Here is a 57,671-nt window from a genome sequence, read left to right as displayed (position 1 = left end):
AGCTCGGCGACCAATTCGGGGGCGCCCGTGGCCTGTTCGCCGCGGCGGCTCACCAGCAGCAGCCGACGCACCCCGCGGGCGGCCACCAGATGGCGAGCGAGCACCGCGCCGAGCGCGCCGGTGGCACCGGTGAGCAGGACCGTCCCACCCGGCGCGAACTCCTGGGCAGGCGCCTCGGCGAGCGTCGCCCGAGACAGCCTCGCGCCGTAGGGCTTTCCCGCACGGACGAGGACTTGCGGTTCGCCCGTGCCGAGCACCAGCGGCAGCTCGGCCCGATCCGCGTCGGCGAGGGTGATCCGGCCGGGGTGCTCGGCCTGCGCGGCGCGCACCAAGCCCAACACGGCGGCTCCGGCGAGATCGGTGACGTCCGCGCCTGGCAATTCGACCGCACCCCGGGTGAGCACGACGAGGGGCCGGGGATCGTCGGCCGCGAGCGCCTCCTGCAGCCAAGCGAGGGCCGCCCGCACGGCCGTGTGCGGGTCGTCCGAGGGGGCGACTCGGTGCACCGCTATCGGACCGGAATACGTTTCGGCACTGGGCAACTCGGTCCACGCCAGGCGGAACAGACAGTCGGCGGCGTAGCTGGACAGCGTGATCGGCCGCAGTGTCATGGCAGCCACCGAGAAGACCGGATCGCCGTCCGCGTCGGTGGCTGCCACGGTGACGGTATCGGGACCGGTCGGGCTGGTCCGCACCCGCAACGTGGTGGCGGCGGGCGAGTGCACCGCGACACCGGACCAGGCGAACGGCAGGGCCGTGCCGCCGGTCGCGTTGTCGCCGAGCAGGAAGATGCTGTGCAATGCGGCGTCGAGCAGGGCGGGGTGAATCCGGAGGTCGGCCGGGTCGGCCTCGGCGGGCAGCGCCACCTCGGCGAGAATCGAGTCGCCTGCCCGCCATGCGGCCCGCAGGCCGCGGAACGTGGCGCCGTAGTGCAGGCCCGCGTCGGCCAAATCGTCGTAGAAGCCGTCCAGATCGACCGGGACCGCGGCGGCGGGCGGCCACGACCCGGACGGCTGCGCGGGCGGCTCGGCGGCCGTTGCCAGCACACCGGACGCGTGCCGCAGCCATCGCTCGTCCGCGTCGGGCCGCGAATAGATGCCGACGGACCGGCGGCCCCGCTCATCGGGCGGGTCGAGGACCACCCGCACCGGAACACCGCCGCGATCGGGAATGGGCAGGGGGGCCAGGAGTGTCAGCTCGTCCAGCGCGGGTACGCCCGCGAGATCCCCTGCGGTAAGGGCGAATTCGACGAGGCCCGCGCCGGGGAACAACGCCGCGCCGCCGACGCTGTGCTCGGCGAGCCAGGGCGCGGTGTCGGCGGACAACCATCCGGTCAGGGTCAGGCCTTCTTGGTCCGGTGCCTCGATGACGGCGCCGAGCAGCGGATGCGGCACGGCGTCCAGTCCCGCCGAGACGAGGTCGGCCGAGGCGTCGGCGAGCCAGGAATCGGCAAGGTACTGGCGGGTCGTCAGCCAGTAGTGGGTGTGCTGGAACTGGTAGGTGGGTAGCTCGACGCGGGTTGCGCCGGTACCGGCGAAGAAGCCCGGCCAATCCACCTCGGCCCCACCGGCATACAGGGCGCCCAAGGCGGTGACCACCTCGGTGAGTTCGGAACGATCCCGTCGACACGTCGCCACCAGCAGGGCGTTGTCCTCACCGTCGAGGCACGATCCGGCCATCATCGTCAACGCCGCATCGGGACCCACCTCGATGAAGGTGTCCACCCCGTCAGCAGTCATCGTCGCGATCCCGTCGGCGAAGCGGACCGTCGCGCGCACCTGCCGCACCCAATACTGCGGATCGGTGACTTCGGACGACACCACCGTGCCAGTCACATTGGATACCAACGGGATTCGAGGCTCGTGGAACTCCAACCCGGAGATGGCACGCTCGAACTCGGCCAACATCGGATCCATCTGCGCGGAATGAAAAGCATGACTCACCCGCAACCGCGACGTCCGATGATCACGCCACCGCGGCAGCCATTCCTCGACAGCGTCGGAATCACCCGAAACCACCACCGCCCGCGGACCATTCACCGCCGCGATCTCCAGCCGACCACCCCAACCATCCAGTGCGGCAACAACTTCAACTTCGGGCGCTGCGATCGCGACCATCGCACCACCACCGGCCAATTCACCCATCAACCGGGCACGCGCACCCACCAGTCGACACGCATCGGTCAAAGACAGCACCCCGGCGACATGAGCGGCTACCACTTCCCCGACCGAATGACCAAGCACCACATCAGGTTCGATCCCCCACGACCGCAACAACCGGAACAACGACACCTCGAAAACGAACAACCCCAACTGCGCCCACTGTGTCTGCTCCAGCAACTCCTTATCCGAACCCCACACCACCGAACGACCATCTACCCCACACTCCCGACTCAGCGTCTCCCACACCTCGTCCCACGCTTCGGCGAAGACCGGAAACCGCTCGCACAGCTCCCTTCCCATCCCCAACCGCTGCGACCCCTGACCCGAAAACACCAACCCCGCCCCGCCGCGGCGACGCGCCATCCGCGACCCCACCGCGACCAAACCAGCACGCAACTGCTCACGATCACCAGCCACGACGACCGCGCGACAGTTCAACGCAGCACGCGAAACCACCAGCGAATACGCAACATCGGTAACCCCGAGCCCGGGGTGCTCATCCAGATGCGCCAGCAAGGCGGCAGCCTGCGCACGGACGGCTTGTTCGTCTCTAGCGCACAACACCACCGGCACAACAACATCCGGCGTTACCGCACCATCGGACACAGCCGCCGACTCTGGTGCTTGTTCCAGAATCACATGCGCATTCGTCCCCGAAATACCAAACGACGACACACCCCCACGACGCGGCCGACCCCTCTCCGGCCACGGAACCGACTCCCCCAACAAAGACACCGCACCCCCCGACCAATCCACCCGCGACGACGGCACACCCGCATACAACGACCTCGGCAACACACCATGGTTCAACGCCAACACCATCTTGATCACCCCACCCACACCCGACGCCGCCTGCATATGCCCCACATTCGACTTCAACGACCCCAACCACAACGGAGAATCCCCGAACACCCCCACCAACGCCCCCACCTCAACCGGATCACCCAACACCGTCCCCGTCCCATGACCCTCCACCACATCCACATCCCCCACCACCAACCCACCATCCACCAACGCCCCCCGAACCACCCGCTGCTGCGCCAACCCACTCGGCGCCGTCAACCCATTCGACGCACCATCCGAACCCACCGCAGAACCCCGCACCACCCCCAACACCGAATGACCCAACCGCACCGCATCCGACAACCGCTCCACCACAACAACACCCACACCCTCACCCCACCCCGTCCCCGACGCACCCTCACCAAAAGACCGACACCGACCATCCACCGACAAACCACGCTGCTCGCTGAACGCCACGAAGGTCTCGGGGGTACCCATCACGGTCACGCCGCCGACCAGGGCCATCGCGCAATCGCCACGCCGCAGCGCCTGCGCCGCGAAGTGCAATCCCACCAACGACGACGAACACGCCGTATCCACCGTCACCGCAGGCCCTTCCAAACCCAGCACATACGCGATCCGACCCGACAGAATCGATCCAGTGTTCGCGTTCGCGGCGTGGTCGTGGTACATCGCGCCGATGAACACACCGGTCGAGGTGCCTTTGAGCGAAAGGGGATCGATCCCGGCCCGCTCGACCGCCTCCCACGACACCTCCAGCAACTGCCGCTGCTGCGGATCCATCACCAACGCCTCACGCGGACTGATCCCGAACAGGGCGGCGTCGAAATCGCCAGCGCCATCGAGAAATCCGCCTTGATCGACGTATGTCGTGTTGGGGCGCAACCCTTCTGGATCGTAGATCTGATCGAGGTCCCAACCCCGGTCGGTCGGGAACGGCCCGATCGCGTCGACCCCGTCCACCATCAACCGCCACAGATCCTCCGGCGACCGCACACCACCGGGAAACCGGCACGCCATCGACACGATCGCGATCGGCTCGGTGCGCTCGCGGGTGGCCTGACGCAGTTCCGCGCGCAGCCGCTCGGTCTCTTTCACCGACGCCCGCAGCGCGTCGAGCAGCTTGTCTTGCGAGGGGGAAGTGGTCATCACGCTCAATCCTGATCGGTTCCGCCGAGCGCCTTCCGGATCAGCGCATCGGCGTCCATGTCGTCGATCTCGTCCGCGCCGACGGACTCGACGCCGGAGTCGGCGTCGTCCAGGCGCAGCAGTTGCTCCAGCAGTCCCGCCCGGCGCAACGCGGCGAGCGGGATCTCCCGCAGCAGCCGCCGGACCTGCCGCTCGTTATCCACGGCTTCGTCGAAATCGGTTGTGCCGGTGGTCAATTTGCCCTCGAGGTACTTGGCGAGAGCGGTGGCACTCGGGTAGTCGAACACCAGGGTCGGCGGCAACCGCAGGCCCGCGGCCGCGTTGACCCGGTTGCGCAACTCCACCGCCGACAGCGAGTCGAACCCCAACTCGCTGAACGCTTTCTCCGGGTCGAGCAGTTCCTGGGACGAATAGCCGAGGATCATCGCGACGCTGGTCCGGACGAAGTTCAGGATGACCGGGCCCCGCTTCTCGACGGGCAACGCCGCCACCCGCGCGGCGAGCACACCGTCGTCGGCGCCCACCGGGTCGGTCCGCCGCCGGACGAGATCACGGAGCAGCCAGGGGATCTCGGGGGCCTCGGCCAGTGCCCGCGGGTCGAGCCGCATCGGCACCAGGTGCGCGGCCTCGACGCCCTCGGTCAGGTCGAACAGGGCCAGGCCCGCCGACTCGGACAGCGCGCTGTCGCCGAGCCGCCGCCGAGCCGCGGCGTCGAGCGATCCGGCCATGCCACCCGCGCCGTCCCAGCGGCCCCAGGCCAGCGACCGCGCGGCCAGACCGCGGGCCCGGCGCCGCTCGGCGAGCGCGTCGAGGCAGGCGTTCGCCGCCGCGTAGGCGGACTGTCCCGGGTTGCCGACGACACCGGCCGCCGACGAGAACAGGACGAACTCTGACAGCTCGAGCCCGGCGGTGAGCTCGTGTAAGTGCAGCGCCGCATCGACTTTCGCGGCAAGCACCCGGTCGAGGCGCGCCGGGGTCATGGCGGTGAGCACACCGTCGTCGAGCACGCCCGCCAGATGCACGACCCCGGTCAACGGGTGCGCGTCAGGTATCGACGCAAGGGCCGCGGCCAGGGTGTCGCGGTCCGACACATCGCAGGCCACGACGTCGACGTCCGCGCCGACCGCGGTGAGATCCGCGACCAACTCGGTCATGCCGGGCGCGCCGCCACCGCGCCGGGCGAGCAGCAGCAGCCTGCGCACACCGCGCTGCTCGACGAGGTGTCGGCTGACGAGCCTGCCGAGCATCCCGGTGGCGCCGGTGACGAGCACCGTGCCCGCGGCCGATCCGCCGAACGGGCCGGTCACCGGTCGCACAGTGTCGGTGACCGGCACCAGCCGCGGCACCCGCACCACCCCGGCGCGCACCACGACCTGCGGCGCACCCGAGGCCAACGCCGCGGGCACCGCCTGCGCCGCGCCGTCGACGAGCACGATGCGGCCGGGGTGCTCGGCCTGGGCCGCACGGACCAGGCCCCAGACCGCCGCACCGGCGAGATCGGTGCCCTGCTCGTCGAGCCCGGGCAGCGCGATCGCGCCTTCGGTGCGGACCACGATCCGGCCGTCGTCGGTCTCGGCGAGTGCGGCAAGGAGATCGGCCAGCGCCCGGTGCACCACCGCGTGGATGGCGGCGACGTCGGCGCCGTTGCCCACCGTCACGACGGTCGCGTCGGTGTCCGCCGACCCGGGGAGGTCCGCGGCCACGGTAGGCCAATCCAGCCGGAACAGGGACCGGGTCGGCCTGCTCGTCGCGGTCAGCTGCTCGACGGGCAGCTCGCGCAGCGCCAGGGCGCCCACCGTGGCGATCGGCAGACCGGAGCCGTCGGCCAGCGCCAGCCGATAGCCGCCCGATTCGTCCGGTGCGAGGCGAACCCGCGCGACCGTCCCCGCGCGACCGTGCGCGACGGTGTCGGTCCAGGCGAACGGCACGGTCATCCGCGCGCGCGGATCATCGATGAGCGCGATGGCGTGCAGCGCGGCGTCCAGCAGCGCCGGGTGCAGCCGGTAGCCTTCGGCGCTGATCCCGTCGGGCAGCGCGACGTCGGCGAAGACGGTGTCGCCGCGACGCCAGGCCGCGCGCAAACCCTGGAACGCGGGCCCGTAACCGATGCCCACCTCCGCGAGGTCGGCGTAGAAGCCGGCCAAGGAGATCGGCTCGGCGCCCGGCGGCGGCCAATCGATGAGATCGTCACCGATGTCCCCTCGCGTGGGGCCGACCGACCCGGACACGTGCCTGGTCCAGTCGCCGGTCTCGGCCGCGGGACGCGAGTGCACGGTCAGCGACCGGACCTCCGCCGCGTCGGGCGCGCCCACCGAGATCTGGATGCGCATCGGTTCGGCCAAGACCAGCGGCGCCTCGATGGTGAGCTCGCGCAGCACCGAACAGCCGACCTCGGCGCCTGCCCGCAGGGCCAGCTCGACGAACCCCGCGCCGGGGAACAGCACGGTGTCACCGATGCGGTGATCGGCCAGCCACGGGTGCGCTGCGGTGGTCATGGCACCGGTGAACAGCACTCCGTCCGATCCGGCGAGCGGCACCGCGGCGCCGAGCAGCGGGTGCTCCGGCTTGCCGAGCCCCATGGCGTCGGGGTCGTCGGCGTGCCGCTCGATCAGCCAGTACGGGCTGTGCTGGAAGGCGTAGGTAGGCAGCTCGACCTGGTGCGCGCCCTGTCCGGCGAACACCTGCGCCCAGTCGACCGGCAGGCCGTCTACGTGCAGGCGGCCGAGCGCCTCGAGCAGCGACGCGGTCTCCGGCCGGTCGCGGCGCAGGGCCGCCACCGCGAGCGACGGCTCGACCGTGTCGTGCGCGAACGCGGTCAGCACGCCGTCGGGCCCGAGTTCCAGGAAACGGCCGACGCCGTGCGCCGCGAGCGTGGTGAGGCTGTCGTGGAAGCGGACCGTGTCGCGTGCGTGCCGCACCCAATACGCGGGCGAGGTGAAGTCCTGCTCGCCGCTGCCCGCGGACACGATCGGCAGTTGCGGCTCCGCGAGATCCAGTGTCGCCACGATCTCGTGGAATTCGGCCAGCATCGGATCGAGCAGCGGCGAGTGGAACGCATGCGAGACCGGAAGTTCGGCCGTGCGGCGTCCCAGCGCGGTGAAGTGCGCGGCGACCGCAAGCACCGCGTCCCGCGCACCGGACACCACGACGGCGGCCGGTCCGTTGACCGCGGCGATCGACACCGCCGCGGTCAGCACCGGCCTGACCTCCGCCTCGGTCGCCGCCACTGCCACCATCGCGCCCCCGGCGGGCAACCGCTGCATCAGGCTGCCGCGCGCGGTCACCAGCCGGGCCGCCGCGGGCAGCGACAGCACGCCCGCGACCCGGGCCGCGACAATCTCACCGATCGAGTGCCCCGCGAGATAATCCGGCCGCACGCCCCACGATTCGACGAGCCGGTACAGCGAGATCTCCAGCGCGAAGAGCGCACTCTGGGTGTAGGCGGTCTGGTCCAGCTGTTCCTTGTCCGCACCCCACATCACGTCGAGCAGCGGCCGGTCCAGGTACCGGTCCAACTCGCGGGCGGCCGCGTCGAGCGAGCGCGCGAAGACGGGAAAGGTGTCGTAGAGCTCGCGTCCCATCCCGAGCCGTTGGGCGCCCTGGCCGGTGAACAGGATGGCGAGCTTGCCGGGACTGCCTGCCGAGATCGGGCGTTCCCCCTCGGCGAGCGCCCGCAGTTCGGCCAGCAATCCGGCCTGGTCGGCGGCGGTGACCACAGCCCGATGCGGCAGCCGGGCCCGGTGGGCGGCCAGCGACAGTCCGACGTCGAGCGGATCGTGCCTGCCTACCGCGGCCGTCAACCGCGCGGCCTGATCACGCAGCGCCGCAGGTGTTCTGGCCGACAGCACCAGCGGCACCACGGGCAGGCGGCCGGTGCCTGCCTGCGCGGTCGGCGCGGCGGCAAGCGGCTGTTCCACGATGACGTGCGCGTTGGTGCCGCTGATACCGAAGGAGGAGATCCCCGCTCGACGCGGTCGGTCGACCTCGGGCCACGGCCGGGATTCGGTCAGCAGTTCGACGCTGCCCGCCGTCCAGTCGACCATCGGCGTCGGCTCGGTGACGTGCAGGGTCTTGGGCAGCACACCGTGCTGCATCGCCTTGATCATCTTGATGACACCGGCGACGCCCGCCGCCGCCTGCGCGTGCCCCATATTCGACTTGATCGAGCCGAGCCACAGCGGCCTGCCCTCGGCCCGCTCCTTGCCGTAACTGGCGAGCAGCGCCTGCGCCTCGATCGGATCGCCGAGAGTCGTTCCGGTGCCGTGTGCTTCGACCACATCGACATCGGCGGGCCGCAGGCCGCCCGAGGCGAGCGCCTGCTGGATGACCCGGACCTGCGACGGCCCGTTCGGTGCGGTGAGACCGTTGGACGCGCCGTCCTGATTGACCGCGGAGCCCTTGAGCACGGCGAGCACCGGGTGACCGTTGCGGCGCGCGTCGGCGAGCCGCTCCAGCAGCAGCAGGCCGACCCCTTCGGACCAGCCGGTGCCGTCGGCGTCGCCGGAGAACGACCGGCACCGGCCGTCGCCCGCCAGCCCGCGCTGCCTGCTGAACTCGATGAACATGCCGGGTGTCGCCATCACCGCGACCCCGCCGGCCAGCGCGAGTGCGCACTCGCCGCCGCGCAGCGACTGCGCGGCCAGGTGCATCGCCACCAGCGAGGACGAACAGGCGGTGTCCACCGTGACCGCAGGCCCCTCGAGTCCGAGCGCATAGGAGATCCGGCCGGACGCGATCGAACCCGTCGCCTCGTTGTGCGGGTAGTCGTGGAACATCATTCCGGCGAACACGCCGGTATCGCTGTTGCGCAGCGTCGTCGGATCGATCCCGGCCGATTCGAGCACCTCCCACGCGCTCTCCAGCAGCAGTCGCTGCTGCGGGTCCATGCCGAGGGCCTCGTTCGGACTGATGCCGAAGAACTCCGCGTCGAAGCCGGCGACGTCGTGCAGGAAGCCACCGCGGTCGACATAGCTGGTGTCCGGGCGGGTCGCGGTCGGGTCGTAGAGCTTCGCCAGATCCCAGCCGCGGTCGGCCGGGAATCCGGTGACGACGTCGCGACCCTCGGCCACCACCTGCCACAGCTCCTCCGGCGAGGCGATGCCGCCGGGATACCGGCAGCTCATCGCGACGATCGCGATCGGCTCATCCGACCCGGCACCGGGCCGGGCCGCGACGGGACCGTCTGCGCGCCCGGACAACTCGCCGAGCAGGTAGCGGGCGGCCAGCGTCGGGGTGGGGTGATCGAACACCAACGTCACCGGCACCCGCACACCGACGGCCTCGGCGATCCGGTTGCGGAAGTTCACCGCGGCCAGGGAATCGAAGCCGAGCTCGCGGAACGCGCGATCCGGATCCACCTCGGCGGCGTCGGCGTAGCCGAGAATCGCCGCGGCCTCGGCCCGCACCAGTTCGACCAGGACCTGCTCCTGCTGGTGCACAGGCACGCCGGACAGCAGATCCTCGACCCGTCCCCCGTCGCCGACGGTGCGCCTGCCCGCGGCCCGGACCAGCCCGTGCAGGATTCTCGGCACCGCGGCCCGCGCCACGCGGAAGTCGAATTTCATTGGTACCAGCAGTGATTCGCCGGTCTGCGCGGCGGCGTCGAACAGGGCGAGACCGTCGGACGACGGCAACGGCAGTACCCCGCTGCCGCCGATGCGCGCCTGGTCGGCGCCGCGCGTCAGCTCGCTGGCGTCCTGCCACAGACCCCACGCCAACGACGTTCCAGGCAGTCCGGCGGCGCGACGATGCGCGGCGAGCCCGTCGAGGAAGGCGTTGGCGGCGGCGTAGTTCGCCTGCCCCGGCGCGCCGAGCACACCCCCGGCCGAGGAGTACAGGACGAACTCCGACAGCGGGTATCCGGCGGTGAGCTCGTGCAGATGCAGTGCCGCAGCCACTTTCGGCGCGAGCACCCGGTCGAGGCGTTCGGCGGTCAGCGCGGCGACCACACCGTCGTCGAGGACGCCCGCGGCGTGCACGACGGCGGTCAGCGGCTGGTCCGCGGGGATACCGGCGAGCAGCGCGGCGACCGCGGCGCGGTCGGCGACATCGCAGGCGACCGCGGTGGCCTCGGCACCGAGGCCGGTGAGCTCGGCGATCAGCTCGGCGATCCCCGGTGCGGCCGGACCGCGGCGGCCGGCCAGCAGCAGCCTGCGCACGCCGCGCTCGCGCACCAGGTGCCGGGCGAGCAGCCCGCCAAGGGTGCCGGTGGCTCCGGTGATCAGCACCGTGCCGCCCAGACCGAACGGCGGCAACTCGGCGGCCGGGGCGGCGGCCGCGCGGATCAATCGCGGCGCGTACGCGACCGGCCGGTCGTCCTGAGAACGCACCACCAGCTGGGTTTCCCCGGTCGCGCGCGCGGTCGCCACGGCCACGGCCAGATCGGCGGGAGCGGCATCGACCAGCACGATCCGGTCCGGGTACTCCGATTGGGCCGAACGAACCAGTCCGCCGACCGCCGCACCCGCCAGGTCGGTGACGTCCTCGTCGCCGACGGACACCGCGCCCTGGGTGCGCACGACCAGAACGGTGTCGCCGTGGTCCGCGGCGAGCCAGGCCTGCAGCGCCGCGAGGGTGTCGTGGGTGGCGAGCTGGACCTGATGTGCGGTCATGCCGCCGACCGGCGCGAAGACCACCGCGTCGGCGTGCTCGTGGCGATCGGGCCAATCGACGATGGATAGCGCGGCCGGGTCCGTGGGGACAACGCCCCAGTTGACCGTGAACAACGAATCGCGCGCGACGCCCCGTCCGGTGTCCAGGCCGCCGACCGTCAGTGGCCGCAGCACCAGCGAATCGATCGACGCCACCGGAAGCCCGGACCGGTCGGCCAGTCGCAGCGCGACCTCACCGTCGCGCACCGCACTCAGCGCGACCCGCAGCTCGGCCGCGCCGGTCGCGAAGAACTCGGCTCCCGCATAGCCGAACGGGAGGAGTACCCGCTGGCCGGCGGCGCCGGCCAGGCCGATCGCGTGCTGGGCGGCGTCCAGCAGCGCCGGGTGCAGGCCGAAGCCATCGGTGCGCACCCCTTCGGGCAGCGCCACCTCGGCGTAGACGTCGTCACCGCGACGCCACGCCTTGCGGAGACCACGGAACACCGGGCCGTACTCCAGGCCTGCTGCGGACAGCTCGTCGTACCAGCCATCAAGGTCGAGCGGCTCCGCGCCGGCCGGGGGCCAGGTCGCGAGGTCGAAGGACGCCGCGGTGCCGTCCGGCAGCAAGGTGCCGGACGCGTGTGCGGTCCACTCCGCGTCGGCTGCGGCCGTCGCAGGCCGGGAGTGAACAGTCACCGAGCGCCCGGCCGACTGCCGTGACGTATCGGCCGTCTGCCGCGAAGCACCGACCGTCACCCGCAGGTGGACCGCGTTACCCGGGGTGAGGATCAGTGGCTCCAGCAACGTCAGCTCTTCGACTCGGCCGCAACCGATTTCGTCGCCCGCCCGGACCGCCAGTTCGAGGAGACCGGTGCCGGGCAGCACGATCGTGCCGTCGACCGCGTGTTCGGCGAGCCACTGCTGAGTCGTCAGGGCCAGGCGGCCGGACAGGACGATGCCGTCCGACTCCGCCAGCGTGACCACGGCGCCGAGCAGCGGATGCCCGGTCGCCGCCAGCCCGGAGATCGTCACGTCGCCGGCCGCGACCGCGTCCAGCCAGTACCGCTTGCGCTGAAAAGCGTAGGTGGGCAAATCAATTCGCTGTGCGGCGAGCGGCGCGTACAGCGGGCTCCAGTCGATGTCGGCACCGTGCAGGTGGGCGGTCGCGAGTGCGCGCAGCAAACCGGGCAGGCCACCGTCGTCGCGGCGCAGCGACGGCACCGTCGCCGCACTCGCCCCAACCTCCGCGACGGTTTCCTCGATCGCGGTCAACAGCCCGGGATGCGGGCTCGTCTCGACGAACAACCGATAGCCGTCGGCCAGCAGCAGCCGCAGCGTCTCCTCGAAACGGACCGTCTGGCGCAGGTTTCGATACCAGTAGTCGGCGTCGAGCTCGGTGCCGTCACAGCGCTGCGCGGTCACCGTCGAATAGAACGGCACGTCGGATTCCCGCGGCCGGATCTCGGCCAACGCGTCGATCACCTGATCCCGGATCGCCTCGACGTAGCCCGAGTGCGACGCGTAGTCCACCGGAATGACCCGGGCTCGCGTGCCCTCCTGCTCGAGGCGCGCGTGCAGCTCGCTCAGCGCTTCCGGCTTACCGCACACGACAACTGACGTCGGGCTGTTGACGACGGCGAGCTGCAGGTCCGCGCCCCACTCCGCGATCCGCGCCCGCGCGTCGGCCGCGGACATCGCCACCGACATCATGCCGCCGTGCCCGGCCAGACCCGCCAGGATGGCCCGGCTGCGCAACGCGACGACCTTCGCACCGTCCGCGCGCGACAGCGCGCCCGCGACCACCGCGGCGGCGATCTCGCCCTGCGAGTGACCGACCACCGCGGCGGGCCGCACGCCGAACGAGCGCCACGTCTCGGCCAGCGACACCATGACCGCCCACAGCGCGGGCTGGACCACATCGACCCGATCGAACGTCGGGGCAGTCGGTTCGGCGCGCAGCACCGCCCACAAATCCCAGTCGACGTAGGGCGCCAGCGCCTCGGCGCACGCGTCGAGTTCGGCCGCGAACGCGGGCACCGCGCCGGCGAGCTCCACCGCCATGCCGAGCCACTGGGAGCCCTGCCCGGGGAACGCGAACACGATCGGCGGCGCCTGCGGGCGCGGCCCCGAGGCGGTGACCAGGTCCCGCCCCGGCCGTCCGGCGGCGAGCAGCTCGAGACTCGCCAGCAACTCGGTACGGTCCGCGGCGACCACCGCCGCCCGGTGCTCGAACAGCGCCCGGGAGGTGCTCAGCGAATACGCGGTATCCACCAGGTCCGGCTCCACGTCGCGGACGAACCGGGCCAGCCGAGCGGCCTGGGCCCGCAGCGCCGTGGCGTCGCGCCCGGACAGCACGAACGGCAGCACCGTCCCCGCGGCCCGCGGCGGCATCGGCGGCGGCGCGGGCGGCTCCTCGATGATGACGTGCGCATTGGTTCCGCTGATGCCGAACGACGACACGCCCGCGCGTCGCGGCCGTCCGGCGTCGGGCCACGGCCGCGCCTGTTCGAGCAGCTCGACCGCGCCGGCGTCCCAGTCGACGACCGAGGTCGGCGCGGTCACATGCAGCGTCTTGGGCATGGTCTGGTGCCGCATCGCCTGCACCACTTTGATGACGCCCGCGACGCCCGCCGCCGCCTGGGTGTGCCCCATGTTGGACTTGATCGAGCCGAGCCACAGCGGTTCGCCGTCGCGCTCCTGCCCGTATACGTCCAGCAGCGCCTGCACCTCGATCGGGTCGCCCAGCTTGGTGCCGGTGCCGTGCGCCTCGACCAGGTCCACCTCGGACGGCCGCAGGCCCGCGTTGGCCAGGGCCTGCCTGATCACCCGGACCTGGGACGGTCCGTTCGGCGCGGTGAGACCGTTGGACGCGCCATCCTGGTTCAGCGCGGTACCACGCACCACCGCCAGTACCGGATGACCGTGCCGCCGCGCATCGGCGAGCCGCTCGAGCACCAGCATCCCGACGCCCTCGCTCCAGCCGGTGCCGTCGGTGCCGTCGGAGAACGACCGGCAGCGGCCGTCCGGCGACAAACCGCCCTGCCGGCTGAACTCCACGAAGATCTCCGGGGTCGCCATCACGGCGACGCCACCGACCAACGCCAGCGTGCTCTCCCCCGACCGCAGCGACTGCGCGGCCAGGTGCATCGCCACCAGCGATGACGAGCACGCGGTATCGACAGTGAGCGCAGGCCCTTCGAGACCGAGCACGTAGGAGACCCGCCCGGACGCGATCGCGCCGGTGCTGCTGTTGTAGGTGTAGTCGTGGTACATCATCCCGGCGAACACCCCGGTGCGGCTGCCGCGCAGTGTCGCGGGATCGATCCCGGCCCGCTCGATCGCCTCCCAGGACACTTCGAGCAGCAGCCGCTGCTGCGGGTCCATCCCGAGCGCCTCGTTCGGGCTGATGCCGAAGAACGCGGCGTCGAAATCGGCTGCGTCGTAAAGGAAGCCGCCCTGGTCGGTGTAGCTGGTGTCCGGCCGGATCCGCGCCGGGTCGTAGACGGCGTCGACGTCCCAGCCGCGGTTCGCCGGGAAGCCGGAGATGACGTCGCGCTCGTCGGCGAGTACCCGCCACAGGTCCTCCGGCGTCTCGATGCCGCCCGGGTAACGGCAGCTCATCGCGACTATCGCGATCGGCTCGTCGGCGCCCGCCTGCCCGCCGGTGGCGCGCACCGGCACGTCCGCGCTCCCGATCGAGTTCGCGAGCAGATGCTGCGCGACGGCCCGTGGCGTCGGATGGTCGAAAACCAGTGTCGCGGGCAGTTTCCGGCCGGTCACCGCGGACAGGCCGTTGCGAAGCTCCACCGCGGTGAGCGAGTCGATGCCGAGCTCGGTGAAGGCGAGCCCGTCGGACACCGCGTTCGCATCCGGGTACCCGAGCACCGCCGCGACCTGTGTCCGGACCACGCCGAGCACGTGTGTTTCCCACTCGTCGCGCGGCAGGCCCGCCAGCATCCGTTCCAGCGAAGCCGAACCCGTGGCGACGCCGGCCGCGCTGCGTCTGCGCGGACCGACGAGGCCGCGCAACAGCTCGGGCACCTGTTCCTGTCCGCGCAGCACGGCCAGATCGAGCCGGATGGGCACCAGCACCGGCGCCGCGGTATCCAGCGCCGCATCGAACAGCGCGATACCGCCCGGTTCGGACAGCGCGCGGATCCCCCCGCGCGACAGCCGGGTCCGGGCCGCGTCGTCCAGCTCCCCCGCCATTCCGCCGTCCCACATGCCCCAGGCCAAAGATTGGGCGGGCAGCCCACGCGCCCGGCGGTGCACCGCGAGCGCGTCGAGGAATGCGTTGGCGGCGGCGTAGTTGCCCTGGCCCGGCGCGCCGAGCACCCCCGAGGCCGAGGAGAACATGACGAACGCGGTGAGCTCGCCGGTCAACTCGTGCAGGTTCAGTGCCGCGTCGACCTTCGGGCGCAGCACCGCGTCGAGCCGGTCCGGGGTCAACGAGGCGATCACCCCGTCGTCGAGGACACCCGCCAGGTGCAGCACGGCGGTGACGTCGCGGCCGGCGAGTACCCCGGCGAGCGCGGCGCGGTCGGCGACATCCACCGCCGCGATCGTGACACCGGCGCCGAGCTCGGCCAGCTCGGCAGCGAATTCGGCAGCGCCGTCGGCAGTTTCGCCACGGCGACTGACGAGCAGCAGCTCGCGCACGCCGTACCTGATGACCAGATGCCGGGTGAACAGCCGGCCGAGGGTGCCGAAAGCGCCCGTGACGAGCGTTGTGCCGTCGGGCCCGAACCGGCCGGCCTGCCCCGGCTCCTGGTCGGTGGCGGCGATCAAGCGCGCGGCATAGGCCGCGTCCGCACGGAACGCGACCTGCGAGTGCGCACTCGACAGCACTCGATCGACGACACGATCCGGATCGCCGTCGGTGTCGGCGAGCACGATTCGGTTCAGGTTCTCCGACTGCGCCGACCGCACCATCCCCCACACCGCGGCACCGGCCAGGTCGGTGAGATCTTCGCCGTCCACCGAAACTGCGCCTCGGGTGACCACGACCATCGTCTGCTCGCTCGGCTCGGCGAGGAACTCCTGCAATTCGGCCAGCGCCCGGTGGGTCGCGGCACGGACCGCCGCCACGGTCGCGCCCGGCTCGATCGTCAGCACCCGCACGTCGGCCGCGGCCTCGGTGGGTGCGAGCGAGATCGGTTCCCACACAAGGCGATACCCGACGTCCGGCGCGGACTGCGCAGTGATCTGCGCGGGGCCGACCGCGCGCAAGGCAAGCTTGTCGACTTCGGCGACGAGTCGGCCGGTGCCGTCGGTCAGCCGCATCGATACCGCCCCGGCGCCGAGTACCCGCAGCCGGACCCGCAGTTGGGTGGCGCCGACGGCGGCCAGTTCGACGCCACTCCACGCGAACGGGAGCACCGCGACGTCACCCGTGGCCTCGGTCAGTGCGACGGTGTGCAACGCGGCATCCAGCAGCGCCGGATGCAGGCCGAACCCACCTCCGTCGCGCCCCTCGGGCAGTGCGACCTCGGCATAGACGTCAGCGCCATCGCGCCACGCGGCGCGCAAGCCACGGAAGGTGGCGCCGTAGTCGAGTCCGCGCGCGGCGAGGTCCTGGTACAGGTCGGTGACGTCGATCGGCGCCGCCGTCGCCGGTGGCCACACCGCCGCACCCGCGCCGTCCTCGGCCGCGTCGGCGCCGACGGTGAGCAGCCCTTCGGCGTGCTGGACCCACGGGCGTCCGCCTTCGCCCGGCCTCGAATAGACGCCGACCGGACGAGCACCGAATTCGTCCGGCGGACCCACCGTGATCTGGACCTCGACGGTCTCGTCCGGGGCGAGCACGAGCGGCGCGCTCAGGGTGAGCTCCTCGACCCGGCTACAGCCGACTCGATCGCCCGCGGCGATCGCCAATTCGACGAATCCGGTGCCGGGGAACACGATCGAGCCCTGCACCCGATGGTCGGCCAGCCACGGCACGGCGGCAGCGGAGAGGTGACCGGTGAGCACCAGTCCGTCGGACTCCGCGAGCATGACCGCGGCGGCGAGCAGCGGATGACCGGTGGCGGTGTGGTGCGCGTGCGCGGCCCGGCCGTCCAGCCAGTAGTGGGTGTGCTGGAAGGCGTAGGTGGGTAGCTCCACGCGGCGGCCCCCCAGCCCGGTGAACATCCGCGCCCACTGCGGCGACTCGCCCGCGACGAACAATCGCGCCGCCGCCTCGACGGCCGCTAGCTCCTCGCCGCGGTCCTGCCGCTGTGCCGGGACGACCACCGTCTGATCGGCGGCTGGTACGCAGTCCGCGACCATTGTGGTCAACGCAGCGGTCGGCCCTATCTCGACGAAGCGACGCACCCCCGCCCCATACATCGACGCGATGCCGTCAGCGAAGCGGACCGCCGCTCGCACCTGCCGCACCCAATACTGCGGATCGGTTATCTCCGATGACACCACCGTGCCAGTCACGGTGGATACCAACGAGATCCGAGGTTCGTGGAAGTTCAACCCGGAGATGGCACGCTCGAACTCGGCCAGCATCGGGTCTACCTGCGCGGAATGAAAAGCATGACTGACGCGCAACCGCGACGTGCGGCGATCATGCCACCGCGGGAGCCATTCCTCGATCGCATCGGAATCACCGGAAACCACCACCGCGCGCGGACCATTCACCGCCGCGATTTCCAGGCGATCACCCCAACCATCCAGTGCGGCAACAACTTCAGCTTCGGGCGCTGCGATCGCGACCATCGCGCCACCACCGGCCAATTCACCCATCAACCGGGCACGCGCACTGACCAACCGGCACGCATCGGTCAAAGACAGGACCCCTGCCACATGAGCGGCTACCACCTCCCCGATCGAATGACCCACCACCGCATCGGGTTCGATCCCCCACGACCGCAACAGCCGGAACAGTGACACCTCGAAAACGAACAACCCAAGTTGCGCCCACTGCGTGTGCTCCAGCAAGTCCTTGTCCGAACCCCACACCACCGAACGACCATTTACCCCGCACTCACGCTCGAGGGTCTCCCACACCTCGTCCCAGGCCTCGGCGAAGACCGGAAACCGTTCGCACAGTTCCCTTCCCATCCCCAACCGCTGCGACCCCTGACCCGAGAACACCAACCCCACCCGACCCGACACCCACTCACCGGAGACCACCGCACCCGGAGCAATGCCTGGAACATCCTCCTGGGCAAGCGTTTCCAGCCCGGCCCGCAACATCGTCATGTCCTCGGCCAGCACCACCGCGCGATCTCGCAACATCGCCCGGCCCGACATCAGCGAAAAGCCGACATCCACCAGCGACGGCTCGCGATCGTGGTCGTTCAGCCATTGCAACAATCGCTGCGCCTGCGGCCGGACACCACCCACGCCCGACAGCACGATCGGAATCACCTGGCGCACTTGCATTTCCGGCCCATTCGGCATCGCACTCGGCGTGGGCTCTGGTGCTTGTTCCAGAATCACATGCGCATTCGTCCCCGAAATACCAAACGACGACACACCCCCACGACGCGGCCGACCCCTCTCCGGCCACGGAACCGACTCCCCCAACAAAGACACCGCACCCCCCGACCAATCCACCCGCGACGACGGCACACCCGCATACAACGACCTCGGCAACACACCATGGTTCAACGCCAACACCATCTTGATCACCCCACCCACACCCGACGCCGCCTGCATATGCCCCACATTCGACTTCAACGACCCCAACCACAACGGAGAATCCCCGAACACCCCCACCAACGCCCCCACCTCAACCGGATCACCCAACACCGTCCCCGTCCCATGACCCTCCACCACATCCACATCCCCCACCACCAACCCACCATCCACCAACGCCCCCCGAACCACCCGCTGCTGCGCCAACCCACTCGGCGCCGTCAACCCATTCGACGCACCATCCGAACCCACCGCAGAACCCCGCACCACCCCCAACACCGAATGACCCAACCGCACCGCATCCGACAACCGCTCCACCACAACAACACCCACACCCTCACCCCACCCCGTCCCCGACGCACCCTCACCAAAAGACCGACACCGACCATCCACCGACAAACCACGCTGACGCGAAAAAGCTACAAACGCATCGGGTGTCGACATGACCGTCACGCCGCCGACCAAAGCCATCGTGCAATCACCGCGACGCAACGCCTGCGCCGCGAAATGCAAACCCACCAACGACGACGAACACGCCGTATCCACCGTCACCGCAGGCCCTTCCAAACCCAGCACATACGCGATCCGACCCGACAGAATCGACGCGGCTACCGCCGTTCCGAGATACGGCTCCGCGATCTCGGGCGCATTCGCGAGCAGGCTTTCGTAGTCCTGGAAGCCCGAGCCGACGAAGACCCCGACCGGTTCGCCACGCAGCGAGTGCGGATCGATCCCGGCCCGCTCGATCGCCTCCCACGACACCTCCAGCAACTGCCGCTGCTGCGGATCCATCACCAACGCCTCACGCGGACTGATGCCGAAGAATTCGGCATCGAACCCGCCGACGTCGTCGACGAACCCGCCCGCGCGCACGTAGCTGGTGCCCGCGTGGTCCGGGTCCGGGTCGTACAGGTTGTCGAGGTCCCAGCCCCGGTCGGTCGGGAACGGCCCGATCGCGTCGACCCCGTCCACCACCAACCGCCACAGATCCTCCGGCGACCGCACACCACCGGGAAACCGGCACGCCATCGACACGATCGCGATCGGCTCGTGCGTGTCGGACTCCAACTCGGACAGTCGATTTCGTGTCTGCGCCAGGTCGGCGGTGACCTTCTTCAAATAGGTAAGGAGCTTCTCGTCGTTCGTCATCGGGGATGCGTCCTTCGCTGTCACTACAGGCCGAGCTGGTGGTCGATGAAATCGAAGAGATCGTCGGCCGACGCGGCGTCCATCGAGGTGTCGAGTGCGGGGGCGGCCGGATCCGGGCTGAGCCGAGTCGTGATCGCCTGCAAGCGATCGGCGAGCCGATGCTGCCGGACGGCCGCGGCGTCGAGTCCGCCGACGGCCGCCTCGAACCGCGCCAGGTGGTCGAGCGCGGCGGCCGTCGCGTCCGTGCCGATATCGATGCGCGACCGCAAGAACTCGGCCAGCGCCTGCGGGGTCGGATAGTCGAACACCACCGTCGTCTCGAGCGCCTGGCCGGTGGCGGCGTTGAGCCGAGTGCGCAGTGCGACCGCCGACACCGAGTCGAAGCCGACGTCGAAGAAGGTCGCGCCGAGCGCGACCTCGGCCGGGTCGTCGTAGCCGAGGACCGCGGCGACCTGCGCACGGACCAGATCCTCGAGGACCCTCGTCTGCTCGGCCGCGGCGCGTCCGCGCAGTCGCTCGGCGAGCGCGTTCGCGCCGTCGGCCGATCCGCCGTCGACCGGCGCGTCGAGGGCCTGCCGCACCTCGGCCAGCTCGCCGATCAACGGGCGCGGCCGGGCGAAGGTGTAGGTGGGCGCGAAAGTGGCCCAGTCGAATTCGGCCACCACGAGGGCGTGATCACCCCGGTCCAGCACGTCCTGTAGCGCGTCGAGCGCCAGCGCGGGCGCCATCGCGGGCGCGCCGATCCGGTCCAGCATGCGCCGCGTCTCGTCGTCGACCATGCCGCCCGCCCACGAGCCCCAGGCGATCGACGAGACGACCAGGCCGCGCGCCCTGCGCTGCTCGGCCAGCGCGTCCAGCACGGCGTTGGCCGCGGCATAACCGGCCAGACCGCTGCTGCCCCAGGCCGCGGCGCCCGAGGAGAACAACACGAACGCGTCGAGCGGCCGGTCGCCGAGTAGCTCGTCCAAATGCTTTGCCCCACCGACCTTGGCGCCGCCGGTCTCGGCGAAAACGGCCGGCGACATGTCGGCGACGGCGGCCGGACGCTGGGCGACTCCGGCCGCGTGGAAGACCGCGTTGACCTCGCCGACCGTGTCGAGCAGGTTCCGCACGGCAGCGCGGTCGGCGACATCGCAGGCGTGGATGGTCACCGCCGAGCCCAATGCGGTGAGCTCGGCCGCCAGCTCGACCGCGCCGTCGGCCGCCCGGCCGCGGCGACTCACCAGGACAATGCGTTCGGCGCCCGCGCGGGCGAGCCATCGGGCCACCTGCGCACCCAAACCGCCGGTGCCGCCGGTGATCAACGCGGTGCCACGCGGCCGCCACCGAACGGCGGCCGCGCCCGGCGCGCGCAGCAGCCGCCTACCGGACAAGCCGTCGGCCCGCAGCGCGAGCTGGTCTTCACCGCCACCGACCAGCATCGTGACCAGTTCGCGGACCCGATCGGCGTCGACGCCGGTGCCGACGTCGGCCACCCCACCCCAGGTCGCGGGCAAGTCGAGCGCGAGCACCGCGGCCAGACCCCAGACCGCCGCCTGCGACACGCTCGTCACCTCGGCGGATTCGCCGACCGCCACCGCGCCCGAGGTGATCGCCCAGACGCGGGCTCGGCTGTCGAGGTCGCCGAACGCCTGGACCAAAGCGGTGGTAGCGACGACGCCCCGGGACATCGGGGCGCCGAGTGGGTCCTGCTCGTCGTCGAGGCCGAGCAGCGAAACCACGCCGGTCACCGCACGGTGCTCGCGCAGCGCGGCACCGAACCCGGCCCGGTCGGTGCCGGACAGTTCCACCGAGACAACCTCGGCGCCAACACTTTCCAGTGCCTTGCCGATCCGGGCGCCGAGGTCGTCGCCGACCCCGGTCGACGGCAGCACGCACAGCCATCGCCCAGGGTCCGCGACCGGCGCGCCGGCCACGGCGGGCCGCCAGGCCATCCGATACCTGAGCGCATCGACCCTGGACGTGGCGGTGCCCGTGGGCGATCGCCAGTACCAGCGACGCTGAAACGCATAGGTGGGCAACTCAATTCGCCGTGCTCCGGTAGCACCGAAGAACGCGGACCAATCGACGTCCGTGCCGTGGGTATTGGCGAGCGCGACGGCCGTCACCAGCTCGCGGACCTGGTCCCGGTCCCGTCGCTGGGTCGCGATGAATACGGTGTTCGATTCGGGCGCAACGCAATCCGCGCCTGCCGCGGTCAGCACCGCGTCCGGTCCGATCTCGACGAAGGTGGTGACCCCCGCGGCCGCCAGCCGCCGCACCGCCGCCTCGAAGCGCACCGTACTCCGGCAGTGCTCGACCCAGTAGTCCACGGTCGCGACGTCGTCGGTGACCAGCTCGCCGCGGACGGTCGACGCCAGCGGGATCCTCGGTGCGGCAAAGGTCAATCCGGTCAGCACCCGCGCGAACTCGTCCAGCATCGGATCCATCAGCGCCGAATGGAACGCGTGCGAGACGCGCAGTCGCTGGTGGCGGTAGCCCTGTTCGGTCAATTCGGCGACGACGTCGGCCATCGCCTCCTCGGCACCGGAAAGCACCACCGCGGCCGGGCCGTTCACGGCGGCGATCGCGACACGGTCGCGCGCGACGGCGCGCACCACCTCCTCGGCGGCGCGCACGGCGACCATCGCGCCACCGGCGGGCAGCGCCTGCATGAGCCGCCCGCGCGCCGCGACCAGCTTCGCCGCGTCGGCCAGTGAGAACACCCCGGCCACGTGTGCCGCCACGATCTCGCCGACGGAGTGCCCGGCCAGGAAATCCGGCCGGACGCCCCACTGCTCGAGCAGCCTGATCAGCGCGACTTCCGTTGCGAAGAGCGCACATTGGGTGTACGAGGTGAGATTCAGCGCCGCGGCGTCGGCACCCCACATCACCTCGCGCAGCGAACGGTCGAGCCATCGGTCCAGCTCGGTGACCGCCGCGTCGAAGGCCGCGGCGTACGCCGGGAACGCGGCATACAGTTCGCGGCCCATGCCCGGCCATTGCGACCCCTGACCGGTCAGCAAGAACGCCGTCCGGCCGTCGGCCCCGGCGCTCGCACGCACGACGCCGGGCGCCTGCGCCCCTTCCGCCAGGGCCCGCAGGCCGCGCGACAGTTCGGCCCGGTCACCCGCCACCACGGCGGCACGCTCTTCCCACACCGACCGGGTGGTCGCCGCCGAGAACGCGACGTCGCGGACGTCGAGTTCGGGGCGCTCGTCGAGGTGGACGAGCAAGCGGCCTGCTTGCGCGCTCAGCGCGTCCGCGGTCCGGGCGGACAGCACGACGGGCAGCGGTATCCCGGCCTCGACCCGCTCGACGGGCTCGTCGGGAATCCGCGGCGCCGCTTCGAGGATGACGTGCGCGTTGGTGCCGCTGAGCCCGAACGACGACACGGCGGCGCGCCGCGGCCGGTCGGTCGCGGGCCAGTCGTGTGGTTCCCGCAACAGCTCGACCGCACCGCTGGACCAATCGACCTGCGGCGTCGGCTCATTCACGTGCAGCGTCCTCGGCAGCAGCCCGTGCCGCATCGCCTCGACCACCTTGATGACACCGGCGACGCCCGCGGCGGCCTGGGTGTGCCCGATGTTCGACTTGAGCGAGCCGAGCAACAGCGGACGATCGGCGGCGCGCCCACGCCCGTACACGGCGAGCAGCGCCTCGGCCTCGATCGGGTCGCCGAGGGTGGTCCCGGTCCCGTGCGCCTCGACGGCGTCGATGTCGTCGGGGGTCAATCGCGCGTTGCCGAGGGCCTGCTCGATCACCCGGACCTGGGCGGGCCCGTTCGGCGCGGTCAGCCCATTGGAGGCGCCGTCGGAATTGACGGCGCTGCCGCGCACCAGCGCGAGCACGGGATGGCCGTTGCGCACGGCGTCGGAGAGCCGTTCCAAGACCAGCATCCCGACGCCCTCACCCCACCCGGTGCCGTCGGCGCCGGCCGCGAAGGATTTGCACCGGCCGTCCGGCGCCAGCCCGCCCTGCTCGCTGAAACCGATGAACGCGGCGGGCGTCGCCATCACGGTGACACCGCCGGCCAGCGCGAGCGTGCACTCACCGGCGCGCAGCAATCGGACCGCCCAATCCAGCGCGACGAGCGACGACGAGCACGCGGTGTCGAGGGTGATCGCCGGACCCTCCAGGCCGAGAAAGTACGCGATCCGCCCGGACGCGACGCTGCCGAGCACGCCGACGCCGCCCTCGCCCGCGTCGTAGTCGTGGTAGACGAGGCCGGTGAAAACGCCTGTGCGGGAGCCGCGTAGCGACAGCGGGTCCAGCCCGGCGCGCTCGATCGCCTCCCACGCCGTCTCCAACAGCAGCCGCTGCTGCGGGTCGGTCTCGACCGCCTCGTTGGGGCTGATCCGGAAGAACGCCGCGTCGAATTCACCCGCATCGTGCAGGAACCCGCCCTCGCGCGAGTACGTCCGGCCCGGCCTGCCCGGTGTCGGGTCATAGATGCCGTCGACGTCCCACCCGCGATTGCCCGGGAACCGGGAGATGGCGTCGCCGCCGTCGGCGACCAGCCGCCACAGCGCCTCGGGTGAGTCGACGCCACCGGGCAACCGGCAGCTCATCGAGACGATCGCGATCGGCTCGTGCTCCTGGTCCGCCACCTCACGCAGCCGGCGCCTGGCCTGCTGCAAGTCGGTGACGGCCCGCCTCAGGTATTCGCGGAGCTGCTCTTCACCTGCCATGCGATCCCTCGCCTCTCGGTTCGTCCGGTCCGATGGGTCATCAGATCTCGCTGTCGACCATCGCGAACAGTTCGTTGTCGGTGGCCGTGTCGAGGTCCGTGCCCGGCTCCTCGTCGACCTGCCATTTCGTCAGCAGCGCCGCCAGCCGGGCGATCACCTTCGGCTCGACCGGACCCGGCGCACCGGCCACCAGGGCCTCGAGCCGATTGATCTCGACCAGCACGTCCGCGCCCGGTCCCGCCGATCGGGTGAGCACGTCGGCGAGGTGGCGGGCGACGGCCGCCGCGGTGGGGTGGTCGAAGACGAGCGTCGCGGCGAGCGGCAACCCGGTCACGGCCGCCAGCGTCCGGCGCAGCTCGACCGCGGCCAGCGAGTCGAAGCCGAGCTCCTGGAAGGGCAGCTCCGGCGGCACCGCCGCGGCGGCGGCGTGGCCGAGCACCGCGGCGGCCTGCTCCCGGACCAGCTCGAGCAGCACCTGGTCGCGCTCGTGGTCGGCGAGTTCGCGCAGGCGGTCGGACAGCCGCGGGAGTTCGCCGTCCGGTCCGGGCAGCATGCCACTGAGAACGGAATGGTCAACGGCGACAAGGCTGGTGGCGGGCGCGGTTGCCCAGTACCGCGCACGCTGGAACTGGTAGGTGGGTAGATCGACGCGCGCCGCACCGGTGCCGGCGAACAAGCCCGGCCAATCCACCTGGGCCCCACCGGCGAACAGGGTGCCCACCGCGGTAACGACCTCGGTGACTTCGGGTCGGTTCCGACGGCACGTCGCCACGAACAGCGCGTCGCGGTCCCCATCGAGACAAGATTCGGCGACCGCCGTCAACGCCGCGTCGGGACCCACCTCGACGAAGGTGTCCACGCCGTCGGCGGCCATCGCCGCGACGCCGTCGCCGAAGCGCACCGCCGCCCGTACCTGCCGCACCCAATACCCAGGATCGGTGACCTCCGACGACACCAACCCACCAGTAACGTTGGATATCAACGGGATTCGAGGCTCGTGAAACTCCATCTCCGCCAACGCCCGCTCGAACTCGGCCAGCATCGGCGCCATGTGCGCCGAATGGAATGCGTGACTGACCGGCAATCGTGCGGTGCGGTGCGTACGCCACCGCGGGAGCCATTCCTCGATCGCGTCGGCGTCGCCGGACACCACCACCGCCTGCGGACCATTCACCGCGGCGATCTCCAGTCGATCCTGCCAATCATCAAGCGAGACAACAACTTCCTTCTCCGACGCGGCTACGGCCACCATCGCCCCGCCACCCGCCAATCCGCCCATCAACCGGGCACGCGCACCAACCAGTCGACACGCATCGGTCAGCGAAAGGACGCCCGCCACATGACCGGCCACCACCTCACCGACCGAATGACCAAGCACCACATCGGGTTCGATTCCCCACGACCGCAGCAGCCGGAACAGTGACACCTCGAAAACGAACAACCCGAGTTGCGCCCACTGCGTGTGCTCCAGCAACTCCTTGTCCGAACCCCACACCACCGAACGACCATTTACCCCGCACTCACGCTCGAGCGTCTCCCACACCGCATCCCACGCTTCGGCGAAAACCGGAAACCGTTCGCACAGTTCATGCCCCATCCCCAACCGCTGCGACCCCTGACCCGAAAACAGCAGCCCTATCCGGCCTCGGCGACGCGCTGTCCGCGTCCGCAGCGAGGCCAATCCAGCACGCAACTGATCGCGGTTATCGGCGACGACAACAGCTCGGCAGTTCAACGCAGCACGCGAAACCACCAGCGAATACGCCACATCGGTGACACCGAGCTCAGGGTGTTCATCCAGATGCGACACCAGCGCGGCAGCTTGCGCCTGCAGGGCGTCGTCGTCCCGGGCGCACAACACCACCGGCACAACAACATCCGGCGCGGCCGCCGCCGCGGGCTCGGCGTCGACCTGCTCCAGGATCACGTGCGCGTTCGTCCCCGAAATACCGAACGCCGACACCCCCGCACGCCGCACCCGCCCCTGCCGCGGCCACGCGATCGACTCGCCGAGCAGCGCCACCGCGCCCGCCGACCAATCCACCTGCGACGACGGCACCCCACCGGGCAACGACCTCGGCAACACACCATTCCGCATCGCTTCGAGCATCTTGATGATTCCGGTGACACCGGCCGCGGCCTGGGTGTGGCCGAGATTCGACTTGACCGATCCGAGCCAGAGCGGGGCATCCCGTGGCGCGTCGCCGAAGACCTCGAACAGCGCTTCGAGTTCGATCGGATCACCGAGCTGAGTGCCGGTGCCGTGTGCCTCGACCGCGTCGATCTCGGCCGGTTCGAGCCCGGCGTTGGCCAGCGCCTGCCGGATGACCCGCTGCTGGGCCAGGCCGTTCGGCGCGGTGAGCCCGTTGCTCGCGCCGTCGGAATTGACGGCGCTGCCGCGCACCAGCGCCAGCACCGGATGCCCGTTGCGGCGGGCGTCGGACAGCCGTTCCAGCAGGAGCAAACCCGCGCCCTCGCTCCAGCCCGTCCCGTCGGCCGAGGCCGCGAAGGATTTGCACCTGCCGTCCGGAGACAGCCCGCCCTGCCTGCTGAATTCGATGAACGTCGCGGGCGTCGCCATCACGGTCACCCCGCCCGCGAGCGCGAGGCCGCACTCGCCGCGGCGCAGTGCTTGCACGGCCCAGTGCAGTCCGACCAGCGACGACGAGCACGCGGTGTCGACGGTGACCGCCGGTCCCTGCAAGCCGAAGGTGTAGGCGAGGCGGCCGGACACCAGACTGCCGGGGCTACCGCCCGCATAGTCGTGATACATCACACCGGTGAACACGCCGGTGTCGCTGCCGTGCAGTGCGGTCGGGTCGATGCCTGCGCGTTCGAACAATTCCCACGCGGTCTGCAGCAGCACTCGCTGCTGCGGATCCATTTCCCTCGCTTCCCGTGGCGAGATGCCGAAAAGCGCCGCGTCGAAGTCGGCGGCGTCGGCCAGGAATCCGCCGTGCCGGGTGTACGTCTTCCCGGGCACCCCGGGTTCCGGATCGTAGATGGCGTCCACGTCCCAGCCGCGATCCGCGGGGAACGGGGACACCGCGTCGACGCCCGCTTCGACCAAGCGCCACAACTGTTCCGGCGAATGGACGCCGCCGGGCAGGTGGCACGCGGCCGCCACGATCGCGATCGGCTCGGCGCTGTCGCGCACCGCGACGGCCGCTGGCGCCGCGGTGGCAGGCTCGATCAGCTCGGCGAGCCGACCGGCGACCGCGCCGGCGTTGGGATAGTCGAAGACGAGCGTGGCCGGTAGTCGCACACCGGTCCGTTCCTGCAACGAATTACGCAGGTCGAGGGCGGTCAGCGAATCGAAGCCGAGGTCGACGAAGGCCCGATCGGGCGCTACCGCGTCGGCCCGGGCATGGCCGAGGACCCGCGCCGCCAGCCCGGTGACCAGCTCGAGCAGGATCCGATCGCGCTGCGCCGAGTCGCGCCCGGCCAGCTCACTCGCGACCCGGGCACCGGCCTGGTGCGGCGGCCGCGGTGGCGCCGTCGGCAGCAGATCGCGCAGTATCGTCGGCGCGACCTCGGTGCGCCAGGCTTGCGGGTCGAACCGCGCGGGGACGAGCACCGCCGCGTCGGTGGTCATGGCCGCGTCGAACAACTCGAGGCCCTGAGCGCGCGACAGCGCCGGGGTACCGGCCGCGGCGAGGCGGGCGACCGCGCTCTCGGCCAGCCGATCGACCATGCCGCCGACCCCCGACCACGGCCCCCAGGCCAGTGACTGCGCAGGTAGTGCGCGGTGGCGCCGGTACTGGGCCAGCCCGTCGAGAAATGCGTTGGCCGACGCGTATGCGGCCTGTCCCGGAGCGCCGAGTGTGCCGGACAGCGAAGACAAGAGGATGAAGCGGGCCACCTGACGCCCGGCCGTGAGCTCGTGCAGGTGCCAGGCCGCGTCGGCCTTCGCCCGCATGACCGCCGCCACCTGTTCGGGGGTGAGCGCGGACAGCACGCCATCGTGCAGCACCGCCGCGGCGTGCACGATCGAGGTGACCGGGTATCGGTCGAGCAAGGCCGCGACCGCGGCGCGGTCACCGACGTCGCACGCCTCGACGGCGACCGCCGCCCCCGCCGCGGCGAGCTCGGCCACCAGCGCCGCGGCCTCGGGTGTCGCCGCCCCCCGTCGGCTCACCAGCACCAGGTCCCGCACGCCGTGCGCCGACACGAGATGCCGGGCGAAGCTCGCACCGAGGCCGGTGAGTCCACCGGTGATCAGCACGGTGCCCCAGTCGGCAGAGCGCGATGTGCCTGCGGCGCCGACCAATTCGAGCCTGGGCGTGTACATCAGGCCGTCGCGGACCGCGATCTCGTCCGCGCCGGCACCCAGCGCGGCGGCCGCCGCCGCGACCGGATCCGCGGCCGCATCGAGATCGAGATCGAGCAGCACGATGCGGCCCGGGTGTTCAGCCTGTGCCGCGCGGGCCAGCCCCCACAGCGCTGATTCCAGCGGATCGACGTCGTCGCCGTCCGCGACGTGCGTCGCCGACCGGGTGGGTACGACCAGCCGATCGGTGCCGTCGTGGCCGGCCAGCCAGGTGCGCAGGCCGTCGAGCAGCGCCAGCACCGCGGCCACCGGCGTCGGCCGATCGGGTGACGTCCGTTCGAGCAAGGTCCAACCCTGCTCTGCCGGTGCGGAATCGGCGATCGGCACCCACCGCACCTGGTGCAGCGCTCCCGGCGTCAGCTCGCCGGAGCGCACCGGCCGGGTGGTGATCGCCTCGACCACCAGCACCGCGGCGCCGGACCGGTCTGCCAGTTCCAGCCGCGTGCGGCCGGTGCCTGCGATCGTGGTCAGCCGGACCCTGGACGGCGTCGCGCCGCGCGCGAGCAACGCCATCCCGTGGTAGCTGAACGGCAGCGCGACCGTGCCGGTGCCGTCGGCCAGCAGACCGGCGTGCAGTGCCGCGTCGAGCAGCGCCGGATGGATGCCGAACGCCTCGGCGGCCGGACCGTCGATCTCGGCGAACAGCTCGTCGCCGCGGCGCCAGGCCGCGCGCAGGCCGCGGAACGCCGGTCCGTATGCGAAATGCTGCTCGTAGAGGCGGTCGTACGCATCGTCGACCGCGATCGTCGTCGCGCCGGGCGGGGGCCAAGCGGACAGCCCGTCGGTGACCGGGACGGCCTGGCCGAGCGTCCCGACCGCGTGCCGGGTCCAGCGGTCGCCGACGCGGGAGTAGATGGTGACGGCCCGGCGCCCGGCATCGTCCGGCGGCTCCACCTCGACGTGGACGGCGACGCGGTCGCCGGAGCCGAGCACCAGCGGCGCGGCGAGCACGAGTTCCTCGACCGTCGAACAGTCGACCGCAGCGCACGCGTGCAAGGCCAGTTCGGCGAAGAGCGCACCCGGCACCACCTGCGCGCCGAACACCCGATGGTCCGCCAGCCATGGTGAATTCGCCTCGGCGAGTTCACCACTCAGGGTCAGGCCACCATCGGGCGACGGTACCGACACACCGAGTATCGGGTGGCCTGCCGAGCCGAGCCGCGGCTGCGACAGCCAGTACCGATCGCGCCGAAATCCGTAGGTGGGCAGCTCGACCTGCCGCACGGCGCGGTCGGCGAAGTAGCCGTCCCAGTCCACCGTGGACCCGGTGATCTGCAGTTCGGCAAGGGTGGTGAGAAGTTCGCGCTCCTCGTCCGCACCCGCGCGCTGGGCCGGAAAGGCCACTGTGTCGGTGTCGGTGTCGGTGTCGGTGTCGGTGTCGGTGTCGGTGTCGGTGTCGGCAAGACAGTCCGCGATCATTGTGGTCAACGCAGCGGTCGGCCCTACCTCGACGAAGCGACGCACCCCCGCCCCAAACATCGAACCGATGCCATCAGCGAAGCGCACCGCATCGCGCACCTGCCGCACCCAATAGCCGGGATCGGTGACCTCCGACGACACCAACCCACCAGTCACGTTGGATACCAACGGAATCTGAGGCTCGTGAAAGTCCAACCCGGAGATGGCGCGCTCGAACTCGGCCAGCATCGGATCCATCTGCGCGGAATGAAAAGCATGACTGACCCGCAACCGCGACGTCCGATGATCACGCCACCGCGGCAACCACTCCTCGAGAGCGTCGGAATCGCCCGAAACCACCACCGCCCGCGGACCATTCACCGCCGCAACCTCCAGACGATCATCCCAACCATCCAGTGCCGCAATCACTTCAGACTCAGAAGCAGCGATCGCCACCATCGCCCCACCCGGCGCCAACCCACCCATCAACCGGGCACGCGCACCCACCAGTCGACACGCATCGGTCAAAGACAGGACTCCGGCGACATGAGCGGCTACCACTTCTCCGATCGAATGACCAAGCACCGCATCAGGTTCGATCCCCCACGACCGCAGCAACCGGAACAGAGCAACCTCGAAAACGAACAGACCCAGTTGCGCCCACTGCGTCTGCTCCAACAACTCCCGATCAGCACCCCAGACCACTGATCGACCATCTACTCCACACGCCCTCTCAAGCGTCTCCCACACCTCATCCCAGGCCTCAGCGAACACCGGAAACCGCTCGCACAGTTCCCTTCCCATCCCCAACCGCTGCGACCCCTGACCCGAAAACACCAACCCCACCCGACCCCCGTCGCCACGCACCGTCCGGCCGGACACATCAGCCAATCCCGCACGGAATTCACCGATTTCGGCACCGACCACGACCGCACGGCAGTCGAGGAGTGTCCGAGTGGTGGCGGTCGAGTAACCGATGTCCACCGCTGCCGCGAGCGAGTTGTCGAGCTGGTTCAGCAGTCGCTCGGCCTGGTGGGTGAGGGCCGCTTGATCCGTGCCGGACACGAACATCGGTACCAGCCGTGGCGGGTGACCTGACCGGGTGACCGGCGCGGCGCCCGGGGCTTCCTCGATGATCACGTGCGCGTTCGTCCCGGAAATACCGAAGGACGAGACCCCCGCCCGCCGCGGCCGCTCGGGGTTCTCGGGCCAGGCGACCGGCTCGGCCAACAGCGCGATCCGGCCTGCCGCCCAATCGATCCGGGTCGAGGGCACCTCGACGTGCAGCGTGCGCGGCAGGGTGGCGTGCCGCAGCGCCATGACCATCTTGATGATCCCGCCGACGCCCGCCGCCGACTGGGTGTGCCCGATATTCGATTTGAGCGAACCGAGATACAGCGGCGCACCCGCGCGATCGCGGCCGTAGGTTTCGAGCAAGGCCTGCGCCTCGATCGGATCGCCGAGCGTGGTGCCGGTGCCGTGCGCCTCGACGACATCGATGTCGGCCGTGGACAATCCGGCGTCATCGAGTGCGGCCCGGATCACCCGCTGCTGGGCGGGACCGCTCGGCGCGGTCAGCCCGCTGCTCGCACCGTCGGAGTTCACCGCGCTGCCGCGGACCACGGCGAGCACGGGGTGGCCGTTGCGCTGTGCGTCGCTGAGCCGCTCCACCACCAGGATGCCGGCGCCCTCGCCCCAGCCGGTGCCCGACGCGTCGTCGCTGAAGGAACGGCATCGGCCGTCGACGGCCAGCCCGCGCTGCGCGCTGAAGTCGAGGAACGCCTCGGGGGTCGCCATCACCGCCACCCCGCCGACCAGCGCGAGCGAGCAGTCACCGCGCCGCAGCGCCTGACTCGCCCAGTGCAGGCCGACCAACGACGAGGAACAGGCCGTATCGACGGTGACCGCAGGCCCTTCCAGGCCGAGCACGTAGGCGATTCGCCCCGAGATCAGACTGCCGCCATTGCTGCCCGCGGCGTAGTCGTGGTACATCGCGCCCGCGAACACTCCGGTCGCGCTACCGTGCAACGTCGCGGGCCCGATCCGGGCTCGCTCGAGGGCCTCCCAGGACAGTTCGAGCAGCACCCGCTGCTGCGGGTCCATCAGCCGGGCCTCGCGCGGGCTGATGTGGAAGAACTCGGCGTCGAAAGCCGCTGCGTCGCTGAGGAACCCGCCCTCGCGGACATAGGTCTTGCCCGGGACGCCCGGCTCGGGATCGTAGAGCTCGGCGACGTCCCACCCGCGATCGGCCGGGAACTCGGTGATGGCGTCGCGGCCCTGCGCGACCAGGTCCCACAGGCCATCGGGCGACCCGACCTCGCCGGGGTATCGGCAGGCCATCCCGATGATCGCGATCGGCTCGTGCGCGCGTGACTCGGCCTGCTCGGCCCGCTTGCGCGCGGTGATCAGATCCGCGGTAGCCCGTTTGAGATAGCCGAGCAGCTTCTCCTCGTTGTTCACTGCTACTCCACTCGGTTGTGCGGCGCACGCGGAGCCGAGCCGCCGCAGCGTGCTCGGCTCCGCGTGGCGGGCCGCAGTGGACGGGCCGTCCGGTCAGTCCAAGCCGACCGTGGCCAGCACGGCCCGCATCCGTCGCTCGGCCAGCTCGGGATCGGGGAACAGGCCGAGCCCGTCCGCCAGCCGATAGGCCTTGGCCAGGTGCGGCACCGAACGCGCGGCCTGCTCGCCCCAGATCATCCGGAAGTGATCCTGGTGACCGGCCAGCCAAGCCAGGAAGACGAAGCCGGTCTTGTAGAAACGGATATTCATGCCGGGGCCTTCGAACAGATGCCCGGACAGCTCGACCGTCGGGTCGAGCAGTGCGCGGAAGCCGACGGCGTCGCCGTCATCGAGCTTGCGCACGGCGTCGGCGGCGATGGCGGCCAGCGGATCCAAGACGCCGAGCAAGGCGTCGCTGTTCGTCCCACCGTCACCGGCCATGAGCTGCGGATAGCTGAAATCGTCGCCGGTGTAGCAGCGGACGCCCTTCGGGAGCCGACGCCGGAGCTCGACCTCCCGTTCGAAGGGCAACGGCGCGACCTTCACACCGTCGACCTTGTCGTGGTGCTCGGTCACGATGGCCAGGAAGTTGTCCATTGCCGTGTCCGGATCGCCGCTGCCCCAATAGCCCGCGAGTTCCGGATCCCATTCGGCGCCGACCCAGTGCAGGATCATCGGCTTCGACGCCTGGCGCAGCAGCCGCCCGTAGACGGACGCGTAATCATCCACCGAGGTCGCGGCAGCGGCGAGCTGTCTGCTCGACAGCACGATCGCCTGGGCGCCCGCCGCGTCGACCACCTCGAGCTGCTGCTCATAGGCCGCGGCGATGTCGTCCAGCGACCGGGTAGCCGGATCGATATGGTCGGTCCAGACACCGGCCACCAACCGTCCGCCGACCGCCTTGGCCTCCGCACCGGTCCGGCGAATCAGCTCGGCCGCGGTGCCCCAATCCAGGCCCATGCCGCGCTGCGCGGTATCGAGCGCTTCGGCGACGCAGAGTCCTTCCGACCACAGATGCCTGCGGAAGGCCAGGGTCGCATCCCAGTCCAGCACCGGCTGACCGAACGGCTCGTTCGCGGCGGACGGGTCGACCACCACATGCGCGGCGGCGATGAGTACGCGGCTGTGCGGCGGTCCGTCCCCGGCCACCCTGGCGCGTGGCGCCGGGTTGGGTTGGTACGCAGTCAGTTTGCCGTCGTCATCGGGCAGTTTGATCACAGCTTCACCTTCAGGATGTCGGCCGGCGTCAGGCCGGAGGCTGCATGAGTGAGACGTAGCCGGCGGTCCAGCCGCCGTCGATGGCGATTTCCGCGCCGCTGACATACGACGCCGCATCGGAGATCAGGAATGCGATCACCTCGGCGATCTCGTCCGCCTCGCCGAGCCGCGTCGACGGCGAGAGCGGAAAGTTGCCTGCTCCCGGCTGCGCGCCGAACTGTGCCGTCATCGGCGTGTAGACCATGCCGGGGTGGATCGAGTTGACCCGGATCTTTTCGCCGCCGAGCTCGACGGCGGCCATCTTGGTCAGGCCGCGAACACCCCACTTCGCGGCGCTGTACGCGCCGGTGCCCGGCATCGCGGACAGCCCACTGGCCGACGACAGGTTGACGATCGCGCCACCACCGGCCGCGCGGAAGGCCGGAATGACGGCCTTGATGCCGAGGAAGACGCTGACCAGGTTCACCTGGAACGCCTCCTCGAAGTTTTCCAGGGACTCGTGCTCGATCAGCGCGCCGAACGTTTTGCCCGCGTTGTTGACCAGGCCGTCGATCTGGCCGTACGCCGACTGGGCCGCCTCGATCACGTCGGCCCAGTCCGACTGCTTCGTCGCGTCCTGCCGGACGAACAATCCGCCGACTTCGGCGGCCACCTTCTCGCCCTCCTCCTCGAGCAGGTCCGTGACGACGACTCGCGCACCGTCCTTACTCAGCCGCCGAGCGGTCGCCGCGCCGATTCCCCGCGCACTGCCGGTGACGATTACTACCTTTTCCCGCAATCCGGTCATGAAACATCCTTAATTTGCTCGAGAACCTGCTGGAATTGTCGAGGCGGATGGCCCGACGTTAATCGATTCGACCGATACGACGTCCCCCTAAAAAGCCCCTATGCACGCCGCGACGGGCACCGCCGCGGCGCCGGATCGACGTTGATCAGCAATTTCCGCCGACACCCCGCGCCAACGATTTCCTACGCCCGCACCGCCCCCTGATCGGCGCATCTAGGGGTCGGCTACCAGTAGTGGTGACACACCGCGCCCTGGCACAATAGGTTGACATTTCTGTACGAGGCGCCGATTCCCTTTGGAACACCCGACCACCGATCGAGGTAAGTCCGGCATGGAAATAACTCCCATGACCATCTCGCACGCATATCGCATACAGCCCGATAAAGTTCCCGACCGACGCGGAGTTTTCTACGAGGCGGTCCGCGCGACGGCGCTGTCCGAGATAATCCGTTATCCATTCGAGGTGGCGCAGGTCAATTACTCGGTGTCCTGCCGCAATACCCTGCGCGGTATCCACGGCACCGCGCTACCGCCCGGCCAGGCGAAGCTGGTCACCTGTGTGCGCGGCGCGGTGCTCGACATCGTCGTCGACCTGCGCGTCGGCTCGCCCACCTTCGGCGAATTCGACACCACCTACCAGGACGAGGCCTCCGGAATCGGCGTGTACCTCGCCGACGGACTCGGCCACGCGTTCCTCGCGCTCAGCGACGACGTCTGCATGAGTTATCTGTGCTCGACCGAATACGAGCCGGGCACCATGATCGACATCGACGCGCTGGACCCCGAGCTCGGGCTGCCGTGGAACCTGACCGGGCAGCCGATCCGATCGGACAAGGACGCCGCCGCACCCACCCTGCGCGAGGCGGTCGCCACCGGACTGTTGCCGACCTACCAGCAATGCCTGGACGCCTACGCCGCGCCATTGATCCGGTAGCGGTATCACTCAGACCGCGAGCTGGCGTGCCCGCGAACGGGTCTGCTCGACCAGGCCCGCCAGCCGCACGGTGAACCGGTGATACGGCTCGGGGTCGACCTCGCCGCGCACCGCACGCGCGAAATATCGCACGGCATTGGCGAATTGGTGATCCGCAGGCAGCGTGATCTCCTCGTAGTGGTCTTGCCTGCGGACGCGAATGACCGGCTGCTGATGCTCCGGCGGGGTGAAGGCGCGGTCCAGTTGGAGCGTTCCGGCGGTGCCGAACAGTTCGTAGCCGTTGCGGTAGGCGTGTTCCATGCCGAAGGTGAGCTGCGCGGTGATCCCCGCCGGGGTGTGCAGCAGCGCGCTGCCGCCGAGCGTGACAGCCCGCGTCCGGTCGTGCCGGAACACCGCGCCCGCGACTTCCAGCTCCGCGCCGAGCAAGTGCAGCGCGGCCGCGATCGGATACACCCCGATGTCGAACAGCGCCCCGCCACCCACCTCCGGCTGATACCGGATGTCGTCGTCGGGTTTGGGTGGGATGGTGAACGCGGCCGACATACCGCGCGGCTCGCCGATCGCGCCGTCGCCGAGCAGCCTGCGGACCTCGGCATGCTGGGCATGGTGCAGAAAGGCCTGATTCTCCAGCAACACCAGGTTCGCCTTGTCCGCCAGCCGCAGCAGGTCCTCGACGCCGCGCGGGTCGGTGGTCATCGGCTTCTCCGCGAAGACATGCTTGCCCGCGGTCAGCGCGCGCTCGATCCAGCGCGCGTGCAGCAGCGCGGGCAACGGCAGGTACACCGCTTCGATGTCCGGCCGGTCCAGCAGCTCCCGGTAGCCCGTCACCGCCGCGCAACCGAACCGGTCGGCGAACCGCCCGGCCCGCTCCGCGCTCCTGCTGGCCACCGCGACCAGGCGGACGCGCGGTTCACCCAGCATCGCCGGAATGGTGCGCCGCCACGCGATGTCCGCGCAGCCGAGCACGCCGAACGTCACCGGGCGCGGGTCCGCGACGTCGGCCTCGGTCCTCACCTCGCGTCCGCCCAGCCGAGAAACTTGATGCACGCCAACAGAGTTCGCGCCTCGACGTTCAGATAGTTGCCGTACGGCAGCAGCGCGGCGAGCTGGTGCAGCGTCATCCAGATGTACTGGTCCGGCGTTTCGACCGGGAACTCGTCGCCGACCTCCACCACCATGTAGCGATTCAGGGCGTGAAAGAAGCGACCGCCCTCCTCCGACTGCATGACGTCATAGCGCACCTGCTCGGGCGGCACCGAGCGCACGTAGTCGAGGAACAGCGGGCTGAACTCCGCCGCCACATCACGGTAGTTGGCCGGCTGACACTGCAACGACGGCGCCAGCTCCGCCACGTTCAACGACCCGACATCGACCCTGGCGTGCACCAGCGCGTGCATGACGCCGTCGATCTCCTTCACCAGAAAAGCGACCAGCCCCGGCTCGCACGGCGCCACCAGCGGCTGCCGCCACGCGCCCACCTCACGGTTGCTCGCTCGGACGTCGACCGCGATCACCGCGAAATACTTCCCGGCCCGATGGGCGATCGCCGCGTCGTCGCGATACCAGTCCGCCTCGAGCACGGTCCGCATCGGCACCCGCTGCTGGACCATCTCCCGCCGGGCCCGCACATCGGTCAACCACGCGAGGACCTGCCCGTCGGTGTACCTCGACCGGCTTTCCCTGGACAGCGAGCGCCGTACCGCGCCGGCGAATCGGTCGCCGCCCGCGCCCGCGGCCTCGTCCCAGGTCGCCGTGAACGGCATGCACGCGATGACGGTGCGCGCGTCCATATTGACCAGATGCGGGTGGCGCAGCAGCCGGAAGAGCTGCCCGAGCGTCAACCAGCAGAAGTCGTCGTCCACCGGCACGTCGTCGGTCACCTCGACCACGATGTTGCGATTGCGCTTGTGCAGGAACCAGGCGGACTGCTCCGATTGCAGCGTGTCGACCAGCACCCGGTGCCGGTCGGAAATGAAGTACTCCAGATATTTGATGCGCGCGCCGTGGTGCACGCCGGTGTAATTGCTCCTGGTCGCCTGCACCGTCGGCGACAGCTGCACGGTATTGACGTTGCCGGGCTCCATTTTCGCCTGCATCAGAAAGTGCAGCACGCCGCCTATTTCTTTGGCGAGAATACCGAGCGCGCCGATCTCGGGCTGCACGATGATGGGTTGCGTCCATTCTCCGGCCCAGGTGCGGTCGGTGCGCGCCATGAGTCCCTCTATCGAGAAGAATCGCCCGCTGTCGTGCCGCAGGTTTCCGGTCACCTCGTCGAAATTCCAGCCGGTGAGGCTGCGGAATGGAATACGGTCGACCTCGAAGTCGTTGGCATCGACGCGTTGGGCGAACCATTCTTCGAACCAGCCGGCCGGTGCCGTACTGGTGGAATCGGTGAGCGCCGATCGAATGAATCGGCGCGCCGTATCGTCATCACCGCCGATCAGCGAATCGCGGTATCTCTTTGGTGCCAAAATCGCCACGGTCATCTCCTAGGCGCCGCGCCACTGATGGCGCCACCGATGACAACACGCTATCCAGGCGCGCCTTCGCGCGGCCACCCCTAACCGACCCCACCGCTGGACAGCGAACCGCCGAGCGGTCCCCCTATCTCGGGCGACGACCACCCTCGAGACCGTATTCAGCGCATCCCTTGCCGTCCGAACCGGTCGTACCGTGAGGCGACCACCGTCACGCGCGCATGCCGGAGGGGCATGACGCCGTTCGATTTCGGCGAGTGTCCGGCACAGTCGGCCTCCAGACGCGGGCGGGACCTTCGAAGGGAGCACACATGCCCACATTGTGGGGAGCGGACCACGCTCGCCGATACGAGGAAACCGACGGCCAGGTCGGCGCCGGATGGGACGACGAGCAGGCGCCCCCGACGCTGTTGCTGACCACGATCGGGCGACAGACCGGCCTGGAACGCAAGGTCGTGCTGGTCTACCAGCGGCACGGCGACGGCTATGTCGTCGTCGGGAGCCGCGACGGACAGGTCAACAACCCGGATTGGTACCACAACGTGGTCGCGAAATCCGATGTGTCGGTACAGATCATGGCCGACAAGTTCCCGGCGCAGGCCCGCGTCGTCACCGCCGAGCCCGAGCGCACCGAACTGTGGAACAAGATGCTCGAGCTCTATCCCGGCTACGACGACATCCAGGCCAGAACCGAACGCCAGATTCCGGTGGTTCTCATCGAACCGCAGTGACGCACAACCGAAACCCGAACCTCGACCCTGTCTGGAGGACAGATGAAAGCTCTAGTTGTACCGATGTTGATGAGTACCCATATGACCGAGATGGTGCCGATCTCCTGGGCGCTGCGCTCCGCCGGGTGGGACGTGCTGGTCGCCGGCGATCCCGATGTCGGCCCGACCGCGCGCGGCGCAGGCCTCAATATCGCCGAGATCGGTGAGCTGGTCGCACTGGAGGAAAAGAGCAAGCAGGGCCTGCCTGCCGAGATGTTCCCGCTGGAGGTGCTGGCCAGCCGGACCACCGAGGAGGGCCGGACCTGGTGGGGTCAGGGCTCCGCCGCGCTGGTGCCACACGCGATCGAGCACATCGAGGAGTTCCGCAAGCTCACCCTGGATTGGCAGCCGGACGTCCTGGTCTGCGATGGCATGTCGATTCTCGGCTGGCTGCTCGGGTCGGCGGTGGACGTGCCGTTCGTCCGCTATCTGACCGGGCTTGCGCCCTTCCTCGGACCGTTCTACGACTCCGCGGCGCAGCTGCTCGAGGGGACGTGTGCGAAGCTCGGCCTGCCCGGCTTGGCGACGCCGGATCTCGTCATCGACCCGGTTCCGGCCAGCCTGCAGGCCGAGGACGCACCGACCGGCATGCGCGTGCGTTACGTGCCCTACAACAACACCGGCACGCTGCCGCGCTGGGCGCGCGAGAAGTCGGACAAGCGACGGGTCTGCGTGATCTTCGGCAGCTCCACGGCGATGACCGGGCCACGCCCGGTGCTCAACGTGCTGGACGCGCTCGCCGGTGTGCCCGACGTCGAGATCACCGTGGCGTTGAGCGCGGAGAACCACGAGCTGGTCGGGCCGCTGCCCGCCGAGATCCGCACGGTGGAGCGGCTGCCGCTGAATCTGTTCATGGACTCGACCGACCTGGTGATCCATCACGGCGGCGCGGGCACCGGGCTGACCGCCACCGCCTACGGCGTGCCACAGATAGTGCTGCCGCAGTGGGGCAACAGCTTCGATTACGCGCGCAGGCTGACCGACGCGGGTGCGGGCCTCCGCTTCCAGAGCCGGGCGGAACAGGACGACATCGGCGCCCTCCGCGCGGCGATCATCCGAATCCTGGACGACCCCGGGTTCACCGAGTCCGCCGCTCGGCTGCGGACCGAGATGGAGTCGGCGCCGCCGATGCCGAGCGCGGTGGATCGAATCGCCAAATTGGCACAGGGCGAGTCGCTGGACGAATTCGCCACCAGCTGAATCAGCCTCGGGGACAAACCGATTCCCGGCCCGTCAGTCCGGGCCGGGAATCAGATCATGACGCCATCAGGACACGGGGGGAGCCTTGGTTGGCTCCGCCTGATGATCGACCGGAGTCTGCGACTCCGCCGCCGGCTCACCCGCCGGTACCACGTCACGTAGGAAGATCACCGACAAGACCGCGGCGATCAGCAGTAGGCCCGCGGCGGTCAACCCCGCCGCGAACATGCCATCACTGAAGGCATCTCGCGCCGTCCGCAACAACGCGCTCGACCCTTCGGCGGGCAACTCCTGTGCGGCCGAAACCGCGTTGCCCAGTGTTTGTTTCGCCACCGCGAGCACCGAGGGCGGCACGCCGTCGGGCTGCTGGTCGCCGAAGCTGCTGCGGTAGACCGCCGCCCCGATGCTGCCGAGCACGGCCATGCCGAGCGCGCCACCGAACTGCTGTCCGGTCTCCGAGATCGACGAGGCGGTCGCCGCCCGGTCGGCCGGAATACTGGCCAGCAGCAGGTCGCCGACCAGGGCCAGCAACATGATGACGCCGGTCGAGGAGATGAACGCGCAGGTCAGGATGTACCAGAGGTGCGTGTCCTGGGTTGCCTGAGCCTGACCCGTGTATCCGGCGGCGGCGATGACGAACGCGACGGCGATCGCGTGCGAACGCTTCATCCGCATGCCGAGGATCGCGGCGACCGGCCCGGCGACACCGACCGCCAGGGACGGGATCAGCGACCACAATGCGGCGCTGAGCGCGCTCAGCCCGAGCACCGACTGCAGGAATTGCGTGGTGAACAGGACGAATCCGATGAGTACGAACATCACCATCGAGTTGATGGTGATCGCGCTGCTGAACCCGCGATCGCGGAACAGATGCAGATCGATCATCGGGTTGCTGATCGCGGCCTGACGCCACACGAAGACGATGCCGACCAGCAGACCGACCACGACGAACAGAATCGGGCCGATGCTGAATCCGTCGGCGGCGGCCTTCTGGATCCCATAGATGACGGGCAACACCGCCGCCAGCGACAGGAACGAGCTGACCACGTCGAAGCGGTTGGGATTGGGGTCTTTGAACTCCGGCACCAGCAGTGGCGCGATGATCACCAACAGCACGACCGCAGGCACGTTGATCAGGAAGACCGAGCCCCACCAGAAGTGGTTGAGCAGCGCCCCGCTCACCACCGGGCCGATCGACACGCCGAGGCTGAGCATGCTCATCCAGATCGTGATCGCGGTGATGCGCTGTTTGGCGTTCTTGAACATGTTCCGGACCAGGGCCAGCGTCGAGGGCATCAGCGTGGCACCGCCGATGCCGAGCAACGCCCGGGCGCCGATCAGCGCCTCCGGACTCGTCGAGTAGGCCGCGACGACCGAGGCCACGCCGAAGGCGATCGTGCCGATGATCAGCAACCGTCGTCGGCCGATGCGATCCGAGATCGAGCCCATGGTGATGAGCAGGCCGGCCAGCACGAAGCCGTAGATATCGAAGATCCACAGCTGCTGCGAGGCCGAGGGGAGTAGTTCCCGGCTGATGAACGGCACCGCGAAATACAGCACCGAGGTGTCCATCGAGACCAGCAATAGCGGCAGCATGAGCACGGCTAGCGCGATCCACTCGCGCCGACCGGCGAGTGGGCCGTCCTCTTCCACGGTGGCAGCCTCGGGCGCGGGCGTTCGGGCCTTGGCGTTGGGTTGGTCGTGCATGGTGAAACTCCCCATCCAGAGAAGGTCAGGCTGGTTTTCGACCCGCCGGTGAATCCGCGATGCGATCCCCGAACGCACCTATTGCGGCACTGGTGAAAATTATCATACATACGTATGTCTGTCATCTATACGTACGTATGTGTAGATCACTCGATCGCTTCCCGCCGACGGGCAAAACTCTCAATACCGCCAGGTAGCAGGCCCATTCGGCCGCCTCCCCCTATCAAGCCCCCTATCGTCGGCGATCGTCACGTGACACGAGTTCACAGGTCACCTAGGGGGCCGCCGCTCTAGTGATGGCCTCCCCCACAGGGTTTCAATGAGGGCGCAACATCACCGACGTTCGGGACGCGACCGGAAGGACACCTCTCAGATGACCGAGTTGGCCGGAACCGACAGTGCGACAAGCGATCTGCCGTCCTTCCCGATGCCGCGCAGGTGCCCGCTGCAGCCGCCGGAACAATACTCGAGCTTGCGCGACAGCGCGCCGATCAGCCAGGTCTTGAACGACGTGACCGGTAAACCCGCCTGGGTGATCGCCAGGCACGAGCACGTCCGTCAGGCCCTCAACTCGCCGATGCTGAGCTCGAGCTGGAAAGACCCCGGATACCCGCTGCAGGTGCAGTTGCCCGAGGAGTTCCTGCAGCACTACGAGCTGCCGCTCATCGCAATGGACCCGCCCGAACATACGGTGCGGCGCCGACTGATCATCCCGGAACTCACCGCCAAGCGGATGCAGGGCCTACGCCCGCGCATCCAGCAGGTGGTCGACGAGTGTATCGATGCGATGCTGCGGCAGGGCGGCCCGGTCGATCTGGTGCAGACCCTGGCCGCCCCGGTGCCGGGCACCGTGTTCGCCGAACTCGTCGGCGCCTCGGACGAGGACGCGGCCTTCTTCAAACGTCACGCCGAGGTCACCATGACCCGCGGCGTCAGCGGCGAGACGCTCGGCGCCCTGCAGGCGGAGATGGAGTCGCGGTTGGACCAGGTGGTCACCGCGAAAGAGCGGACGCCGACCGACGACCTGCTCAGCCGGATCATCGAACGCAACCGGCGCGACGGCGCGCTGCGGCACGACAACATCGTCGCGGTCGCCAGGACCCTGATGTTCGGCGGGTTCGACACCGTGGCCAACCTGATCTCGCTCGGCACCGTGACCCTGCTCCGCCACCCCGACCAGCTGGCGCAACTGGCCGGCGACGAGTCACTGACGGCGAAGGCGATCGGTGAGCTGCTGCGCTTCCTGAGCATCAACGACTCCTCCAGCAGGCGCGTGGCGATCGACGATGTCGAGATCGGCGGTGTGCGTATCCGCAAGGGCGAGGGCGTCATTCTGCTCTTCGGCTCGGCCAACCGGGACGAGTCGGTGTTCGCCGAGCCGGACCGCTTCGATATCCACCGGGACACCCGCAACCACGTCGCGCTCGGTGGCGGCATCCATCAGTGTCCCGGCGGCAGCCTGGTGAAGGTCGAGCTCGAGGTCGTGCTCAACACCCTGTTACGGCGGATTCCCGGCCTGCGTCTCGCGGTCCCGTTCGAGGAATTGCCGTTCCGCGACGACACGCTGCTGTACGGCCTGTACGAACTGCCGGTCACCTGGTGAGCGCCGGACCGAGCCGGGTCGTCGTGCAGCGCGACCGGTGCGCGGGCACCGGAAACTGTGTGTTCGCGGCACCCGAGGTCTTCGACCAGCACCCGGACGACGGCCGCGTCGTGCTGCTCGACCCGGATCCGCCGCGTCGGCTGGACCCCGCGCTGCAGGAAGCGATCGACGTGTGCCCGGTTCAGGCCATCACCCTCGCGCGAACCTGACCGATCCGGCCCCGAATAGACGACACGAGCGGCGCGGACGCCGCGCCGGAAAGGAGTGCTGAGGATGACCAGAGCAGCGATTCTGGGCGGCGGACTCGCCGGAATGCTCACTGCGGCAGCCCTGTCCGACCACGTCGACGAGATCGTCGTGCTCGAGGAGGATCGGTACCCGCAGTCGCCGGCGCCGCGGAAGGGCCTGCCCCAGGGCAACCACAGTCATATGCTGATGGGCGGCGGCGCGCTGGCGCTGGAAGGCCTGCTCCCCGGCACGCTCGACCGCCTGTATCTCGAAGGCGCACAACGGCGCGGCATGCCCGCGGGCATGCTCACGCTGTCCGCCGCGGGCTGGCATCAGCGACACGACGGTCAAGCCTTCGTCATCGCGTGCGGCCGCCACCTGCTCGATCATGTTGTGCGACAGCAGGTTCTGCTGAATCCGAAGGTCACCGTCCGGCAGTCGGCCAAGGTGGCCGGGCTGCTCGGGTCGGCGCAGCGGGTCACCGGCGTGCGAGTGACGGACGCGGACCTGTCGGACGGTGTGCTCGACGCCGATCTCGTCATCGATGCCACCGGGCGCCGTTCCAAGGCCACCGAGTGGCTGGCCGAATTGGGTCTGTCGCTGGAAGAAGACTTCGTCGACCCCGGAATGACCTACGCGACAAGGCTTTACGAGGCCCCGCCCGACGCGGACGACGACTTCCCCGCCGTGCTGATCCAGCCTGCGGCAGGTACCGGTCGGCCAGGGCAGGGCGGCACGCTCTTCGTCATCGAGGGGCGGCAGTGGATCGTCACCATGTGCGGCACCCGCGGCGGCGAGCCGCCGACCGATGCGGCCGGATATCAGGAATTCGCTGCGGGACTGGCGAATTCGGTGACCGCGGAGCTGATATCGCTGGCGACGCCGATCAGCGAGATCCGGCCACACCGCGGCACCGCGAATCGGCGGCGCTACTTCGAGCGACTGCCGGTGCCCGCCGGTTTCGTCGCCGTCGGCGATGCGGTCGCCGCGATGAATCCCGTGTACGCCCACGGGATGTCGGTCGCCGCGCTCGGTGCGGCCGCGCTCGGCCGTGACGTCGAACGGCTCGGCCTCGCGCCGGAGCTGGCGGCCACCGCGCAGGCGAGCATCGCCGCGGTGACCGACGGGCCGTGGGGCATGGCCAGCGGCCAAGACCTGGCCTTTCCCGGCGTCCGGACGAACGTCGCACCGCAGCCGCCGGACCCGCAGGTGGTGGCTTTCCACCAGAATATGGGTCGGCTGCTGCTCACCGAACCCGAGGTGGCCAACGCGATGTTCGGCATGTACACCCTCGCCGTCCCGGCCGAGCAGATGATCACGCCCGCCGTGCAGGAGGTCCTGTCGCGCGACCCGAGTCGTCCGCCGCTCGACGCCGCCGAGGCGATCGGCCAGTTCCCCGCGGTCGGCGCGCTGCTCGGCAGGCACTCGGGTGCCATCGATGACGACCTCGTCGTCGGCTGACGCGACGTGATGTCCGCTGATCGCGTCGTCAAGGGCACCGTGCCATTCGGCGAGCACCGGACCTGGTTTCGGGTGACCGGCGACCTGAGCTCCGGTGTCGCACCGGTCGTCGTCGTGCACGGCGGACCGGGCAGCACCCACGACTACCTGCTGAACCTGACCGGCCTGGCGTCCGGCGGCAGGCCGGTCGTGCACTACGACCAACTCGGCAACGGAGGTTCGAGCCACCTGCCCGACCGCGCGGCCAGTTTCTGGACCGTGGAACTGTTCGCCGACGAGCTGTCCAACCTGCTGGATCGGCTCGGCCTCGCCGACGGCTATGTGCTGTTCGGCCACTCCTGGGGCGGCATGCTCGGCGCGTATCACGCCGCGACCCGGCCTGCCGGGTTACACGGGTTGATCGTCGCCAATTCCCCTGCGTCATACCGACTGTGGCGCGCGGAGATGGACCGGCTGCGGGCCGAGCTGCCGCGCGAGGTGAACGACGTGCTGCTCCGCAACGAGGCCGCGGGCACCACCGACACCGCCGAGTACCACGAGGCGATGCGGGTCTTCTACCGCAAGCACGTGTGCCGCCTCGACCCGTGGCCGCGGGACTATCTCGCCTCGTTCTACGAGATCTACAACGATCCCACCGTCTACTACACCATGAACGGCCCCGCCGAATTCCATGTCATCGGCACGCTCCGGGACTGGTCCGTCGAGCCGCTGCTGCCGGATATCACGGCGCCGACCCTGGTGCTGTCCGGCAGGCACGACGAGGCCACGCCCGCCACGGTGGCGCCCTACTTGGCGCTGATCCCGGACGCCCGCTGGGAGGTGTTCGAAAAGTCCAGTCACCTACCGCATCTGGAGGAGCCGGAGCGCTTCACCGAGGCGGTATCCGCCTTTCTCGCGGCGGCGACCCAGCGCAGCCTGCCTCGAGTACCGACAACGTTATGGGAGAACCGATGAGCACACGCCCGCCGATCATGGTCGATACCTTGCACCCGCGACTGCTGGTCGACTGCTTCGACGACTGTTTCCGGCTGTACGACAACATCCTGGGGGTGCTTGCGGACGCGAAGCTCTCGGAGGGGAGCGCGGCAGGCCCGTACGCCCGGTGGAACAGCAGCGACGGCAAGCCTGTTCTCGCGCTGCTGGACAACGCCGAGATGACGGCGATGACCGGGGGTGCGACCACCGGAACCCCGGTCGACCGAGCCGCCCTGGTCTTCCGGCTCGCCGATGTCGATGCGGCACAGCAGCTTTGCGAGCGGCACGGCGCGACGGTGGTGAGTCCGGCCGCCGATCGACCCGAATGGGGACCGGAGATCCGCATCGCTTACCTACGGGATCCGGCAGGCACGCTGATCGAACTGCAGGCTTCCCCCGATTGATCGCAGTAGCGACGCCCGTGGCGCCTAATCGACCTCGGCCGGACGTGTTGTCGGATCCTCGGCGACGATCCGGACGATCGAGCGCAGCGCCAGGGTGAGGTCGCGGCCGGTCGGCGCCCGCTGGGGGTCGACCAGCCATTGCGTGATGACTCCGGTGAGCAGCGCCTGGAGCAGCGAGCCCAGCGCGCGCGAGGTCTCCTCATCGGGTGCGCCCGCCCAGAACCCGCCCAAGCCCTGGCGCGCTTCTTCCATCGCGTCCGACAGCCGGGCCCGCAGATCGTCGACCCGGTCGATCTGCGTGAAGACCTCGAAGGTCACGGCCCACAGTGCTCGATGCGCCGAGAACCGGGTGATGACTTCGTCCCAGAAATTCTGGAACTGCTCCAGCGGTGCCGCTTTGTCCACGGCCGAGCTGGAAAGCGCGGCGGCGACCTCGTCGCCCCACTCCCGGGTCGCCTCGATCAGCGCCACACTCAGCAGCGCCTCTTTCGAGCCGTAGTGGTATCCAATAGAGGCCAGATTTGTTCCCGAGGCCGCGACAATGTCACGGGCACTCGTGCGCGCATAGCCTTTCTCGATCAGGCAGCGCTTTGCGCCCTCGAGGAGGTCTTCACGGTGTCCCACGCTCGCAAGGCTACCGTAAAAAATGATCTCGACTGATGGTCGGCCGACCGGTGAACACCCCACTGGATTTCCGGGCGACAGCGGATCCATAGGGGCCCGCTAGGGGTGTCGGGTTTATTGCGGCAAATCAAGACTCGACACATGAACATAAAGGACCGCCCGCTTGCCGCCGCGCTGTTCCCCGGCATGGGTCCTGGGCGTTTCGCGGATGTCGGCCGGTTCATGGTCGCCAATCCCTATGCCCGCACACTGGTCGCCGCCGCGGACGCCAGGCTCGGTTGGTCGCTGGTCGACCGCTATCGCGGCGCCGACGGCGACTACAGCCATCCCGCGCAGATCGCCTTCCTGGTGAACTGCCTCGCCCTGGCCGAATGGGGGACCGCCGAACTCGGCCTGCACTCCGTCGTGTGCACCGGGCCGAGCTTCGGGCTGAAGGCGGCGGCCGTCCACGCAGGCGCACTGTCGTTTTCGGACGCGGTCTGGCTCACCGCGGAGTACGCCCGATGCACCGACGAGTACTTCGCGATGAACCACCGCAGTCTGGTGACACAGTCGTTCGTCCGCATGCCTGCCGAGCTGCTCCAGCCGATGCTCGCCGAGCTGGACGAGGCGCGGCAGTGGTATCAGATCTCCTGCGTCGTCGACGACGATCTCGCGATGATCACCCTCGACGCCGGGCGACTCGACTGGCTGCGCGAGCGGATCCGCAAGGTGGGCGGGTTGCCGCTGTACGCGATGGCGCCGCCGCTGCACTGCGGCATCTTCGGCGAACTCGCCGAGCGCATCGCCGACGAAGTGCTCGACCGGGTCGAGTTCGCCGATCCGGCCGTGCCGATCGTCGCCGATCAGGACGGCACCCTGGTCGAGACCGCGGCCGGTGTTCGCGAACTGCTGTTGCGGGGAGTCACCCGCCCGGTGCACTGGCCATCAGTGGTCGCCGCGCTGCGCGCGCTCGACGTCGGCGTGCTGCACGTCTTCGGTCCGGACACGCTGTTCAGCCGGGTCGGGTGCACAACGCGCAACCTCGACGTGGTGCCGGTGAATCCTCGGCTCGCCATGCGACCCCGACCGCGAACGGCCAACCCCGCGAGCGCAATCGACGCGGCACACGGCTAGCAAGGGGGACCACGGATGACCGAACGACACGGGCAGGCGCTGTACGAACGCTTCCTGCGGGGCTTGGTGTTGTCGCCGGATCGGCCCGCGGTGAGTTCCGGTTCGGACGCACTGACCTATCGCGAAACCCATCAGCTCGCCCTGGGCTGGGCGGGCGCACTGCTGGCCTTGTCCGCCAAGGCGGGGACACCGGATCCGACGGCGGTCGGGGTGCTCGCCGGCCGCGGTATCGCCGGTTATGTCGGAGTGCTCGCCGCGCTGTACACCGGGGCCGCGGTGGTGCCGCTCAACCCGGGCTTCCCGGCTGCTCGCCTGCGCGAAATGATCGACCTCGCAGGCGTTTCGGCGTCGCTGGCCGACGCCGAGGGCTTGGCCGCGCTGGCCGCGATGGCCGACGACGCCCCTCGCCTACCGGTACTGCCGATCGGCGCGCGAACCCGCGGCGAGGCGCCGCCCGAGTCGGCGCTGCGCGAGCCACGCCCGGTCGATCCCGACGCCGTCGCCTACCTCCTGTTCACCTCCGGCTCGACCGGCCGCCCCAAAGGCGTGCCGATCCGCCATTCCAGCGCCTGGCACTACTTCGAACTACTCGACCGGCGTTACCGATTCGCCGCCGACGACGCGTTCTCCCAGACGTTCGACCTGAACTTCGACTGCGCGATGTTCGACCTGTTCTGCGCCTGGGGGTCCGGCGCGCGCCTGGTCCACATCCCGGCGCAGCGGTACCGCGACCTCCCGGAATACCTGACCGCACAACAGGTTACGGTCTGGTTCAGCACGCCCAGCGCCATCACGCTGGTGCGCCGGATGAGCGGCCTGGCTCCGGCATCGATGCCGACCTTGCGCTGGAGCTTCTTCGCGGGCGAGGCGCTACGGTGCGCCGACGCCGACGCGTGGCAGGTGGCCGCGCCCGGCGCGGCGCTGGAGAACCTTTACGGACCAACCGAAGCGACCGTCACGATCACCAGCCATCGCTGGGATCCGGTGCGCTCCATGGCCCTGTCGGTCGACGGCCTGGTGCCGATCGGCGCGCTGCACCGCGGCCACGAGGCTATGTTGTTGCGCGACAATGAGATACACGCAGACGAGGGCGAATTGTGTATCACCGGCCCGCAGCTCACCGCCGGATATCTCGACCCCGCCGACAATGCCGGACGTTTCCTGCGGCGCGACGGCATGACCTGGTATCGGACCGGCGATCGGGTGCGCAGGCTCGAGCTCGGCCAGTTCGCCTACCTCGGGCGACTCGACAGCCAGGTACAGGTCAACGGCTGGCGGGTGGAACTGGCCGAAGTAGAGCACGCGGTCTGCGGTTGTCCAGGGGTGGAGCAGGCCATCGCGGTGCCGCGAACCACCGACGGATCCATCGAGATCGTGGTGTTCTACACCGGCACACCGATGGACCCGGCGATGCTCGGCCGCCTGCTGCGCCCCGTCCTGCCGCACGGCATGCTGCCCCGCGACTTCCGGCACCTTGCCGAGCTGCCGTTGAACGGCAACCGGAAGACCGATCGCCGAACCTTGGCCGGGCTCGCCGCCGCGCGGCCCGAATTCCCCGCCGGATCACCGGGGAAACCACGCAATTCGGCAGTCAACCCCTAAACCGATGTCGTACACATCCATTCCCAATCCATTCCGGGCCCGTATTGCCGACGCCATTCCGGGACGCCCGGAAAATAGGGGTATAGCGCCGCCATCCGCTCGATTACCGTCCACAATGGCGCGCTGCCGCGCAGTCCTCCAAAACTCCGCAATCCGCCACCAGGCAGGTAGAACGATGCGAATCACCGAGTGGATCAGAAGGAGGCCGCCATGCGTGTGCTTCTCGTGACCGTGCCGTGGAAGACCCATTTCTTCAACTTCGTTCCCCTCGGCTGGGCGCTGCAGACAGCAGGACATGAGGTCCGCGTCGCGAGCGAGCCGGAACTGCTCGACACCATCACCGGCGCGGGCCTGACCGCGGTGGCCGTCGGCGGCGGGGACACCCTCGCGCAACGGATCCGGCAGGCCTGGCGGGACAAGATCCTGCCGCCGCCGGAGGACGCGCCACCGATGGGTGAGCCGCGCGAGTTGTTCGACGTGAGCGCGAGCCGCGAACGGCTGAGCTGGCCGGAGCTCAATCGGCTGTACGACACGCTGGTCGTGCCGAGGGCAAAGCTCAACAGCGACACCATGATCGACGATCTCGTGACGTACTGCCAGTCCTGGCGACCGGACCTGGTCGTGTGGAACGCGGCGACATTCGCGGGCGCGATAGCCGCGACGGCGGTCGGCGCCGCGCACGCCCGCGTGCTGTACTCCGTCGATGTCTACACCCGGATGCGCGAGGACTATCTGCACGTGCAGGCGCTGCAGCCGCCGGCGGAACGCGTGGACGGCTTCCGGGATTGGCTGACGCAGTGGGCGGGCAAATACGGCTGTGAGTTCTCCGAAGACCTGGTCAACGGCCACGTGACGATCGATCAGATGCCGCCGCAGTTCCGGCTCGAGTCCGATCTCACCACCTTGTCCTGCCGCTACGTCCCCTACAACGGTCCCGCCGTGATCCCGTCCTGGCTGTCGGCGCCACCACCGCGGCCGCGCGTCCTGATGACCTCCGGACTGTCCGTGAACGAGTGGCCGGAATTCCGCGTCGTGCCGCTGGACCGGGTGCAGGACATCCTGCACTCGCTCGCCGACCTCGACATCGAGCTGGTGCTGACCCTGCCCGCCCAGCTGCGCGACCAGCTCCGGATTCCAGGCAATACCAAGGTCGTCGACTTCGTCCCACTCCCCGCCGTGCTCCCGTCGTGCGCGGCGGTCATTCACCACGGCGGCGCCGGGTCGTTCAACAGCACGTTGCTATGCGGCGTCCCGCAACTGCTCATCAGCCAGGCCCTCGACGCACCGATCAAAGCCGCGCATCTACAGCGACTGCGGGCCGGTCTGTCCATCCTGCCGGACGAGGTGAGCGGACCGGAGGTGCGGCGAAACCTGGTGCAGCTGCTGTCGGATCCGTCGTTCGCCGAAGGCGCCGAACGCCTCCGGCGGGCGGTGCTCGACCTGCCGACCCCCAACGAACTGGTCCGCGAACTAGAGCGACTGACGGCCGAGCACCGCGCCGAGGTCCGCGGGTGACGAGCGCGGAACGGCACTACGCCCGGCTGGGACGTACCGGGCTGACCGTGAGCAGGCTCGGCCTCGGCACCGTCAACTTCGGCGACCGGGTCGACGAACCCGCGGCGCACCGGTTGCTGGATCACGCGCTCGATCGCGGCATCAATCTCATCGACACCGCGAACATCTACGGTTGGCGAATCCACAAGGGCCACACCGAGGAAATGATCGGCCGCTGGCTGGACTCGCGGGCGCGACGCGACGACGTCGTGCTGGCCACCAAGGTCGGCCTGCCGATGACCGACCGGCCCAATGACGGCGGACTTTCGTTGCGGCACATCGTCGCCGCGTGCGAGGCGTCGCTGCGCAGGCTGCGCACCGAGTGGATCGACCTCTATCAGATCCACAAGCCGGACCGTGGCGTCGGCTGGGACGAAATGTGGCAGGCGATGGAGCTGCTGGTCGCCCAGGGCAAGGTCCGCTACGTCGGCTCGTCGAACGCGGCAGGCTGGCAACTCGCCGCCGGGCAGGAGGCGGCCAACCGGCGGCACTTCCTCGGCTTCGCGTCCGAACAGTGTTTGTACAACCTGGTCACCAGATATCCGGAGCTGGAGCTGATCCCGGCGGCGCAAGCGTACGGAACCGCCGTGCTGGTCTGGTCACCGCTGCACAGCGGCCTGCTCAGTGGGGTCCTGCGCAAGAGCCGCGAGGGCAGCAGCGTCAAGTCGGCGCAGGGCCGGGCCGCATCGGCGCTGGCGCAGCAGCCCGACACGATCGCCGCGTACGAGCACTTCTGCGCCGAGATCGACCGTAGCCCAGCCGAAGTCGCGCTCGCCTGGACGATCGCCCGCCCGGGAGTGACCGCGGTGCTCCTCGGCCCGCGCACGGTCGACCATATCGATGACGCGTTCCGCGCCCTCGACCAGCCGCTGTCCGACACCGAGCAGGACGAGCTGGACAAGCTCTTCCCGCCGCTCGGTCACGGCGGACCGGCCCCGGATGCCTGGATTTCACGTTGAGGTGCCGCAGACAGGAGAACACGCCCGATGACAATGAACCGGCAACACACCGATTCCTGGATCGTTCCGCACGAGTCGATCCAGGAACGTGAGTCGCGCGAGCAGCTCGCCCAGTTGCTCACCGACACCCCCATCCCGCCGCAGTATCTGATCGACAACCTCCCCGTCTATCTGCGCCGTCAGCAGCTCGGCGATCTGTTGTCCATCAACACGCTGTATCAGCTCGTCCAGGACGTGCCCGGCGTGATCATGGAGTTCGGCGTCCTGCACGGCCGCCACCTCGCCGCATTCACCGCGCTACGCGGTATCTACGAGCCGTACAACTCGGTCCGCCGGATCATCGGATTCGACACCTTCACCGGCTTCCCCGAGATCAACCCGATCGACGATGTCAGTCCGAGTGCGGTGGTCGGCAGATTCCGCACCGCGCAGGGATACCCCGACCATCTCCGCGAGGTGCTGCGCGCCCATGAGCTCGGCGAGCCGATGGGTCACGTGCAGCGAACCTTCGTGGTGGAAGGCGATGTCCGGGAGACCCTCCCCCGCTACCTGGACGACAACCCGCAGACCGTCATCGCGCTCGCGTACTTCGACCTCGATCTCTACGAGCCGACCCGGGATCTCTTGCGGATCATCACCCCCTATCTCACCAAGGGCAGCATCGTCGCCTTCGACGAATTCATCCATCCCAAGTGGCCGGGCGAGACCGTCGCGCTGCGCGAGGCGCACGGACTGAACGACCTCACGCTGCATCACATCCCCGGCCGCGAGCCACCCGTGACCTACCTGCGGTGGAATCACTAACCCGACACCGAGGAACCACCTGAGCCCACAGGCCCCCACGCGGGGGCTTGTGGGCTCACGCGTATCCGCCCCAGCTTCGTTCCCGGCTCCGCCGGGTGCGGCAACTCAGCGAAAGTGAATCCCTCTTTTCTCAGATATACATACGTATGTATAATAAGGTCGAGGTGTTCTCCACGGACCGTTCGCAACAGCCACTTCGTCACAGGCTCACCCGTTCTCGAAGAGGAAGCATGCGCATTCAACCAATATCGTCGATGAACGTATCAATCCTCGCCGACGGCAGATTGGAACTGTTCTCGCCGGTCGACGGCGCGTACTTCGCCGGAAATGCCTGGACCGCGGCCATCTGGATCGCGTTTCAGCAGCACGCCTGTGACCCGGCCAGGGCAGCCGACGCGCTCGCCGCGTTCTGCCAGAGCGATCCCAACGACGTCCGCGCCGACCTGGCGGGCCTGATCGACGAGCTGCTGCGCCGCGGACTACTCGAATACGTGCCGGATCCGGATGAGAACGCCGACTTCCGATGCTTCTGACAGGCCTGGGCGCGGCCCCGCACGGTTCAAGCGCCGTCGACCAGCGGCTGTTTGCTTCGCAGATCGCTGCGGCCGTTCACATTGAGCTTCCGGTAGACCTTGGTCAGGTGCTGCTCCACCGTGCTCACCGTGATGAACAGCTTGCGACTGATCTCCCGGTTGGTGTGACCACGCGCGGCGAGGACCGCGACGCGCTGCTCGGCCTCGCTCAGTATCGCCGAGGACACGGCGTAGCCATTCGTGCCGGTCTTGTGCAGGGTGACCGACGGCTGCTCGCCGACCAGGTCCTGACCTTGCGTTTTTCGAGTGAAGTTGTTGGTGCGCAACAGGTCTGCGCATTCGCGCAACAGTTGCGGACGCACCACCGCATCCGCGGTCATGGCGGTATCCAGCCGCAAGGCCGCCGTGCGGACCGCGAATGTGTCGCCGCCGGGCCGGGCGCGCTCGGCGGCGATGATCTCCTTGGCCTCGCCGAACCGGTTGAGCGCGAGCAGGGCCTGCGCGGCATCGCCACGCCAGGGCAGCAGCGCGGGCAGGTCGAGTCCCCATTCGGCGGCCAGCGCGCCGCACGCCTCGAAATCGACCAGCGCCGCGTAGGCGCGCTTCATCGCGAGGTGATAGTGGCCCCTGGCGCGCAAGTACTGCGGCCAGAAGCGGGTATGCACGATGCCGGCCGGCAGCGGCCAGTTGACCAGCATCTCCGCCTCGGCCAGCTTGCCGTCCCAGGTGGTAGCGAGCAGCAGGTGCGCGATCGGCGAGCCGACGACCGCGGTCTGCGCCCGCTGCTGCAGGGTGGAAAGGGCTTGGCGCGCATGCGATTCGGCCGCGGTGAGGTCGCCCCGGCGCAGGCAGATCTCCGACTGCACGTCGGCAAGCAGCGCCGTCCAGGTGTCGGCGCCGATCCGGTCGGCGCGATCGCCGAGTATCGCGCACCAGTGGGCGGCCTGAGCCAGCCTGCCGCCGTGGATCAGCGTGCTCAGCGCCGCAAGCACCACGTCGATGATGCTGTCGGTGATGCTGCAGCTCTGCAGGGTGCGCTCGGCGTCGCGCAGCGCGGCGGGGCCGATGCCCGCGGCGATCTGGGCAGGCAGTCCGACACCCGCCGCCGCGGCGGCCGCGGGCGTGAACAGCGGCGGGTAGGTGTAGCGCAGCCACGCGCCCGCCGTGTCCAGATCGCCGTCCAGGAACGAGTCCGCGGCGAGCGCGTCGTCGAGCCAGCGCATCGCGGGCTCGGCCGGTTCGACCGCATCGCGCCACAGCAGACAGGTGGTCAAGGTGAACGCTTCCCGATCCGACAGCAGCCGCCGGTCGAAGGCCGACCGCAACGGCCCGATCAGGCCGGCCACCGCGGACGGGTTCACCAGCGACCGCACCCTGGCCAGCTCGGCGATCAGACCGATCCGTTCCCGCTCGGTCGACGAGCACTTCAAGGCGAGGTCCAGGCAGTCGATGGCGCGCGGGAGCCAGCCCGCGGCGAGCGCGTGATCGGCCACCTTCCGCAGGATGCCGGTCACCCACGGCTCGGTGACCGGCCGTCCCGCCGCCAGCAGATGGCCGGCGATTTCCCACGGATCGGCGCCCTCGTCGCGCAGCAGACGGGCGGCCCGCAGGTACATCGCGGCGTGCGCGCCCGGCAGCAGCCCGGCCAGTACCGCCCCTCGAATCGCCGGGTGCCGGAGGCGGCCCGAGTCGAGCAGGCCGGTGCCGTCGAGCGCGGCGAGCGATCGCCGGATCACCGGCTGGTCGAGGTCGAGCAGCTCGGCCAGCGCCGCGGGCGAGGCCCAGTCGCCGAGCACCGCCAACCCGTGCAGCACCACGCGGAGCTGCGGTCGCCATCGGTTCAGACAGCTGGACACGCCGTCGCGCAAGGCGTTGCCGACGATGGGTTCGGTGAGCTCGCCCGCGCCGTCGGCGGCCATCGCCGCGCGGTGGTCCTCGATCAGCGCCTTGAGGATCAGCGGGTTGCCGCCGCTGATCGCGGTGAAGCCGGGCACGGCCCGCGGCGACAGCTCGCCGGGCAACTCCGTGGTAACCCGGCGGACCACCTCCTCGGCCGACAGCGGCGCGAGCCACAGTTGCAGACAGGCCGGGTGGCGGGTCAGCTCGGCATGGAAGACCGGGTGCTCGGCGCCGGGGTGCTGCCACTCGGTAACCATGATCATCACCCGCGCCGCTTCGATGCGGCGCTGGATATACAGCAGCGCGTGCTGGCTGCGCCGGTCCGCGTACTGCACGTCGTCGACGATCAGCACCAGACAGCGGTCCTTTGCCAAGTCGTGCAACACATTCCACACACCGGCGACGACGGCGAAGTCGTCGACCTCGGGCGCATGGATGATCTGCGCCAGCCGTTCGGCCGCGGCCGGGGGCAGGCGGGTCGCCTGGAGCAGTTGCATCAGCACGCCATAGGGGGTCGAACGTTCCGCGAGCGAACCGTACGCGGTCAGTACCATCGCGCCTGCCTGCACCGCGTGGTCACCGAACGCCCGCAATACGGAACTCTTGCCGGTGGCGCCGGCGCCGGAGATAACCGCAACTCGCCCCTGACCGGTCTCACATTCGGCCAATAGATTCACCAACGACTTGCCTGTCGAACCGAAGTCGGCGAGCTGCACGCGAAATCCTCCCCATTCACCGAGAGGGCGCACACGTTGTGCGTGTGCGCCACCGTTCGATGAAGTGCGCACGAAGTGGGATGCGCACTTTTCAACCCGTTGCATGATCGTAATCGGCGGCATACGAGGATACAAGCCCGCGATATAAGGGGGGTTATTCGATTTGACAAACGGCGAGACTGGGGATAGCGGAACCGGAGGACAAGCTCCCATTAGGAAGTCCTGCAACCGCTTAGCGATCAGAACCTGACTCGAGGTTTAGGCGAGCCGGTGCTGACAAATATCGACTGCCGTCCCACCTTCGTAGCTGGAGGGTTACCGGCGGCCTTGCGCAACCCAGCCCAATGGCCGGTCAGGTAACCATTGGGCCGAAAACGCCCAAATCGGACATCGAGTCCGCCTCGGCAATAGAAACCGCAGGTCAGGTCCATAAGATAATGCCGACCGACAAATCCACCGGTGGCGTTAAATCATTCAACATTTCACTAATAAGCCCGCGTTCCACACGCCACCCGGCCACCTCCCGAGTTCGTGCGCACCCTATCGATAGCCCTGTCGCCTATCACGCAGGAATCGTCTCGATACCTTGCGAGGATTCGTGAGCCCGCGTCGATAGAATAATCGCTATCGCACAGCGGCCGGTCAGCCACACCGGATACGTCAACCCCTACGCCGCGCCCCGAACCCCGAGGCGCCCCCTATCGTATTCGGCACAACAACATTATGCGCCGACTCCGCATCCGGGGTCGGATCTCGAAGCAATAGGGGGTGGAACTGTTCCGATATGGCTCCCGACGAAAAGCCACACCGCTGGAGGCGACTCCCGGGAATCAGGCGAAGACGCGACTCTCGCGCTCGCCGAGGTCGAGGCGGCCAGCCGTCGGTAGGCTGGTTCGAGGGCTGGAGTGCCGAATCGTGTGGGGGTAGCAATGAACGAGGAATCGGTCCGGCGGCCGAAGGGTCTCGGCAAGCGTGCGTGGGTGACCACGAAACTGGTCCGCCGCCTGCTGCGCGCGCTGGCCTGGTCGAATGTCGTGCGGGTCACCGTGATCGGCCGCGAAACTGTGCCGAAGACCGGCCCGGTGATCGTGGCCGGCAATCACATCTCCATGCTGGACGCGGTCTTCCTCTGGGGCGCGCTGCGGCGCCGAGCCGTCGCCATCGCCATGGCGGAACTGTGGTCGTGGCCCGTGGTGGGCTGGCTGGTGCGCAGGCTCGGCCAGATCCCGGTGTTGCGCCGGGACAGCGAATCCGGCCGGTCCGCGCTGTCCCAGGCCGAACAGATCCTCCGCCACGGCGGCGTCCTGCTCATCTATCCGGAAGGGCGGCTCGTCGCCCCTGACGAGCACGAACCCTACAAGCCAGGCGTCGCGAAACTAGCGCTGGCAACCGGGGTTCCGATCATCCCCGTAGGGACGACCGGAACCGACCGGGTACTGCCCACGCGCCGCACGCGCGGCACCGGCCCCGCCTTCGACCGCAGCCAACAGGTGACGATCCACTTCGGCGACCCCATCGACCCCGCCGACTTCGACGACCCCGAGAAACTGCTCGATTACCTACGCCAGCAGATCGAAACCCTGCGCGTCGTGGAGTGACCTATTCGTTGGCGCTGCCGATCGGGGTCGGCAGGAATCCCGACTTCATGAAGGCACCGATATAGGTGTCGAGCACGCTCGCATCGATCGGCAGGCAGACGATCGCGCTCCCGGCGAGGGCT

At 69.4% G+C, this 57,671-nt stretch carries 27 protein-coding genes and 2 pseudogenes (2 of these 29 cut by a window edge); 15 read left to right on the top strand and 14 right to left on the bottom strand.

Annotated features, from left to right (window positions below; all coding sequences use genetic code 11):
• From ACIBK2_RS38140 to ACIBK2_RS38105, 8 genes and pseudogenes are all read right to left on the bottom strand, one after another.
• A protein-coding gene (locus ACIBK2_RS38140; RefSeq protein ID WP_396974801.1) for an SDR family NAD(P)-dependent oxidoreductase crosses the window boundary here: on the bottom strand, positions 1–4,115 show its 5' portion. The gene continues 1,777 nt to the left of window position 1, outside the view; 4,115 of the gene's 5,892 nt are visible here — the first part of the coding sequence; its start codon is at positions 4,113–4,115; the stop codon falls past the left edge of the window.
• 5 nt (positions 4,116–4,120) lie between these two features.
• The gene (locus ACIBK2_RS38135; protein ID WP_396974799.1) at positions 4,121–19,483 is read right to left on the bottom strand and encodes an SDR family NAD(P)-dependent oxidoreductase; all 15,363 of its coding nucleotides are present in this window, start codon (positions 19,481–19,483) and stop codon (positions 4,121–4,123) included.
• Between the two features lie 23 nt (positions 19,484–19,506).
• Complete coding sequence (locus ACIBK2_RS38130) at positions 19,507–24,153, bottom strand: type I polyketide synthase (RefSeq protein ID WP_396974797.1); 4,647 nt, start codon at positions 24,151–24,153, stop codon at positions 19,507–19,509.
• Positions 24,154–24,193: 40 nt separating this feature from the next.
• Positions 24,194–24,706 (bottom strand): acyl carrier protein, encoded by a 513-nt coding sequence (locus ACIBK2_RS38125; protein WP_396974956.1) that lies wholly within the window; start codon positions 24,704–24,706, stop codon positions 24,194–24,196.
• Positions 24,707–24,859: 153 nt separating this feature from the next.
• A pseudogene (locus ACIBK2_RS38120) lies at positions 24,860–30,706 on the bottom strand (SDR family NAD(P)-dependent oxidoreductase); the annotation flags it as partial.
• 111 nt (positions 30,707–30,817) lie between these two features.
• A pseudogene (locus ACIBK2_RS38115) lies at positions 30,818–32,323 on the bottom strand (type I polyketide synthase); the annotation flags it as partial.
• 111 nt (positions 32,324–32,434) lie between these two features.
• Entirely contained in the window at positions 32,435–33,598 is a 1,164-nt protein-coding gene (locus tag ACIBK2_RS38110; protein WP_396974795.1) for a dihydrodipicolinate synthase family protein, read from the bottom strand.
• A gap of 28 nt (positions 33,599–33,626) precedes the next feature.
• Complete coding sequence (locus tag ACIBK2_RS38105; RefSeq protein ID WP_396974793.1) at positions 33,627–34,385, bottom strand: glucose 1-dehydrogenase; 759 nt, start codon at positions 34,383–34,385, stop codon at positions 33,627–33,629.
• 346 nt (positions 34,386–34,731) lie between these two features.
• Here ACIBK2_RS38105 and ACIBK2_RS38100 point away from each other — a divergent pair, with 346 nt between their 5' ends.
• The gene (locus ACIBK2_RS38100; RefSeq protein WP_396974791.1) at positions 34,732–35,319 is read left to right on the top strand and encodes a dTDP-4-dehydrorhamnose 3,5-epimerase family protein; all 588 of its coding nucleotides are present in this window, start codon (positions 34,732–34,734) and stop codon (positions 35,317–35,319) included.
• Positions 35,320–35,328: 9 nt separating this feature from the next.
• Here the strand turns inward: ACIBK2_RS38100 and ACIBK2_RS38095 are convergent, their stop codons facing one another.
• Both ACIBK2_RS38095 and ACIBK2_RS38090 read right to left on the bottom strand, forming a co-directional pair.
• Positions 35,329–36,333, bottom strand: a complete 1,005-nt coding sequence (locus ACIBK2_RS38095) for a Gfo/Idh/MocA family protein (RefSeq protein WP_396974789.1) — start codon at positions 36,331–36,333, stop codon at positions 35,329–35,331.
• Positions 36,330–37,790 (bottom strand): NDP-hexose 2,3-dehydratase family protein, encoded by a 1,461-nt coding sequence (locus ACIBK2_RS38090; RefSeq protein WP_396974787.1) that lies wholly within the window; start codon positions 37,788–37,790, stop codon positions 36,330–36,332. Before ACIBK2_RS38090 ends, ACIBK2_RS38095 begins: the two co-directional genes overlap by 4 nt.
• A 317-nt stretch (positions 37,791–38,107) precedes the next feature.
• On the opposite strand from ACIBK2_RS38090, the gene ACIBK2_RS38085 reads away from it, so the two are divergent.
• Together ACIBK2_RS38085 and ACIBK2_RS38080 are read left to right on the top strand one after the other, a co-directional pair.
• Entirely contained in the window at positions 38,108–38,527 is a 420-nt protein-coding gene (locus tag ACIBK2_RS38085; protein WP_396974785.1) for a nitroreductase family deazaflavin-dependent oxidoreductase, read from the top strand.
• Between the two features lie 81 nt (positions 38,528–38,608).
• Positions 38,609–39,766 (top strand): nucleotide disphospho-sugar-binding domain-containing protein, encoded by a 1,158-nt coding sequence (locus tag ACIBK2_RS38080; protein ID WP_396974783.1) that lies wholly within the window; start codon positions 38,609–38,611, stop codon positions 39,764–39,766.
• A gap of 66 nt (positions 39,767–39,832) precedes the next feature.
• Here ACIBK2_RS38080 and ACIBK2_RS38075 read toward each other — a convergent pair whose 3' ends face one another.
• Positions 39,833–41,473 (bottom strand): MFS transporter, encoded by a 1,641-nt coding sequence (locus ACIBK2_RS38075; protein WP_396974782.1) that lies wholly within the window; start codon positions 41,471–41,473, stop codon positions 39,833–39,835.
• A 373-nt stretch (positions 41,474–41,846) separates the two neighbouring features.
• Here ACIBK2_RS38075 and ACIBK2_RS38070 point away from each other — a divergent pair, with 373 nt between their 5' ends.
• The 5 genes from ACIBK2_RS38070 (at position 41,847) to ACIBK2_RS38050 (ending at position 46,144) form a co-directional block, all read left to right on the top strand.
• Positions 41,847–43,076, top strand: coding sequence for a cytochrome P450 (locus ACIBK2_RS38070; RefSeq protein ID WP_396974780.1), 1,230 nt, complete (start codon positions 41,847–41,849; stop codon positions 43,074–43,076).
• Positions 43,073–43,285 (top strand): ferredoxin, encoded by a 213-nt coding sequence (locus ACIBK2_RS38065; RefSeq protein WP_396974778.1) that lies wholly within the window; start codon positions 43,073–43,075, stop codon positions 43,283–43,285. Before ACIBK2_RS38070 ends, ACIBK2_RS38065 begins: the two co-directional genes overlap by 4 nt.
• A gap of 64 nt (positions 43,286–43,349) precedes the next feature.
• On the top strand, positions 43,350–44,765 hold the full coding sequence (locus tag ACIBK2_RS38060) for an FAD-dependent monooxygenase (RefSeq protein ID WP_396974777.1): 1,416 nt from the start codon (positions 43,350–43,352) through the stop codon (positions 44,763–44,765).
• A gap of 9 nt (positions 44,766–44,774) precedes the next feature.
• Positions 44,775–45,719, top strand: a complete 945-nt coding sequence (locus tag ACIBK2_RS38055; RefSeq protein WP_396974775.1) for a proline iminopeptidase-family hydrolase — start codon at positions 44,775–44,777, stop codon at positions 45,717–45,719.
• Positions 45,716–46,144 (top strand): VOC family protein, encoded by a 429-nt coding sequence (locus ACIBK2_RS38050; RefSeq protein ID WP_396974773.1) that lies wholly within the window; start codon positions 45,716–45,718, stop codon positions 46,142–46,144. The genes ACIBK2_RS38055 and ACIBK2_RS38050 overlap by 4 nt, the downstream gene beginning before the upstream one ends.
• A 24-nt stretch (positions 46,145–46,168) precedes the next feature.
• Here the strand turns inward: ACIBK2_RS38050 and ACIBK2_RS38045 are convergent, their stop codons facing one another.
• Entirely contained in the window at positions 46,169–46,858 is a 690-nt protein-coding gene (locus tag ACIBK2_RS38045) for a TetR/AcrR family transcriptional regulator (protein ID WP_396974771.1), read from the bottom strand.
• A gap of 51 nt (positions 46,859–46,909) precedes the next feature.
• Between ACIBK2_RS38045 and ACIBK2_RS38040 the strand changes: the two genes are divergently transcribed.
• The 6 genes from ACIBK2_RS38040 to ACIBK2_RS38015 all read left to right on the top strand — a co-directional run bounded on the left by ACIBK2_RS38040 (position 46,910) and on the right by ACIBK2_RS38015 (position 53,336).
• A complete protein-coding gene (locus tag ACIBK2_RS38040; RefSeq protein ID WP_396974769.1) occupies positions 46,910–47,884 on the top strand; it encodes an ACP S-malonyltransferase in 975 nt (324 codons plus the stop codon).
• A 15-nt stretch (positions 47,885–47,899) separates the two neighbouring features.
• A complete protein-coding gene (locus ACIBK2_RS38035; RefSeq protein WP_396974767.1) occupies positions 47,900–49,486 on the top strand; it encodes an AMP-binding protein in 1,587 nt (528 codons plus the stop codon).
• 210 nt (positions 49,487–49,696) lie between these two features.
• Positions 49,697–51,001 carry an activator-dependent family glycosyltransferase gene (locus ACIBK2_RS38030; protein WP_396974765.1) on the top strand — a complete coding sequence of 435 codons (1,305 nt, stop codon included), beginning with the start codon at positions 49,697–49,699 and terminating at the stop codon, positions 50,999–51,001.
• Complete coding sequence (locus tag ACIBK2_RS38025) at positions 50,998–51,999, top strand: aldo/keto reductase (RefSeq protein ID WP_396974763.1); 1,002 nt, start codon at positions 50,998–51,000, stop codon at positions 51,997–51,999. The genes ACIBK2_RS38030 and ACIBK2_RS38025 overlap by 4 nt, the downstream gene beginning before the upstream one ends.
• Before the next feature lie 27 nt (positions 52,000–52,026).
• Entirely contained in the window at positions 52,027–52,803 is a 777-nt protein-coding gene (locus ACIBK2_RS38020; protein ID WP_396974761.1) for a TylF/MycF/NovP-related O-methyltransferase, read from the top strand.
• Positions 52,804–53,057: 254 nt separating this feature from the next.
• The gene (locus ACIBK2_RS38015) at positions 53,058–53,336 is read left to right on the top strand and encodes a PqqD family peptide modification chaperone (protein ID WP_396974759.1); all 279 of its coding nucleotides are present in this window, start codon (positions 53,058–53,060) and stop codon (positions 53,334–53,336) included.
• A 26-nt stretch (positions 53,337–53,362) separates the two neighbouring features.
• Here ACIBK2_RS38015 and ACIBK2_RS38010 read toward each other — a convergent pair whose 3' ends face one another.
• On the bottom strand, positions 53,363–55,951 hold the full coding sequence (locus tag ACIBK2_RS38010; RefSeq protein WP_396974757.1) for an AAA family ATPase: 2,589 nt from the start codon (positions 55,949–55,951) through the stop codon (positions 53,363–53,365).
• A gap of 929 nt (positions 55,952–56,880) precedes the next feature.
• On the opposite strand from ACIBK2_RS38010, the gene ACIBK2_RS38005 reads away from it, so the two are divergent.
• Positions 56,881–57,549, top strand: a complete 669-nt coding sequence (locus ACIBK2_RS38005; RefSeq protein WP_396974755.1) for a lysophospholipid acyltransferase family protein — start codon at positions 56,881–56,883, stop codon at positions 57,547–57,549.
• Position 57,550: 1 nt separating this feature from the next.
• Here ACIBK2_RS38005 and ACIBK2_RS38000 read toward each other — a convergent pair whose 3' ends face one another.
• Positions 57,551–57,671 carry the 3' end of an amino acid adenylation domain-containing protein gene (locus ACIBK2_RS38000; RefSeq protein WP_396974954.1) on the bottom strand. 4,469 nt of this gene lie beyond the right edge of the window, so the window shows 121 of its 4,590 coding nt (coding positions 4,470–4,590); its start codon lies off the right edge, out of view; its stop codon occupies positions 57,551–57,553.

The sequence above is a fragment of the Nocardia sp. NPDC050175 genome (assembly GCF_044459885.1).
Lineage (GTDB): Bacteria > Actinomycetota > Actinomycetes > Mycobacteriales > Mycobacteriaceae > Nocardia.
The sequence above is the reverse complement of the archived record's forward strand: the minus strand, read 5'-3'. Positions and strand labels throughout refer to the sequence as shown.

Coding starts and splice junctions, on each gene's coding strand:
- ACIBK2_RS38135 (WP_396974799.1), bottom strand. CDS start 19,483: ATGACGAACGACGAGAAGCTCCTTACCTATTTGAAGAAGGTCACCGCC.
- ACIBK2_RS38130 (WP_396974797.1), bottom strand. CDS start 24,153: ATGGCAGGTGAAGAGCAGCTCCGCGAATACCTGAGGCGGGCCGTCACC.
- ACIBK2_RS38125 (WP_396974956.1), bottom strand. CDS start 24,706: ATGCTGCCCGGACCGGACGGCGAACTCCCGCGGCTGTCCGACCGCCTG.
- ACIBK2_RS38105 (WP_396974793.1), bottom strand. CDS start 34,385: ATGACCGGATTGCGGGAAAAGGTAGTAATCGTCACCGGCAGTGCGCGG.
- ACIBK2_RS38100 (WP_396974791.1), top strand. CDS start 34,732: ATGACCATCTCGCACGCATATCGCATACAGCCCGATAAAGTTCCCGAC.
- ACIBK2_RS38085 (WP_396974785.1), top strand. CDS start 38,108: ATGCCCACATTGTGGGGAGCGGACCACGCTCGCCGATACGAGGAAACC.
- ACIBK2_RS38080 (WP_396974783.1), top strand. CDS start 38,609: ATGACCGAGATGGTGCCGATCTCCTGGGCGCTGCGCTCCGCCGGGTGG.
- ACIBK2_RS38075 (WP_396974782.1), bottom strand. CDS start 41,473: ATGCACGACCAACCCAACGCCAAGGCCCGAACGCCCGCGCCCGAGGCT.
- ACIBK2_RS38070 (WP_396974780.1), top strand. CDS start 41,847: ATGACCGAGTTGGCCGGAACCGACAGTGCGACAAGCGATCTGCCGTCC.
- ACIBK2_RS38060 (WP_396974777.1), top strand. CDS start 43,350: ATGACCAGAGCAGCGATTCTGGGCGGCGGACTCGCCGGAATGCTCACT.
- ACIBK2_RS38055 (WP_396974775.1), top strand. CDS start 44,775: ATGTCCGCTGATCGCGTCGTCAAGGGCACCGTGCCATTCGGCGAGCAC.
- ACIBK2_RS38050 (WP_396974773.1), top strand. CDS start 45,716: ATGAGCACACGCCCGCCGATCATGGTCGATACCTTGCACCCGCGACTG.
- ACIBK2_RS38045 (WP_396974771.1), bottom strand. CDS start 46,858: ATGGATCCGCTGTCGCCCGGAAATCCAGTGGGGTGTTCACCGGTCGGC.
- ACIBK2_RS38040 (WP_396974769.1), top strand. CDS start 46,910: ATGAACATAAAGGACCGCCCGCTTGCCGCCGCGCTGTTCCCCGGCATG.
- ACIBK2_RS38035 (WP_396974767.1), top strand. CDS start 47,900: ATGACCGAACGACACGGGCAGGCGCTGTACGAACGCTTCCTGCGGGGC.
- ACIBK2_RS38030 (WP_396974765.1), top strand. CDS start 49,697: ATGCGTGTGCTTCTCGTGACCGTGCCGTGGAAGACCCATTTCTTCAAC.
- ACIBK2_RS38020 (WP_396974761.1), top strand. CDS start 52,027: ATGACAATGAACCGGCAACACACCGATTCCTGGATCGTTCCGCACGAG.
- ACIBK2_RS38015 (WP_396974759.1), top strand. CDS start 53,058: ATGAACGTATCAATCCTCGCCGACGGCAGATTGGAACTGTTCTCGCCG.
- ACIBK2_RS38005 (WP_396974755.1), top strand. CDS start 56,881: ATGAACGAGGAATCGGTCCGGCGGCCGAAGGGTCTCGGCAAGCGTGCG.